This is a genomic window from Catenovulum sp. 2E275, from assembly GCF_025515275.1.
Taxonomy (GTDB): Bacteria; Pseudomonadota; Gammaproteobacteria; order Enterobacterales; family Alteromonadaceae; genus Catenovulum.
The window spans coordinates 1-57,671 of sequence record NZ_JAOPFU010000009.1; the positions used below are offsets into that span (position 1 = coordinate 1).

Below are 57,671 nucleotides of genomic sequence, written 5' to 3' on the forward strand. Positions count from 1 at the left end.
ATAAGAAGTTAGCTAAAGCCTTAAATTTATTGGTTTTTAGTTTAAGTTCTTTTTCTAGTGAGGGATTTTTTCTGAGAACAAGGCGAATTTGCGTATGTAATAGCTGGCTATTACTAGCGAATTCAACCTAGTTATCGGGGAAAATAACCACTAGAAAGTAATTTGTTATCCAGAGTAGAGGTTAATTATATTTGCGCATAGTTTGATAAAACTTATACTCAGCATATAAATAATAATTACCCTTCGCTTTAATTATAAGCTGGACTGTCTGGAGGCATTGAGTGGATTTAGCAACCGTCATCGGGATTCTTGGGGCTACTGCATTTATCATCATGGCGATGGTGTTAGGTGGTGATGTAGGGATGTTTTTTGATGTCCCTTCAGTGCTCATCGTTTTTTGTGGTTCACTTTTTGTTGTATTAGCAAACTTTACGATGGGACAATTTTTTGGCATAGGTAAAGTATTAGCTAAAGCCTTCATGTTTAAAATTGAAAGTCCAGAAGAATTGATTGAAAAATCAGTCGAAATGGCAGACGCTGCGCGTAAAGGTGGATTTTTAGCACTAGAAGAAGCCCAAATTGATAATAAATTTATGCGTAAAGGTGTTGATATGTTAGTCGATGGACATGATGGTGAAGTGGTCAAAGCAACCTTGATGAAAGACATAGAATTAACTACTGAGCGTCATGAAGCGGGTGTTGGTTTGTTAAAATCTCTTGGTGATGTTGCACCAGCGATGGGTATGATAGGGACATTGATCGGTTTGGTTGCTATGTTATCTAATATGGATGATCCTAAAGCGATTGGTCCAGCAATGGCGGTTGCATTATTAACTACCTTATATGGCGCTTTTTTAGCAAATGTCGTAGCTATTCCGTTAGCTAATAAGTTAAATTTAAGAAAAGAAGAAGAAAAACTAAATCAGAGTTTAATTTTAGATGCAATATTAGGTATTCAGGACGGACAAAACCCAAGAGTAATTGAAGGTATTTTGAAAAATTATTTAGCTGAATCTAAACGCTCTGTGGCAGACGAATAGGGGAGTAAATAATGGCAGTTGATTGTCCTCCATGTAAAAAATGTCCACCACCCGGTTTACCTGCATGGATGGGGACATTTGCCGATTTAATGTCACTATTAATGTGCTTTTTTGTGTTGTTATTAGCTTTCTCCGAAATGGATGTGCTTAAATTTAAGCAGATTGCTGGTTCAATGAAATTTGCTTTTGGGGTTCAAAACAAACTCGAAATTAAAGACATTCCGAAAGGGACATCTGTTATTGCGCAAGAATTTAGACCGGGACGACCCGATCCAACCCCAATTGAAACTATTCAGCAACAAACCATAGAAATGACTCAGCCAACACTTGAATTTGAAGCAGGTGATGAAGATTCAGCTGGTGGTCGCCAAAAACAACGCGGCGATCAGCGAGGTGGTTCATCTGCCGATTCAGCTAATTCACAAAGCACCCCGTCTGAATCTAGCTCTTCTGCGGAAGAAATGAGTGAATTGGTTAAAAAAATAGCTCAACAGCTTGAGGAACAAATTGTAGACGGTGCAATTGAACTTGAATCATTAGGTCAGCAAATTATTATCCGTATTCGAGAAAATGGTGCATTTCCATCTGGCTCTGCTTTCTTGCAATCTCAATTTAAACCAATAATTCAACAAGTTGCTCAATTATTAAATGAAGTACCGGGTGAAATAACTGTCTCTGGGCATACAGATAACCAAAATGTGATTTCAGAGCTTTATAGCTCAAACTGGGAGTTATCATCCAAAAGAGCGGTTGCAGTTGCTCATGAAATGCTTAAGGTTCCTGGATTTGACGCACATCGTTTAATTGTGGTTGGTCATGCTGATACTCGGCCACTTGTGCCAAATAATACGCAGGCAAACCGCAGACGAAATCGCAGAGTTGAGATTTCAATTTTGCAGGGCAAAGCCAAAGAGTCTGATCCTATTACAGTTTCGCCTAATACCACTATTACTCAATAGTTCTAACAAGCAGTGATTTAATAGTTTTATCACTGCTTGTCTGTTCAAAAAGTGCATTTCTCTGTTTAAGTTCCTTGGGCTTATTGCTTAAATTCAGTATAATCGCCGACCAATTTTTAGATTGAAAATGTGACCTATCAAAAATGATCAAGTTTATTGTCAAAATGCACCCGGAAATCTCAATTAAAAGCCGTTCGGTGCGGATTCGTTTTACTAAAATTTTAGAAAGCAATATTAAAGTTGTGCTGCGCCGAGTAGATGAAAAAGCTTGGGTGCAAAAACAATGGGATTGTTTGGAAGTTCAAGTAAGCGATCATAAACGAGAGATAGCGATAGAGCGCTTGCAATGTATTCCCGGTGTTGCTTTTTTTACTGAAGTAAAACAAAGTGAATTTGTGGATTTTGACGATACTTGCCAAAAAGTCATCGATTTATATCGCAGTGACGTTGAAGGTAAAACCTTTTGTGTCAGAGTTAAACGCCGTGGTCATCATGACTTTTCATCAAAAGATTTAGAACGCTACGTTGGTGGCTTTTTAAACCAGTCTATTGAAAGTGCCAGCGTAAAATTAACCGCTCCACAAATGACAGTCAGACTCGAAGTCGCAAACGATAAACTCTTTTTAATGGGTGACCGATTTGAAGGCTTAGGTGGTTTTCCAATTGCTACTCAAGATGATGTTTTATCACTGATTTCGGGTGGATATGACTCAGGTGTAGCGAGTTATTTAACCATGCGACGCGGTTATAAAACCCACTTTATCTTTTTCAATTTAGGTGGCTCAGCGCACGAAATTGGGGTTAAACAAGTTTCATATTATTTATGGGAAAAGTACGGCGTTTCACACCGAGTTAAATTTATTTCGGTTGATTTTCAGCCTGTAGTGGCTGAAATTTTGGAAAATATTGACTCAGGTTTAATGGGCGTAGTTTTAAAACGTATGATGATGCGTGCTGCCAGTGCCGTAGCAGGCCGAATGGGGTATAACGCATTAGTGACAGGCGAAGCTTTAGGGCAGGTTTCAAGCCAAACCCTGATTAACTTAGGTTTAATTGATAAAGTAACCGAGCAATTAATTGTCCGTCCGTTAATCACCACAGATAAACAAGAAATTATTGATATTGCCAAACAAATAGGCACTGAAGATTTTGCTAAAACCATGCCTGAATATTGTGGTGTCATTTCTAAAAAGCCGAATATTGCTGCTAAACAAGAAAAGGTAGAAGCAACCGAAGCTAATTTTTATATGCCCTTGATTGAGCAGGTTGTGAATGATGCAACTGTGTATGATATTCGTGATTTGGCTAAACAAGCAGAGCAGGAAGTGACAGAGGTTGCTTCTGTTTCTGAACTGAGTGCTAATCACATTATTATTGATGTTCGCAGCGATGAAGAGGAAGAAAATGAGCCGTTGGAAGTTTCAGGCGCACAAATCATCCATATTCCATTTTTTAAACTGGCAACCAAGTTTGCTGATTTAGCACAAGACAAACATTATCTTTTATATTGTAAAAAAGGAGTAATGAGCCGTTTGCAAGCTTTGTATTTACATGAGCAAGGTTTTAAAAATGTGAGTTTATTTCAGCCGGATTTGGTCAAATAAATTTTGATGATAAGGCAGAGCAATTTTATGCTCTGCCGCTTTTTTAATTAAAAAGCCGTTAATAAAATCGATTTCGGTTTGGCGGTTAAAATAAATATCCCGATTCATTGAAGAATAATTTTCAGCCGTATTTTCAGCAACCGCATAAACCAAATCGCTAATTTGCTGCTCAGTAAAGTTAAACCCCTCAGCCTGACTCACTAAACAAAATTCATCAATTAAATGGCGAATGACACCTTGGTATTCTGCTTTTAATAAAGCACCATTTTTCACTTGGTTTAAAGCGGTTAAAGGATTAATCACCACATTTACCGCCAGCTTTTGCCATAATCTGGATTGAATATTATGATCCCAAAATGCAGGTTTAACGGCGTTTATTAATGGTGCTAACCACTGAGGCATTAGTTTATGATTATCGTCACCGCCAAAATAGGTTTCACCAAGAGCGGTTTGTACTGTCTCAAATGAATTTGTTTGATAAGCGCCAAGAGTGGTACTGGCTAAAATAATATTGGCAGTTGGAATAAGCTGACGGGCAATTTGTGCGGTGCCTAACCCATTGTGTAATAAAATAATATTTACATTTTTTGCCAAATAAGGTTTAAGGTTTTGTAGAGCCGGTTTTACCTGATAAGCCTTTATCGGTAAAATTAAATGCTCAATTTTTTGCTGCTGAGGATGACTTTTTGAGTTAAACACAGGCGCATTAAACTCAATAACCGTTGAGCGATTGCTTATTAAACGGGTATCGAGTTTTACCGGCTGAAACGTTTGTCCAGCGTGACGTAAAATTAGTTGATAATTAAGCTGGTTTTGATTGCAGGCAAAGGCTATTAATGAGCCGATTGCGCCGCAGCCCAAGATCGAAAACATGCTAATTTGGTTTTAGTTAATAATAAATAAAATAATAAAATGCCGGAAGCATCTGCGACTAAATCATAAAAACTGGCTTGGCGGTTAAAAAATGCACCCTGTAAAATTTCAACTAAAGCGCCATAACATAATAAGGCGATAACAATTCGTTTGCTTTGCTTGTTAAAACTAAATTCGGTTAAGCCAGTTAAACCAAAAAAAACAATGCAATGAGCAAACTTATCAAAATGCGGAAACAGGCTACCGCCGTTAGGATCAATCGGTGAAAAAAATAGAAATGTTGCAATTATATAGGCGATGGCGGCTAAGCCTCTATATAACCAAATATTCTGCATAAAATGAGGTTGTTTTGTTTGCATGATTTTAAATATTAATTTTTCAAGCGCTTAAGTATACCGAGTTCTGATACAAGTAAAATCTTAAATTTATTAATATTTGTTGAAATTTTACTCATATCGATTGTTTTTATAAGAATAATCCTGAATATCAGAATAATTAGCTGAACTTTGTTAAAAACTTGTCTAAAATAGCCGCATTAACTGCATGGTTCAATAGGATGAGCAAACCCTCAGAGCCGCTGCAATAGTTTCAAGTAGTTTAGATAAGCTTAAAAGAATAATCTAAACCCACGATTTGGATTAAGAATGATTAAAGATAAACTCAATAATGTGCATGTAAATGCCGAAAAAGTGCTGATTACGCCAGAAAATTTAAAGCAGGTATTACCGGTTTCAGACAAAGCTTTAAGTTTTATTGCCAGCGCACGACAAACTTTGTCGGATATTATTAACCGCAAAGATAAGCGTTTGATTGTGATTAGCGGCCCTTGTTCAATTCATGATGTTGATGCAGCCCTTGAATATGCGCGTCGTTTAAAAGCATTAAGTGCAGAATTAAGCGACTCTTTATACGTTGTCATGCGAGTTTATTTTGAAAAGCCAAGAACAACAGTTGGTTGGAAAGGTTTAATTAATGATCCGAATATCGATGGTACATTTAGCATTGAAGAAGGATTACATAAAGCCAGAAAACTATTAATTGAACTGGCTGAAATGGAAATTCCGATGGCAACAGAAGCACTTGATCCAATTAGCCCTCAATATTTAGCTGAGTTGTTTAGCTGGTCTGCAATTGGTGCGCGCACTACTGAATCGCAAACTCACCGTGAAATGGCCAGTGGTTTATCTATGCCAGTTGGTTTTAAAAACGGTACTGATGGTAGTTTAGATACCGCAATTAATGCATTAAAAGCCGCGGCATCGGGTCATAGTTTTATGGGGATTAACCAACAAGGTCAGGTTGCTGTTATCTCAACTAACGGTAATCCGGATGGTCATGTTATTTTACGTGGTGGTAAAGCGGCTAATTACGATGCAGAAAATGTTGCTTTATGTGAAGAAAAATTACGTAAAGCCGGTTTAAATGATGCACTTATGGTTGATTGTAGCCATGGTAATTCAAATAAAGATTATCGTCGTCAGCCTGTTGTGGCGCGTGATGTGATGCAACAAATTATTGATGGTAACAAGTCAATTATTGGTATTATGCTTGAAAGCCACATTAACGAAGGTAATCAGTCAGCAGAGCAATCTATTTGTGATATGAAATACGGCGTTTCTATTACCGATGCTTGTATTGCATGGGAAACTACTGATGAGCTATTACGCGATATGGCGGCACAATTAGCTACGCCATTAGCAAATCGGGTTTAAACGGTTATGGCTGAAAGTGATTTTAGTGCTGAGTTAAAAGAAGTTCAGGCACAACTTGACGCTTTAACTGCCAGAAAAATAGAGCTAGAAAACGCGTTGAAATCAGCGCGTTTAACCCAGCTTAAACAATCGCAAAATATTCAATCCAAAAAAATCACTATTGTTGGTGGCCGTGGTAAATTAGGCCAACTGTTTGTTCGTATGTTTGCTCAGCTCGGCCATCAGTTGAGTGTGTTAGAGCCAAGCGACTGGCCCAATGCCGAAGCTATTTTGGCCGGACAAGACTTAGTGATTATCTCTGTTCCTATTAATTTAACCTTATCTGTAATTGAGCAGGTCACTCAGTTTATTGAACCTCATACTATTTTGGCCGATTTAACCAGTATTAAACAAAAGCCAGTTGAAAAAATGTTATCTTGTCATACTGGGCCGGTATTAGGTTTACACCCAATGTTTGGGCCGGATGTTGATAATATTCAAGATCAGGTGGTTGCTTATTGTCAGGCCAGAGATATGGCTGAGTGCCAATGGGTTTTAGACAGCCTTGTTTTACTTGAAGCTAAACTGGAAGCGGTTAGCGCTGAATCGCATGATAAAGCAATGTCTTTTATTCAGGTGATGCGTCACTTTTCTACATTTTTATATGGCTTTCACCTTAAACAGGAAAACCCTAAATTATCTGAGTTAATTGCTTTAAGTTCGCCTATTTACCGGCTTGAACTGGCAATGGTTGGGCGCTTATTTGCGCAGGATCCTCAATTATACGCAGATATCATTTATTCAAATCCTGAAAATTTTGACTTATTAAAGCGATTTTCAAAACGCTTGCAGGCCGGAATTGAGTTATTAGAAAAAGGCGATAAGCAATTATTTATTCAGGAATTTGAAGAAGTTCACCATTGGTTTGGTGAATATGCCGATCATTTTTTAGCTGAAAGTAAAAGATTACTTAAAGCCGCACATCTATCGTAACGCTCATTTGTTTGAATTCTAATTTTTTAGAACTGACTTTGTTTAACTCAAAGTCAGTTTAAGGCAAAGTAGAGTTGATTCAAATTAGCTGCAAACGCTTGCCTTTGTTAAACGGCTTCGGCTATGCTTAACCGATAATTATAAGCAGCAAGGACAAGTGTTTGTGAACGACGAATTACGGGTGTTAATTGTTGACGATGATAAAACCAATCGCAGAGTGCTAAAAGAATGTATATCGGGGATGGCGCAGGTTTTATTAGCTAAAAACGGCAGTCAGGCAATTGAAAAAAGCATGGAATTACAGCCGGATTTAATTGTACTAGATGTTGTTATGCCGGATATGGACGGCTTTAGTGTAATTGAAACTTTGCGTAACCGTCGGGCGACTCAGCACATTCCAATTATTTTTATTACCGGCAGTAACTCAGAAGAAATTGAGTTAAAAGGCTTACGGCTCGGCGCTGTGGATGTGATCAGCAAACCGCTGCATCCGGGAGTTGTACAAGCGCGGATTTATACTCAGTTGCAAAATGTCTTTCAGCGTAGATTATTAGATTCGTTAGCCCATATTGATGCGCTCACCACTATTCCTAACCGCCGCCAATTTGATGAAGCATTAGAGCACGAATGGCAAAATAGTTTAGCGCTACAGCAAGTTTTAACTCTGGTTATTTTAGATGTTGATTATTTTAAACGGTATAACGACTGTTATGGACATCAGTCTGGTGATCAGGTGTTAAAAAAAGTTGCGTTAACTCTCAAAGCTTGCCTTAATGACAGACAAAGTTTAGTCGCCAGAATTGGCGGTGAAGAGTTTGCAATGATTCTACCTAATGTTAATTTAGCGCAAGCTCAGTTGTTAGTTGATAAAGCGATTCTGCAAGTTAAACAATTGAATATTCCGCATAACGATTCAAAATGCGAACAAGTCATTACCTTGAGTGCCGGTATTCATTCATTTATCGCTAAACAAATTACCAATACCAAAGCAGCGTTTGAACTGGCTGACAAAGCTTTATTTAAAGCAAAAGCGAATGGGAGAAATCAGTATGCGTTTACTGATAATTCTCAAGCAGAATTAATCAGTTAAAGCGATTAACTTAAACCGAATCATTCTGCTTGGCGATAGCTGGATTTTATTGCAGTAAACTTTGATTAATTGAGTTTAAATCTTCAATTGATAAAGTACCGGCTGCATTTTTCAGGGTTAAAATAGCATTAATATAGCTATATCTGGCACTGGCTAAATTACGTTTAGCATCGTAAACCACTTGGGTACTATTAAGCACATCTACAATTGTTCGTGTACCGACCGAAAAACCAGCTTTGGTTGCTTTTAATGCACTTTCAGCCGATACAACGGCTTGTTGTAACGCATTAATTTGCGCCAGACTGGTATTAACATCATTATACGCACTGCGAACCTGTCTGATAATTTGGCGATGAACCTGATTAAGTTGTTGGCTGGCCACTACATATTGCTGGCGGGCTTGTTTAGTTTGAGCGGTTGTGCTGCCACCAGAATAAATTGGCACATTTAAACTAACTGTCCAAGATAAACCATCATTATTAGTCTGCACTGTTCTAAGCTGGTTTTGATTATCCATTGCCTGTGCTTCTGTGTCGGCCCAAGTATAATTAGCGGATAAATCAGCACTGGGTAAATGACCGGCCTGAGCAATTTCTATATCTTGTTTTGCGGCGGCTACCGCCATTTTTTGTTGCAATAATGCCGGATTAAATTTTTCAGCTAATTCTAACCAGTTAGTCACTTGTTTAGGGGTTAACTGCGGCGGCGAAAACTGCTCGGTATTGAGTCCGTCTAACGATTGATAATACTGACCCGTAATTTCACGTAAGTTTTCTTTGCTCAGTTCAATCGCATTTTGAGCCGCAATTTCTTGAGCAACAACCGAATCGTATTGTGCCTGAGCTTCATGCAAGTTAGTGATTGCTGAAATCCCAACTTCTAATTGATGGCGGGTTTTTTCTAATTCTTGTTTAATTGAGGCTTTTTGCGCTTCAACAAAGCTTAAATTATCCATCGCTTCAAGCACACTAAAATAACCGGCGACTACCCGAGTCATCAAACTAAGTTGAGTTTGCTGCAAGGAAAATTCGCTTTGTTTTATCACTTTTTCAGATTTAGATAAATTAAGCCAATTATCATGTTTATAAATTGATTGCGACAAACTGACTGTCGCAGCCTGACGTGTGGTTGCCTGTAAATCATCATCGGTATAACTTAAACTGCCGTTTACCTGAGGTAAAATACCAGCTCGCGCTAAAGGTTTATTTTGCAAACTGGCCTGATAGCTGGCTTTTGCTTGTAATAAAATCGGATCTTGCTCAAGCGCAGCCTGATAAACAGTCACTAGATCAGTTGCTTTGGCAAACGGCGATAAAATAAAAGGGGACAGTGCTAAGCTTGCTTTAATAATTTGTGTTATTCGGTTTTTGAGCATGCGGAATCCTGCTTATGTCAGAAAAATCAAAGAGTTCAAATCATTTAAGCTAACTCAGAGCAAAATTTGCAAACCGATTAGTCACTTGAACTCGTTTGGGTATCCAGTTAAGTTAGTTTATTATACCCAGACAGAATTAAAAAGCATTGCTTATGGAAGACTTATTGTAATGAAATCAAAAGAAAATTCTCTGCCTTTTCAATTTAATAAAAATGATGTTGAGGTGATTAAAAAACAAAACCTGTTTTCCCGCTTTTTTAATGTATCTTTAGTGACTTTTAAGCATAAGTTATTTGAAGGTGGCTGGTCGGAACCGGTACAAAGAGAAATTTTTGAGCGTGGCGATGCTGTAGTGGTATTACCCTATGATCCGATTCGTGACGAGATAGTTTTAATTGAACAAGTGCGAATAGGGGCAATTTTAAATGCAGCAAACCCGTGGACTTTTGAACTGGTAGGCGGCATGGTTGAACAAGATGAAAGCATAGAATCAGTTGCGATTCGTGAAACGCAAGAAGAAACCGGACTTGAAGCTTCACACTTAATGCCAATGCAAAGTTATTTATCCAGTTGTGGTGGCACCAGTGAACGGATTTTTTTATATGTTGCCAAAGTAAATGCACAAGCAATAAAACCGGTTTGTGGGCTAGACTATGAAAATGAAGACATTAAAGTGCATGCATTTCCCCGAACTCAGGTGATGGCGTGGCTGAATCAGGGGCAAATTGAAAACGCATCAGCTTTAATTGGCTTACATTGGCTGCAAACTAATTTAGAAAAGGTAAAACAAGATTGGCAAATTCAATAACGCTTAGCAGGCACAAAAAATATGTACCGGATTTAGTTGCGCTCAATAGTTTATGTGAGCGTAATTTTATGCTGCTTGAGCGTTTGGTCGATAGCTGGGAAATTGCAGGGCATATTAACCAGTTTGAGACTTCGCCCAGTTTTGTTTTTCAAATTAAAGTATTAGAGCTGAGCCGTTATACCAATTTGTTAGAAATTAGGCAGCTTTCAACCAGCCTGCCGGATTTTTTGCAGCCTAAAGTACAGGTACGGGTGTATCACGATGCGAAAATGGCAGAAGTGATCAAAAGTCAGAATATCAGCCGAATTCAGCCGAGTTATATTTATCCGAATAAACAAATGCATCAGCCAGATGAAAAACATCAGATTAATTTGTTTTTGCACGACTGGTTGGTTTTTTGTAAAGAGCAAGGCATGAGTTTACCCAGTCAGGTTGCGGGCTTAAATTAATGCCGCTACTCAAATTTGCACAAATCACAGATTGCCATATTAAAGCGAATAAAACGGATGAATTTTATGGTTGTTTGCCATATCAAAATTTACGTACTGTATTAGCTGATATTGCCGCTGCTCAAACTGAATATAACGGCATTATCTGGACAGGTGATTTGGTGCAGGATGAAGTTTGGCAAAGTTATCAAAATATTCTGGATGCGATTGGCGAAGTTAACTGGCAGATTCCATTTTATGCCATCTTGGGTAATCACGATAAACCAGCGTTATTTGAGCGGTTTAGGCAAAGCCCGTATTTTTCAGCGCAGCATTTAACGCAGGCCAATTTGCAAAACAGTTTGCAGGCTGAGCCGCCACAAAATAAATCTGTAATAGAGTTTGAACACTGGGCGTTACTGTTATTTAACTCTTATGCTGATGATTTAAATGGTGGAGGCCGGATTAATGAGCAACAGCTTGAACAAGTTTTGTCACAAGTTAACCCGAAAATTACCCATTATTTAGTGGTTTTACACCATCATTTAGTGCCGTTTGCTAGTTTTATTGATAAATATAGTTTGCAACAGTCCGATGCTTTTTTAACTTGGTTTGAGCAAAATGCTAAAGTGAAAGCGGCCATTCATGGTCATGTCCATACCATAGCCAGCGGTACTTTAGCCAACAAAGCTTGGTTTGCCGGACCGGCCAGTTCAGTGCAATTTGGTCATGCTGATAAGTTTGAGATTACAGATACCCGCGCGGCTTATCAGCAAATTTCTTTACTTGAAAACGGGCAAGTCAAAGTATTAGCTAAAACCTTAGTAAGCTCGGCAGAATTTTTGAATGATGAATAGCAATTTATGACAGTCAAACGCAAAATTATTTACCTACATGGATTTTTAAGTTCGCCAAAATCGTTAAAAGCCCAACTTAGTATTGCGTTTTTTAGCCAGCAAAATCCGCAAGTTGAAATTATTGCTCCCCAACTGGCTAATCATCCAGAGTCGGTAGCCGCTCAACTTAGTGAGTTAATTCAAACTCATCAAACTGAATTAGCTGGGTTTATCGGCAGCTCATTGGGTGGTTATTTTGCAACTTATTGTGCGGCTCAAACTGGCTTACCCGCAGTGTTAATTAATCCAGCTATGTATCCTTATTTACTGCTGGCTAATTATTTGGGTGAGCATGTGCATCCGTATACTCAGCAAAAATTTTGGATAACGGATGACTTTAATCAGCAACTTAAAAGCTTTGAAGTTGAAAATGTGACAAATTTAAGTATAAAAGCTTATGTACAAACAGCCGATGAAACATTAGATTATCGCCAGACCTGTGCTAAATTCAGTCCGCAGCAAGTTTGTGTGATTGAAGGCGGCGATCATGCTTTCCAAGGCTATCAGGATTATTTACCCGAGATTGCTGATTTTTTACTAACGAATAAATACAGTATTTCCAATAAAAGATAAGAAGAATTATGTCTGAAAAACAATATAACGCTGGCTCCATTGAAGTATTAAGTGGTTTAGAACCGGTTCGTCGCAGACCCGGCATGTATACAGACACAACCCGTCCGAATCATATTGGTCAGGAAGTTATCGACAACTCGGTTGATGAAGCCATGGCCGGACATGCCAGCCAAATTAAAGTGATTTTACATCCGGATCAATCGCTTGAAGTTTCTGATAACGGCCGCGGGATGCCGGTTGATATTCATCCTGAAGAGGGCATTCCGGGCGTTGAATTAATTTTAACCAAACTGCACGCCGGTGGTAAATTCTCTAATGATAACTATCAATTTTCTGGTGGTTTGCACGGGGTTGGGGTGTCAGTGGTCAATGCGTTATCCAGCCGGGTCGAGGTAACGGTAAAACGCGACGGACAAGTTTATCAAATCGCATTTGAAAACGGCGATAAAGTTTCTGATTTAGAAGTGATTGGTACTTGTGGAAAACGCAATACCGGCACTAATGTCCGGTTTTGGCCAGACGCCAGCTTTTTTGATTCTGCCAAATTTTTAGTTTCTAAACTCATTCATAACCTAAAAGCCAAAGCGGTTTTATGCCCAGGGCTTGAAATTGAATTTACCGATAAAGTTAATGATGAAACCCATAAATGGTGTTATCAGGATGGTTTACGCGATTATTTAACGCACTCAGTTAAAGGGTACGAAACCATGCCTCAAGAGCCATTTATTGGCGAATTTTCTAGTGCCACTGAGGGGGTAGAATGGGCGGTTACTTGGCTGGTTGAAGGTGGAGAAGGCATTTACGAAAGTTATGTTAACTTGATCCCAACGGCACAAGGCGGTACTCATGTTAATGGTTTACGCCAAGGTTTATTGGATGCAACCCGCGAGTTTTGTGAGTTTAGAAATTTAATTCCGCGTGGGGTTAAATTAACGCCGGAAGATATTTGGGATCGATGCAGTTATATTTTATCCACTAAAATGCAAGATCCTCAATTTGCAGGGCAAACTAAAGAACGTTTATCGTCACGTCAGTGCGCTGCTTTTGTTTCTGGCGTTGTGAAAGATGCTTTTAGTTTATGGCTGAATGAACATACTGATATTGCAGAACAATTAGTTGAAGCATTTATTGCCAATGCCCAAAAGCGAATGCGCGCAGCTAAAAAAGTGGTTCGTAAAAAAATTACGACAGGTCCGGCTTTACCGGGTAAATTAACCGATTGCACTTCGCAAGACCCATCACGTTCTGAATTATTTTTAGTCGAAGGTGACTCAGCCGGTGGTTCGGCAAAACAAGCCAGAGACCGAGAGTTTCAGGCGATCATGCCGCTAAGAGGGAAAATTTTAAATACTTGGGAAGTTGAATCCGGCCAAATTTTATCATCGCAGGAAATTCATGATATTTCTGTTGCCATCGGGATGGATCCAGATTCAAGTGATTTATCCGGTTTGCGTTATGGCAAAATTTGTATTTTGGCCGATGCTGACTCTGATGGTTTACATATTGCCACTTTATTATGTGCATTATTTATTAAACACTTTAGCAGTATAGTCGCAGCCGGGCATGTGTTTGTTGCTATGCCGCCACTCTACCGGATTGATGTAGGTAAAGAGGTATTTTATGCGCTGGATGAAGACGAGAAAAAAGGCATTTTAGACCGAATTGAAGCTGAAAAAAAACGCGGCAAAGTTAATGTACAGCGCTTTAAAGGTTTGGGTGAAATGAACCCGCTGCAATTACGCGAAACCACGATGGATCCAAATACTCGCCGTTTAGTCCAGTTAACGATTGATGAAAGTGAAGCAACCATGGAGTTAATGGACATGCTGCTTGCGAAAAAACGCAGCGGAGACCGAAAAATTTGGCTTGAGCAAAAAGGGGATCAAGCTGAGTTGGCATTAGCTAATTTGGAAGAAGAATAACCGTTTTTTATACGGGGTGCTCAGCTTTAAAGCAGGTAATCTCTAAATAACAAGCAATAAAAAAGCCGCTTATTTTTAATTAAATAAGCGGCTTTTGTTTAGTTTAAAGCTTAGTTTTAAAGACTCATTTTTATATTCAGTCTTTATTAACTTATTCGTAAGTACAAAGGTAAGCCGTATCTTGCTCAACTTTAACTTGGAAAGATACATTCGCTTCAACTTCAAAGCTGCTGCCAGAATTGAAAGTTTGCCACTGCGTTTGACCCGGTAATAACACAGTTAATGCACCGCTAACCACTGTCATTACTTCTTTTTTGCTCGTACCAAATTCATAATCACCGGCTGCCATTACACCAACAGTCGCTGGTAATTTTTCGCCTTCAAATGCGATTGATTTTACTTTGCCATCAAAATATTCATTTACGTTAAACATAAGTGTCTCTTCGATTAATAATTAAAAATTTCAGCGCATTTTACGGGGTTGAAAATAAAAATAAACTAAAACTTAGTTTTGGCTCTGTTAAAACAATTCATTGCCGGTTTTTTCACCATTTAAAATCGTTATCACATTATTCAGTGTGGTTTGGGCAATACAGTTTAATGCTTCTTCGGTAAAAAATCCCTGATGTCCGGTAACCAATACATTCGGAAAAGTTAATAAGCGCTGAAAAATGTCATCATCAATAATTTCGGTAGATAAATCTTCAAAAAATAAATTGGCTTCAAGCTCATATACATCCAAACCTAAATAACCTATTTTCTTTTGTTTGAGCGCTTGTAATACATCATCGGTTTTTAACAAACCACCTCGGCTGGTATTGATTAGCATAACATTGGGTTTCATTTTGTCTATGCTGGCGTGATTAATTAAATATTGGGTTTGTGGCATTAATGGACAATGTAAACTGATAATATCGCTTTGGGCGATTAACTGATCCAGCTCAACATAACGCCCGCCGACAGCTTTAATTTGTTCAGATTGATTGGGATCGTAACACAATAGTTTGCAGCCAAATCCAGTTAAAATTTTAGCAACAGCTAGCCCAATTTTACCTGTACCTATTATACCAACCGTTTTGTTATGCAGATTAAAGCCCATTAAACCAACCAGCGAAAAATTATCTTCTTTTACTCTGTTGTACGCTTTATGGAATTTACGGCTTAAAGTGAGCATTAAACCAACCGTATGTTCGGCAACCGCCTCAGGTGAATATTCAGGTACTCGGCAAATTTTAAGTCCAATTTGTTTGGCATATTGCACATCTACATTATTAAAACCAGCGCAGCGTAGGGCAATTAGCTCTGTGCCTCCGGCTTTTAAGATATCGAGCGTTGTTTTATCGGCAATGTCATTTACAAAAATACATACCGCCGAAAACCCTGCTGCCAGTTCAGCCGTTTGTTGATTCAGGCTCACATCAAAATAGGTGATGTCGAGCGGGTAGGCCGTTAAATTTTGAGTGAAAAAAGTTTTGTCGTAACTTTTGCTATTAAAAACGGCTAACTTAATTGGAGACTGAACTGACATAGATAAATTCCTTATTAATTTTACGATTAAAGGTTAATTAATCAGCTTGGCTAAGTCTTGCTCGATACTTTCCGGTTTGTCGGTTGGCGCATATCGTTTTAGCACTTCACCCGTTGGCGATACTAAAAATTTTGTAAAATTCCATTTAATTGCCTGAGTGCCTAAAACACCTTTTTGTTCTGATTTTAAATATTTATAAAGCGGATCTGCATTGTCGCCATTCACTTCAATTTTAGCCATCAGCGGAAAACTAATATTAAACTTTAAATCACAAAAACTTTTAATTTGTGTGTTATCACCCGGTTCTTGTTGACCAAATTGATTACACGGAAAAGCCAGAATTTCTATTTTTTCTTTTAACCTGTCGTACATTGCCTGTAACCCCTGATATTGTGGGGTAAAACCGCATTCGCTGGCCGTATTAACAATGAGTAGCCATTTGCCTTGATAGTCACTTAAATTAACCTGATTACCGGTTGAATCTGTGACACTAAATTGATAAATATCTGACATTTTTATTTCCTTAAGCTTAAACCACATTAAGAATGAAATTTGTTCTATGCTATACGTAGTCAATACCATTTAGATGACATAATCAATTGATAAATTTTGATTTGACTGAATTCAAACAAGTGTTTTAATTTTGTGAATTTCAAGGTATAACTTAGCTATAGACTCAAATAGCTTGAGTATAAAAAAATAAATACCTTTCACTAACTGAGGGAATTTCATGGCTCAATCAACTGCTTGTAAAACTCACGACGGACAGCGAATAGCTGTTGTTACCGGGCTGCGAACGCCATTTGCCAAACAGGCAACTGCTTATCATGGCGTATCTGCGTTAGATTTAGGAAAATTATTGGTTAATGAACTGATGGTCAGACACGATTTTGATCCTAAGTTAATTGAGCAAGTGGTATTTGGACAAGTGATTCAAATGCCGGAAGCGCCTAATATCGCCCGTGAAATTGTGTTAGGAACTGGGATGGATGTGAATACCGATGCTTATTCAGTATCACGCGCCTGTGCGACCAGTTTTCAATCGAGCGTGAGTGTCACAGAGTCAATTTTAAGCGGACAAATTAGTTGTGGATTAGCGGGTGGCGCAGATTCATCTTCGGTATTACCGATTGGGGTTTCTAAAAACTTAGCGCATATTTTGGTTGATTTAAATAAAGCCAAAACCATGAGTGCAAAATTAAGTTTGCTGAAAAAATTAAAAATGACAGATTTAGTGCCGGTTCCACCTGCGGTGGCAGAATATTCTACCGGACTTTCAATGGGGCAAACGGCAGAACAGATGGCTAAAACACACAAAATTAGCCGTCAATCGCAAGATGAACTTGCACATCGCTCCCATACTTTAGCGGCTAAAGCATGGCAAAATGATTGGTTGGCGGATGAAGTGATGACTGCTTATCCAGAGCCTTATAAAACTTATTTAAGACAAGATAATAATATTCGCTTTGATTCAGATTTAGCCTCGTATCAAAAATTAAAACCCGTCTTTGATAAACGCCACGGCAGTGTGACCGCCGCTAATGCAACTCCCTTAACCGACGGTGCAGCCTGCGTATTACTAATGCGCGAAGATCAAGCAAAAGCTTTGGGTTATCAGCCTTTGGGTTATATTCATAGTTACGCATTTAGCGCAATTGATGTTTGGCAGGATATGTTAATGGGGCCATCTTACGCGACGCCTAAATTATTGGATAAAAACGGGATGAAGCTTGCTGACATTGATTTAATTGAAATGCATGAAGCTTTTGCCGCACAAACCTTAGCAAACATCAAAATGTTTAACAGCAAAAAATTTGCTGAAGAAAAATTAAACCGCAGCGAAAAAATTGGTGAAATTGATATGGATAAATTTAATGTAAACGGCGGCTCAATTGCCTATGGGCATCCGTTTGCGGCAACCGGTGCAAGGCTAATCACCCAAACTCTGAATGAGCTTAAACGTCGAGGTGGCGGTTTAGGTTTAACCACAGCTTGTGCAGCAGGTGGTTTAGGGGTTGCCATGTTATTGGAGGCAGAATAATGAATAAATTACAACATTTCACATTATCAATTGAAGCGGATCAAATTGCGGTTGTTCGGTTAAACGTGCCGGATGAAAGTATGAATGTGATTTCACGTCACACCATGAATGAAATTGAAACCTTACTGGATGAAATTGAAAAAAATAATCAGATTAAAGGTGTGGTATTAACCAGCGGCAAACCAGATTCTTTTATTGCTGGCGCTGATATTAATATGATTAATGCCTGTAAAACAAAGGCTGATACTGAAGAGTTAGCAAAAGCCGGTCAGGCGATATTTGCCCGAATTGAAAAATCCAGAATTCCATTTGTAGCCGCCATTCACGGAATTTGTTTAGGTGGTGGTTTAGAATTTTCATTGGCTTGTCATTATCGAATTGCATCGGATGACGAAAAAACTCAACTTGGTTTACCAGAAGTTAAACTGGGTTTATTGCCCGGTAGCGGTGGTACTCAGCGTTTGCCTCGCTTAGTTGGTATTCAGGCTGCACTGGATATTATGTTAACCGGTAAACAGGTACGTGCTAAATCGGCGTTAAAAATGGGATTAATTGATGATTTAGTACCGCACAGCATTTTATTAGATACAGCTAAAACACTGGCAGGTTGTGGCTTACCTAAACGTAAAGAAATTAAACAAGCACTTTGGGCAAAAGCGCTTGAGAAAAACTCATTAGGTCGTGGCGTATTATTTGATCAGGCTCTAAAGCAAGTTGAAAAGAAAACACTTGGCAATTATCCGGCACCCAAACGCATTATTAATGTTGTTAGAGTCGGTATCGAAAACGGTTTAGTGCAGGGCTATCAGGCTGAAGCAAGAGGGTTTGCCGAACTATCTCAAACTCCACAAAGTAAAGCGTTAAGAGAGCTATTTTTAGCGACAACTGGGCATAAAAAAGCGCAAACCGCACGAATTGAAAATGCACTACCAATTAACAATGTGGGTGTATTAGGCGGTGGCTTAATGGGCGGTGGTATTGCGCATGTGAGCGCAACCAAAGCTAATTTACCGGTTAGATTAAAAGATATAAAAGAAGACGGTATTTTACATGCACTGCGCCATAGCCATGAATTATTGGACAAAAAAGTAAAGCGTCGCTTTATCCGGCAATCTCAGGCTCAAAAACAACTGAGCCTAATTACCGGTACTACCGATTTTTCTGGCTTTGCTAACCGGGATTTAGTGGTTGAAGCCGTATTTGAAGATTTAGCTTTAAAGCAGGCAATGGTTAAAGATATAGAGCAAGAATGTAAACCCGAGACCATTTTTGCTTCTAACACATCGTCTTTACCAATTGCAGATATTGCCGCGAATGCTCAGCGCCCTGAAAATGTAATTGGCTTACATTATTTTTCGCCAGTGGAAAAAATGCCTTTGGTTGAGGTGATCCCACATCAAAATACCAGCGAGCAAACGATTGCTAGCGTATTAAGTTTTGCCCGTAAGCAAGGTAAAACACCTATTGTGGTAAAAGACTGTGCTGGTTTTTATGTTAACCGAATTCTGGCAATTTATATTAATGAAGCCGCGCAGCTATTAATGGAAGGCGAACCTATTGATGTAATAGATAAAGCTTTGGTTCAGTTTGGTTTTCCGGTTGGTCCATTAAAGTTATTAGATGAAGTAGGCATTGATGTTGGTACTAAAATTATTCCAATTTTAATCGATGCTTATGGCGATAGATTTAAGCCACCGGCGGGCTTAAATACCATTATTGAAGATGGCCGCAAAGGTAAAAAGAACCGCAAAGGTTTTTACAATTACCAGAAGCAAAATAAATGGATGCAAAAAATTAAACCAGCACCATTGGTTGATGAATCAATTTATGACTTGTTAAATTTAGATGCGGCACAATCATTAAATACAGAGGAAATTGCTCAGCGCTGTGTCGTTCAAATGTTAAACGAAGCTGCGCGTTGTTATGAAGAAGGTGTTATCAGCAACGCTCAAGAAGCAGATATTGGTGCGATTTTTGGCATTGGTTTCCCGCCGTTTTTAGGTGGCCCGTTACGCTATATTGATAATTTTGGCATTATTAAACTGGTTGAATGTTTGCAAAGCTATCAGCTTAGATTTGGCGAACGGTTTGAGCCAGCTAAAATTTTATTGGATTACGAAGTGCAGAATAAAACCTTTTATTCTGAATCATAATTTAAATCTGAGTTAACCCGAAAAAGGCCGGTGGTATAAACTACCGGCCTTTTTGTTGAAAAGCAGTCAGTTAGATTATTCTGTTAAAATAAGCTAGTCTTAAATAAGTTAAAAATAAACTAAAAAATTAATAACCAGAAGTCAGGTTACTTTATTTAGGAGATTTATGTTTACTGCGCTTAAAGTTAGTTTTTACAGTTTAATTGTTATTTTTGCGGTTACTTTTTTAATTGTTTTTATTCAACCTAAACCCATTCAGTTACCGGTTTTACCCAAATTTAGCCAGTTAGAAGCAGGGGATGAACGCAAACAAAGTTTTTTTAATTACATGAGTGAGTTGGTGAATATTGCTAACCAGCAAATTTTAGCCGACAGAGCAAAGTTATTAAGTTATCAACAAAATGCAGAAAAGCTGTGGTGGTGGCAAAAAGATAAAGTGAATACACTGGCTGAACAATATGGTTTGGAAACATTTGATTTAACTAACCAAAGCCAATGGAAAACCTTACTCAGACGAGTTGATATTGTCCCGCCATCGTTAGCTTTAGCACAAGCAGCAAATGAAAGCGCGTGGGGAACCTCAAGATTTGCTCGTAAAGCAAATAATTTTTTTGGCCAGTGGTGTTATGTCAAAGGTTGCGGGTTAGTGCCTAACCGCAGAAACCAAGGGGCTTTTCATGAAGTGGCTAAATTTGAGTCTCCTTTTATTTCGGTAAAAGGATATATGCAAAATATTAATACCCACAGAGCATATAAAACGCTACGAAATATTCGCCAAAAATTGAGAAAAAACCAGCAAAAGGTAACCGGAATCGCATTGGCTGATGGACTGAGCCAATACTCAGAAAAACGCCATGTTTATGTGAGTGAAATTAAACAGATGATCCGTTATAACGATTTGGATAAGTTGGATTAATATCACTCATTTCAAAACGAGCTAACGCTTATTACCTGCATCCGTGCAGGTCGTTTGTTTTGCAGTTTATTTATTTAAACGAATACCGTCTTTTTCAATCGTTAATACGCCGGCTTTATATAAGCCGCCAATGCAACGTTTAAATGCGGCTTTACTCATGCCAAATGTTTGATAAATTAAATCCGGATCGGATTTATCATGCACTGGCGCAAAACCATTATTTTTTTGCAGGTAATTTTCAATAATTTTGGCGTATTTGTCTCGGGTTTCTTGCCCACCTTGCAAAGTTAAATCAATTTTGCCGTCGTCACGCACTTGTTTGATAAAGCCTTTTTTATATTGACCAAAACTTAAACGCTGAAAAACATCGCCTTTATACAAAACGCCCCAGTGTTTATGGTCAATAATCGCTTTAAAGCCCAAATCGGTAGTATTGGCAATAATTAAATCAACCGCTTGTTTTGGTTGATAGTTAGCAGGTGTTTGATCTAAAAATTTATCAATTTTGCTTGATGCGACAACGCGCTGATCCAGTTTGTCCTGATAAATATAAACTAAATGCGAGTCTCCAATTTGCATTGGACGTTTTTGCTCTTTAATGGGGACAAATACGTCTTTATCTAAACCCCAATCTACAAAAGCGCCAAAATCAGTGGTTTCAGTCACGGTTAAATAGGCAAATTGACCTATCTCAGCCTTTGGTTTTTGCATGGTTGCAATTGGTCTGTCTTTTGAATCCAGATACAAAAAAACAGTAATTTTTTCGCCAATCTCAAATGCTTTTTTTGCATGCTTTTTAGGTAATAATATTTCGCCTAAATGAGCTGCATCTAAGTAATAACCAAAATCAACTATTTTAAGTACGGTAAGGGTGCAAGTTTTGCCAAGTGCTATCATGAAATTTGTCTTTGCTGAAAAATGTTCGAATATTATATACCTAAAGTCGCAATAACCCCAGTAGCCTGTGTAGTAGGAAAGTGGTTATTAGGGATGGTGATTAAAGCGCCATTGTTAAACTTAATGTGATAGTCGTATTTTTTAACTCGGCACAAAGACTTGCATCTATAGAGTCTGCAAACATTTTAGCTATGCTTAATCCCAATCCATAATTATGGGATGAGGTTCTTGAGCTATCTTTTTGCCAAAGTGGTTCAAAAAAATATGCTATGTCTGATTGTGTCAGTATATCTTTTACTTCGTTTTCTATTGATATATTAAGTGTAGTAGGGGTTGAAAATATCGTTACTTTAATTTCTGTCTGCGGTTTTTTATGGGCTTGCGCATTTTTTAAAAGGTTTAACAGTATGCTCTCAACGGCAAATAAATTTGAACGAACTGGCGGTATATTATTAGCTATAGTGAGCTGGTAAGTTGTAATCTTTTGAGTATTAATGAGTTTATCAAGTAATTGGTTTATATCAAAAATATCGTCTTTATTTAATTTTCCATCACGATATTTATGGAGCAATAAAACGTGACTCACAATATGTTGCAGGCGCTGGCTAATACTTAATACTTGAGGCGCAAAATCTTCCATTAAGTCATTGTTATCAGGAAACTTAAGTACGACTTCTGTTAAATTTATTAGCTCAGAGATAGGGGTTTTTAGCTCATGCGATATATCTGATGTTAATCTTTTTTCTCGCAAATAAAGCTGGTGGTTTTCATTCATAAAACGATTAAGGCTTTCTACTACTGGCAAAAGTTCTGAGACCGGTTCTTTGAGTTGGAGTTTGGTTTTATTTTTGGCTAGGTTCAACTCACGAATTTGCTCATTCATTTTATGTAATGGCGATAAACCTAAATCGACGGTTTTTCTGACAAAAACTCGAATAAAAATGATTACAGATATAGTTGTAACAACAAATATAATATCGATTAACCAAAGTACAAAATTTAAACCCTCTGCGGCACAGGCATAAGCTATGACTATTTCTTGTGTGGGCTGTTTTGTGGTTTGCAATGAAGATGGGGTAAATTTGTTGTAAATAATCCTGCCCGAGCGACCATCCGGTAAAGTGTTTTCAATAACTTTGGTTTGTGCTAAAGGGAAGTTATCCAGATAAGGCAACGCTTTTTGGGTAAATAAATCCAAACTCGCAGAGCGAGCCAGCACTTTACCGTTTAACCATAATTGATAATATTCTGGCTCAGAATCACCTTCAAATTCAGGTAAAAATCGTGCAGAAAAATTAGCTTCAATTGTACCATTTTGTTCAATAACTAATGTTTTTAACATGCCTAATTTAGCTACCATTGCCTTATTAAATTGTGAGTCTATCCAGCCGTCAACTGCGATATCTGTTGCTAATAAAATTAACAGAACAACCCCTGTGATAGTAACTGATAGAGTGCTAACTAATTTTTTGCGAATTGATTTCATAATTGCTTATTGCTTTTCTACGTAGTAACCAAACCCTCGTTTGGTAATAACGGGTAGTTCTTCGCCTGCTTGCTTTATTTTTCTACGAGCCGATGAAATATGTGCTTCAATTGCGTTTTTAGAAACACTATCGTAATGACCGGTTAAGTAAGTGCTTAACTTTTCAGGTGTTATAACTTGATTCTGGTTGGAAAATAAGCACTCAATGATTTTAAATTCGTTAGGGGTAAGGTCTATATTGAGTTGATTTACTTTGACGGTTTTTAATTGAAGATCAATGGTTAAAAACTGATACCGGATGATGTCTGAATGATTTTTTAAATCACCCCGTCTCATTAAGGATAATAAGCGGGCGTGTAATTCGTCAAATGAGAAGGGTTTACTTAAATAATCATCGGCTCCGGTTAATAAACCTTGCACTCTTTCTTCCGGTTGAGATTTAGCCGATAAAATTAAAACCCGTACATTTTTGTTATCGCGCCTAATCGCTTTCAATAAACTTAACCCATCTAATCCGGGTAGCATAATATCCAAAATTAATAAATCATACTCGCCCATAAGTGCCATACTTAAACCTTGAGAACCATCCCCAGTGCTGTCGACAGTAAAGCCAAGGTTATTAAGTCCAGTTGTTAGGCTGCGCCTTAATGAATGGGAGTCTTCAACTAAAAGTAAATTCATTATTTCGTTTATCCGGGAGTATGTACAAGCTTTTTATTGTAATCAGTGTAACGGGCAAATCAAGGCATCTATAAACAATCAGTTTTTCTTCAGCCAATCTTCAGTTTAGTGGGATAACGTACACCAAATTTCCTAAACTAGTCAGCCTGATTATGAGTTATTTACGATTTTTTAAACCTATTTTTATTTTTTATTTTGTATTGTTATTGCTATTTTCTTTGTGTCGGTTTGGCCTGTTGTTATGGTTAAATCAACGTATACAAGGTGCCGATTTATCGGCGTTAATTAGTGGAGGATTAAGAGTTGACTTGAGCTCATCTGCTTACTTATCTATTCCGATTTTGTTATTAAGCTTTATCTATTTTTACAGCGATATTAAGTTTAAACCTTATATTTGTTATTTGGTTAAGTATTATTCAGTTGTAGTTATTACCTTGGTTATTTTAATTGAGGCTGCAACTCCTGCATTTATTAGTCAGTACGATATTCGGCCAAATCGGTTATTTGTTGAATATCTAATTTATCCCAAAGAAGTATTTTCAATGTTGTTATCAGGGCATTTAGTTAGTTTGATTTCTAGTTTAATGCTTAGTGTTTTTGCTTTTTATATGGCTAAAAAATGGATACCTAAGTTAGCAGAACAACAGTCAACACATAATGCTTTGTTTAGTTTTTTTACTTTAGCAATATTATTTATTTTATGTGTTTTAGCTAGAGGTACAACTGGACCAAGGCCATTAAACCCAGCATTAGTATATTTTAGTGAAGATTCTTTGGTAAATTCGCTAGTGTTGAACTCACCATACAGCGTCGCTTTTGCATTAAAAAGTTTGCGAAATGAAAAAAGCTCTAATCAACTGTATGGCAATATGCCAAGACAAGAAATCATAGATACAGTTCGTAGTAGTAGCTATCGAACCAACTTTTATAACGAGCAGATCCCCACTTTGGCTGAAAATAAGCCCTATCAAACTCAGCAGAAAAAAAACTTGGTGATTATTTTAGAAGAAAGTTTAGGCGCTCGATTTGTGAAAACTTTGGGTGGTTCAGGTATTACTCCTGAACTGGATAAACTTTATCAACAAGGGTGGGGATTTGATAATTTATATGCTACAGGAACTCGTTCTGTTCGAGGGATAGAAGCTGTTGTAACTGGATTTTTGCCATCGCCTTCACGCTCTGTTGTAAAGCTGTCTAAATCACAACGTCATTTTTTTACTTTAGCTGAGTTGTTAGCACAGTCTGGATACCATACTCAGTTTATCTATGGTGGTGAAAGCCACTTTGATAATATGAAAAGTTTTTTTCTGGGGAATGGGTTTAATCAGGTTATTGATTTTGATGATATTAATAAGCCAGAGTTTGTTGCATCTTGGGGGGTGAGTGATGAAGACTTATTTACTCAAGCCGATCAGGAACTCACTAAACTGGCTAATATTCACCAGCCATTTTTTAGTTTGATTTTTACTTCAAGTAATCATGACCCGTTTGAGATCCCACAAGGTAAAGTCGTTTTGGATGATTCATATCAGACGGATAAACCCAAGCGAGATTTAGCCATCAAGTATGCCGATTATGCACTAGGTCAGTTTATTGATAAAGCTAAAAGCAGCGAATACTGGCACAACACTGTGTTTTTAGTGGTGGCAGATCATGATGTTCGTGTATATGGCTCAGAGCCTGTGCCTATTAAGTCGTTTCATATTCCAGCTGTTATTTTAAATACTGATTTTGATAAAACTCGGGATGCCCGTTTGGTAAGCCAGATTGATCTGCCGGTCACTTTGTTATCTTTAATTGGTTTGGAAACAGCGACTCCTATGACCGGGTTTGATTTAACCCAACAATATCCGGTTGAGCGGGCTATGATGCAGTATTACGATAATTTTGCCTATCTTGAAAATAATCAAGCCGTGGTATTAATGCCCGGCGGTAAAACCAGTTTTTGGGATTATGATTTAGCCAGTAAAAAACAAACTCAACTTTTACCGCTAATGAATAACCAACAGCAACAATTGCACCATAAAGCATTAGCGCATGTGCTGTTTAGCTCTTTGGCGTATCAGAATCAGCTATATCGTCTTAACGCAAAATGAGATCAGGTTTCATCATTATGAAGTTAGCCAAATTATTGCCTCCTAAAACTTACTCTGCATTACTGATATTTATATCTATTTATACCAGCCTGATATTTAATAGCTTATTTATTACTAAAGTATTTTACAGCACCACATTAACCAGTGTTCAAAGTATTTTATTTTTAATTTCGGTTCCATTGCTGTTATTTTTGATATGTCTAATTTTATATAGCTGGCTTTCTCTAATTATTTTTGTCAGATTAACGCTGGTTATTTCGGTGCTTATTTCTGCTGTTTTATTGTACGCATCAAATAATTATGGTGTTATTTTTGATAAAAGCATGCTCACAAACATTGTTGAAACTAATACAGGTGAGGCTTTATCTTATCTGAATTTTCATCTTGTTATCTTTGTTTTGTTATTAACAGTGCTCCCACTCAGTTTACTATTTAACTACCAATCAAATGAAAGCCTATTTTGTAAAATTAAATCTTTTATCAAAATTAACTTAATAGCAGGGCTAGGCATTGTATTAATCGCTCTCCCCCTGTATCAAACCTATGCTGCTGTTGGACGTAATAATAAAGAAGTTATTCAATATATTGTTCCATTCTCATTTTATGTAACTGGTTTTAAATATATACGAGATACATATTTTCTACCGCCGCTACCTTTTAAATTATTAGATAAATCTCCGAGGTTAACTAAACACCAAATCCGAACTGTTACTGTTATGGTGGTTGGTGAAACCGCCCGAACTCAAAATTTTTCATTAGGCAATTATGAAAAATCGACCAATCAATACACTCAAGCAGAGCAGGTTAAGTTTTTTACTCAGGTTCAGTCTTGTGGGACAGCTACGGCGATATCGGTGCCATGTATGTTTTCAAGACTGGATAGAAAGGAATACACTAGTCGTTTGGCTGAAAGCCAAGAAAATGTAATAGATATCATTCATCGTGCTGGAACAAAAGTGTTGTGGCTTGACAATAATAGTAGCTGTAAAGGGGTTTGTAAGCGGGTAGATAGTATTAATATTCAGGCTAAAAATACCCCTTTTTGTAAAGGTCACCATTGTTTTGACGAGGCATTATTGGCTCCTTTAAGCCAAGCATTGGATGCAGAAAATCAGTTTAACCAATTTATTATCTTACATTTAATCGGTTCGCATGGTCCAACTTATTATCAAAGGTATCCAAAGCGGTTTAATGTTTTTACCCCTGATTGTGCCAGGAGTGATATTCAAAACTGTAGTCCAACTCAGTTAATTAATACCTATGACAATACGTTGCTTTATACTGATTATGTTTTGGCGCAAATAATAAAATTATTAAAGCAGAATTTGGCAGATCAAGTGAGTTTGTTATATATATCGGATCATGGGGAATCGTTAGGTGAAAACGGCTTATATTTACATGGTTTTCCGTATCAATTAGCACCGCAGGAACAAACCCATATACCTATGTTATATTGGAGCAATCAATTAACAAAGCCAGCTTATACACAATGCCTGAACCATTTTTTAGATCAACCTTTAACCCACGATAATATTTATGACATTTTGTTAGGTTTAACCAATACCCAAAGTAAAACTTATCAAGCTCAGCGTGATATTTTTAATGTTTGTCGGATGATTGAGGAGTCGTAACTGTAAATGAATTTTGATGTAACCAATAAACCTAAAGGATTTAAAAGAATTGTGATGGCGGCAGGTCATTCAATGAGCGCACTAAATTGGTTAGCTAAAAACGAAGCCGCCTTTCGACAAGAGCTCGTTATTTTATTCGTAGCAATTCTACTGTGCATCGGAGTAGATTTTAGTCTTTATCAAAAGTTAATCTTGTTAAGCACTGCTTTATTTTTATTGTTTACTGAAATAGTGAATACGGCTATTGAAGTGATTATTGACCGAGTTAGTTTGGAGCTACATCCGTTATCTAAACTGGCTAAAGATTTAGGTTCAGCCGCCGTTTTAATCGCTTTATGCATTTTAATATTAGGTTGGACTTGCTGCTTTTATCTTCAATTTTTTACCAGCTAAATTGTGTTTTTTAATTTATTATCCAAAGTTGAGGTTATTTAGGTATACAATGTCGTAAATTTTGCAATGTATGTGGTTGAATGAATTTTATTAAGCAGTTACTCATTTTATTATTAAGTGCAGGGGTGATTATTGGGATTGGTGCGGGTGTGTACTGGTTATTTCATGCCGGACAAAGCTATTTAGATGCGAGTTATTCTAATAGCCCATTAACCAGTCCTATTTTATGGCTGGTAATGATTATTGCGGCAATTGTTGCTGTGGTTTCCAGAATATGGCGGCGCTATCAGGAAAAACTGTTTATCAGGCAGTTGAGTCAGCGCAAAGCTAAATCCAGCGCTGATAAACAATCATAAAGTTAAACCTGTTTAAATCGAATTAAATGATAAAGCGGAACAAGGATAAAAACAGCCGCATATAAGGCAAAAATAAACTGCATCCATTGTGGCATACTCAAGCCTAAAAATTGCCAGTCAAGCGTTGCACAGTCACCACGTACTTCAAATAAAGCCGGAAACCAGATATCCGGTGCAAACCAGCTTGGAAAATCCGGCATAAAATCACAACCAGCAAACGGATTTGGATTTGCCTGAATATCCACATGCTCTGCGGCTATTTTATAGCCCCATAACGCAAAAAAGAGTCCGCCAAGGTAACTGACAACTCGGGTATAAAGCTCTTTGGGGAATAACAATGCTGGTAAACAGGCGACAAAAACACCCCATAGCGCAAGTCGCTGGTAAATACATTTTATGCAAGGCTCAAGTCCCATCGCATACTGAAAATATAAAGCGGTAAACTCAAGCGCTAATACTGACAAAGTTAAGATTAGCCAGGCGCTGCGTTTTTGGTTAAATGCTAAAGCCACTCAAATATCCTTCTTAATTTTTTTAGTGATTAATTGATTTTCAGTTAAACAGAAAGTTCAATTTAACAGGCAATAAACGCTTATTTGTTATTGCCTTATTGTTATCATTTGATTTTTTATATCAACTCTTAATGTATTTGCGATTCTATCACGGCAGAAGCTGCGTGGTGTTCAATTAATCCGGTTGAATATAAAAAGTCAGTTAATTGTGGTAAAAACAACCAAGTGAAAATTAATCCAACCGTTGTTAATACCAGAGTGTAGGGCAGCGCCATATAAACCATTCGGCCATAAGATAACCTGACTAAAGGCGCCAAGGTGCTGGTTAACAAAAATAAAAATGCGGCTTGTCCGTTAGGGGTCGCAATACTGGGTAAATTAGTGCCGGTATTTATGGCTATTGCTAATAAATCAAACTGTTCACGGCTAATTTGACCGGTTAGTAGCGCTTCTTTTACTTCGGTAATATAAACCGAACCAACAAAAACATTATCGCTGACCATAGATAACAAGCCGTTTGCTAAATAAAATACCGCTAGTTGTGAGCGACCTTCAAAAGTAAGTACCCATTCGATAACTGGAATAAATAAATGCTGGTCGATAATAACGGCAACAACTGCAAAAAATACGCAAAGCAGGGCGGTAAATGGAAGCGATTCTTGAAACGCTCGGCCAATTTGGTGCTCGTCAGTAACGCCACAAAAACTGGTCGCAAAAATAATAATGCTTAACCCAATTAAGCCAACCGTTGCTAAATGTAAAGCAAGTGCGATAATTAACCAAACCGCAATCAGGGCTTGAATATAGTATTTGGCAACATCCTGTTTGGTTTGTTTGGCATCCATATAATGGTCGTAATCGGTTAGAATTTTTCTAACTTTATCCGGCAGTTTTGCCCCATAACCAAAACTTTTTGTTTTTTCGAGTAAAACGGTTGTGGTTAAACCACAAATTAAAACCGGAATAGTCACCGCAGACATACGGAGAAAAAACTCAATAAAACCCCACTGTGCTTTGGCGGCAATAATCAGATTTTGTGGTTCACCTACCATAGTGGTAACCCCGCCAAGAGCTGTCCCTATGGCAGCATGCATTAATAAATTACGTAAAAAAGCACGAAAGTCTTCCAGTTGTTCTTCAGATAATGGCTCAATTTTAGAGTCTTCGGTGTGATCATGTTCAGCCGAAAAATCTTTACCGGACGCGACTCTGTGATAAATCGAATAAAAACCAACTGCGACACTGATGATCACAGCGATAACGGTTAATGCATCTAAAAATGCGGATAAAACAGCCGCAGCACAAACAAAAGCCAGTGATAAATTTGTTTTTGAGCGTACATGAATCAGCAATTTGGTAAATAAAAACAGCAGCAGGTTTTTCATAAAATAAATACCGGCGACCATAAAAATTAACAGCAGTAGCACTTCAATATTGGATTCTATTTCATGCATAACATGATCTATGCTGGTCATTCCAATGGCGATTGCCTCGATTACTAATAAACCTCCGGGTTGTAGTGGGTAGCATTTTAATGCCATCGCCAGCGTAAAAATAAATTCTGCAACTAGTAACCAACCCGCAAGATAGGGGGAGGTATAAAAAATAATCGGGTTAACAATTAAAAACGTTAAAATAAGTTGTTTGTACCAATTGGGGGAATTACCGAGAAAGTTTTTCAGAAAGGCTTGAGTTAATGTTATTGCCATTTTGAGGTTTCCTGTGTGAGTGTTTATTTTTAGTTTTAGAATTATTTAGTGGTTATCTGTTATCAAGTATCCATTTTTAACTATAGGATTTAGTTATAAAATTCGCTATAGTCACGGAAAAAATTCACGGTTAACATTGAGGACAGTTTTTGTTTTATCCAACCAGTTTATTTATCGCGCAAAGATATAGCCGTGGTCATCAGTCTAATAAATTTGTTTCTTTTATTACGTTTTTTTCTGTCGCGGGCATTAGTTTAGGCGTCATTGCGCTAATTTCTGTGATCTCTGTGATGAATGGGTTTGAAAGTGAGCTTAAAAAACGCATTTTAGGTGTGATCCCACACATGGTTGTGCAGCAGTCTCAAGCTGAAACGCCAAACTTTATCAGCGACTTACAAAATACCCCAAATGTGATTGGGGTAACGCCGTTTGAGCAGCAGGCTGGTTTGGTGCAATCGGCTCAGGATATGCGCGCGATTTATGTTCAGGGCATTGAACCGAGCGAATCAGCTAAATATTCAATTATTGCACATAACATTGTTTATGGTGATTTTTACCAGCTAAAGCCGCGTCAATATCAGGTTGTGATTGCCCAGCAACTAGCTAATCAGTTAGATGTGAGAGTAGGCGATAAAATACGGGTGATGCTGGCTAAAGGCAGCACTTATACGCCAATGGGACGTGTGCCTGTACAACGAAACTTTACCGTCGCCGCTATTTTTAACGCTGGCTCAGACGCTGATGCAAATGTAGTATTAATCCATATTCAGGATTTAAACCGATTATTACGCCAGCCCGTAGAGCAAGTGAGCAGTGTTCGTTTGTATTTAGACGATGCTTTTAATTTAAATTTTGCTAAACAATCTATTTTAGCCAAACATCCCGACTGGCAAATTACTGACTGGCGGCAGACTCAAGGTGAGTTATTTGAAGCGGTTAAAATGGAAAAAAATATGATGTGGTTAATGCTGGCGCTGATTATTGCCGTGGCCACATTTAACATTGTATCGGCATTGGTAATGGTGGTTAATGATAAACGTGTTGAAATTGCATCGCTTAAAACCATCGGCATGACTAACCGCCAACTGGTGATGATTTTTATTTTACAGGGCATGTATAAAGGCTGTGTTGGTGCTGTTATTGGCACGGTAGCTGGTGTGCTGTTAAGTTTTAATTTAAATAATATTTTAGCTGTATTGGGGGTTGGTATTTTTGCTAATCCGGCGTATGCAATGCAAGGCTTACCGATTGATTTACACTGGCATCAGGTTATTTTAATTGCGTTATCCGCTATTTTTATGAGCTTTTTAGCAACCATTTATCCGGCTTACCGAGCTGCCAGCACCAAACCTGCAGAGATTTTAAGATATGAATAAACCTTTATTTGAATGCAAAAATATCACTAAAAAATATCATGACGGCTCTGCTCAAATTAGTGTATTAAATCAACTTAATTTAACTTTATCGGCCGCTGAAAATGTCGCCATTGTGGGCAGTTCCGGCTCAGGTAAAAGTAGTCTTTTACATATTATGGGCACATTAGATGCTCCAACCGAAGGGCAAATTTTATTTAAAGGGCAAGATATTCACCAGTTATCAGAGCGCAAACAGGCTTTGTTTCGTAACCAAAATTTAGGGTTTGTTTATCAGTTTCATCATTTATTAGGTGAATTTAACGCGCTTGAAAATGTAGTGATGCCATTATTAATTGCCAAACAACCATTAAAGCAGGCTGAGCAACAAGCTAAAGCTATGTTAGAGCGGGTCGGGTTATCGCACAGGTTAAAGCATAAACCAAGTGAGCTTTCTGGTGGTGAAAGGCAAAGAGTTGCCATTGCGCGTGCTTTGGTGCATCAACCCGATATTGTTTTGGCCGATGAGCCAACCGGTAATTTGGATGCTGAAAATGCGGCGGCGGTTTTTGATTTAATTTTACAGCTTAAAAATGAGTTATCGACTTGTTTTGTTTTTGTCACTCACGACTTAAATTTAGCCAATAAAATGGATAGACAACTAAAACTTAAACAAGGCCTGTTATTTGAATTAAATGCCGAAGTGGTTGAGCATGATTAATTCTTTAGCTGCAAAAATAGGGATTCGTTACGCCAAAAGTCAGGCACATAACCGATTTATTCGCTTTATTTCAGCGTCATCAACCAGCGGCATTGCGCTTGGTGTATGTGTGTTGATCTGGGTTTTATCGGCTATGAATGGCTTTGAAAATGAGCTTAAAACCCGGCTATTATCGATTGTGCCACATATTGAATTTAGCAGTGTAGAAGCCAGCGGTATTGAAAATTGGCAAAGTGTTGCGGCTGGTATTAAACAGCATCAGCAGGTACTTGGCGTGGCGCCTTTTGTGCGCTTTAGTGGGTTGATTCAGTATAAAGATGAATTAAAACCGGTTGAAATTCGTGGAATTGACTGGCAAGCAGAGCAGGCGGTTGCCGATTTAAAATCTTATATCATGCCTGAGTACATAAATAATTTTAAGCAGCAAGAAGGGGTGATTTTAGGTAAAGATTTAGCCAAATCACTTAAGTTAAGCATAGGTGATTCTGTTCAGGTTTTGGTCCCTCAGGTTGATGAAAATAAAAGATTATTACCGCCTAAATCATTAAGTTTAACATTAATTGGATTGCTTGAATCTGGCGGGCAGCTTGATCATACCATAGGATTTACCCAGCTACCGGTAGCCGCTGCGGCAACCGGCTGGACACGCGGTGTACAAGGGTTAAGAATCAAAATTGATGATGTCTTTAATGCCGGAAAAATAGCGCGTGAAATTGGTTATACCTTGCCGGTTTATGTTTATGTACAAGACTGGACCCGACAGTTTGGGCATGTATATAACGATATTCAACTGGTACGCAGTATTATGTATATTATTTTGGCGCTCGTAATAGCCGTTGCTTGTTTTAATATCGTCTCGACTTTGGTTATGGCGGTCAATGAAAAGCAAAGTGATATTGCGATTTTGCGCACTATGGGCATGAAAAAACAGCATATTGTGCAAAGCTTTATGTTACAAGGCTTATATCATGGTTTACTGGGCACCAGTATTGGGGTTGTTTTAGGGATTTTAGGCGGTTTGTATTTAGGTAAATTTATTGCGCTACTGGAATCGTTATTTGGCTTTCATTTGTTATCTGGTGACATTTATTTTATCGACTTTTTACCAACTAAACTCAATTGGCATGATGTCTGGATAACCGCAAGTGTGGCGATTGTGATGTCATTAATTGCAACTATTTATCCGTCGTTAAAAGCCGCTAAAGTAGACCCTGCAAAAGTTGTCGGAAAAATTTAGCCAACGGCAAAAAATACTAATAAAAACAAACTAAAAACGCCAGCGCATAATTGCGCTGGCGTTTTATTTTATTCTGGTTTGCTGCGGTAAATATCCAACAGCTTATTGGTAAAGTCTTCGGCTTCTAATCCACTTTTATAATCTAAATGATAACTATGGTGAAAACCGAGCGAGAGTTTAACGTAAGGATCGTGAATGCTAATGTTATAACCATCCTGATCACTATCGGCAATTAAGCCATGATAATGCCAGCCATCATCTTTCTTTTCTCCTTTTTCTTGAATAATAGAAAAGACACGATAAATAATTTTACTATCTAAACTGTTTTTCATGCTTCACTCCTTAGCTATATATTGACCTACATAAAAGACATGGGGATGATTAAGCATAAAAAAAGCCCCGATTAAAAATAATAATCAGGGCTTTATTTAAAATGTGAAGCAGGCTTGTTTAGCTAAGCTAAATGTTAGCCTTCAAACATAGCTGAAATTGATTCTTCGTTGCTCACACGGCGAATGGCTTCAGCCAGCATAGAGCTGAGCGTACGCTGTACAACTTTATCCAATTTAGCCATAGCAGGATCAAGTGGAATACTGTCAGTGACAATCAGTTTATCAATTTGTGAATCACGGATGTTTTCAACTGCGTTACCAGAGAAAACTGGGTGAGTTGCATAAGCAAATACCTGACGAGCGCCTTTTTCTTTAAGTGCCGCAGCCGCTTTTGATAAGGTGCCACCTGTATCTATCATATCATCTACAATAATACAGTCACGGCCTTCAACATCACCAATAATATGCATTACCTGAGCAACGTTTGCTCGTGGGCGACGTTTATCGATAATTGCTAAATCGCAATCATCAAACTGTTTAGCAATTGCACGGGCACGAACAACACCACCAATATCTGGAGAAACAATAACCGGGTTTTCAAATTTTTGCTCACGCATGTGGTCAAGTAAAATTGGGCTGCCAAATACGTTATCTACCGGCACATCAAAAAAGCCCTGAATTTGTTCAGCATGCAGGTCAACTGTCATCACACGGTCAACCCCAACATTAGATAAAAAGTCTGCAATCACTTTAGCTGTAATTGGCACACGGGCAGAACGAACACGTCTGTCTTGACGGGCATAACCAAAATAAGGAATTACCGCAGTGATACGGCCAGCAGATGCACGACGCAACGCATCAATCATGACAATTAGTTCCATTAAGTTGTCATTTGTAGGAGCGCAAGTTGACTGAATAATAAAAACGTCGGCACCACGAACGTTTTCGTTAATCTGAACGCTAATCTCACCATCGCTAAAACGGCCAACAACGGCTGAACCTAATTTAGTATAAAGACGGTCTGCGATTCTCTGAGCCAACTCAGGGGTTGCGTTTCCTGTGAAAATTTTCATATCAGGCACGGTAATAAACCTCAGGCAATATCGTTAAATAGTATTTACAAATTAAGCCGGACTTAGCAATAACCGGCTCAAAGGCTAAAATTGTTCAGCTATTAAAGCATGAACAGGTGAAGTATTCAGAGTGCTAACAACATAAGCGTTAATATCATTTGGCGCTAACTTAGCAACTTTTTGCGCTTGCTCTGGCGTATCAAACAAAGCAAAACAAGCCGCACCTGACCCTGTCATTCTCGATGGCGCGTATTCTATCAACCAGTCTAAGGTTTTGGCAACCGCTGCAAAGCGAGCTTTTGCAATAGATTCAAAGTCATTGCCTGTTTTTTCGAAAGAATAGTGTGAAAAATCAATTTTTGCTGTATTTCTGGGTAAATTTTTATCAGCAAATAATTCGGCGGTAGAAACATGGCAGTTTTTAGCTATGGCTAATAATAAGCTTTGCTCTGGAACTGTAGTTGGGTATAAAAATTCGCCAATGCCTTGAGCAAAAGCGGTTGTGCCACGTACAAATACAGGCACATCCGCGCCGAGTTTAACGCCGATTTCAGCTAATTGATCAATTGATAAATTAATTTGCCATAATTTATTTAATATTAATAAAGTGGTTGCGCAGTTAGATGAACCGCCGCCTAAGCCTGCACCGGCCGGAATGCGTTTTTCCACGCGCATTTTTATACCAAAATTTTGTTTGTTATAAGGCATTAAAGCCTGCGCGGCTTTATAAATTAAATTATTTTGTGCACTTATATCTAATAAATCACCATTTAAACTAATATTCGCATCATTGGTTAATTCAAAATGCAGCGTGTCGGCTAAATCAATAAACTGAAATAAAGTTTGTAGTTCGTGGTATCCGTTATCGCGGCGACCGGTAATATGTAAAAACCAATTAATTTTGGCTGGAGATAAACAACTTATTGTTTTCATTGATTAATCTGTTCCCACTGATTGATCTGCAAAATCACAGTTAAATTGTGTGTTTGGCATTTTATTTTTTTGGGTAATTGAATGGGGCCAACTGACTGATAACTTAAATAAGTTAACTGCCACTCTTGGCTTGAGCTGGTTCTAACGATTACTTGTTTTGGTAAACCATCTGGATGATAGCTGGCAACAACGCCTTTATGAATACCTTTAACCCAGTTGGTTAATTGCATTAACGGAATCTGCCAGCCAATTTGCTCTGCAATTAATTGCTCCGGTGCATTCGACTGGTAACTTTTGCCATCGGCCGTTATTTCTATTTGATTTGGCGTACCGGCAATATCCGCAACCTGAATACCTAAGTAAGTGCTTAGCTGAATATCGTAAGCTTGTTGGTCTTGTCGCCAATATAAAGTGGCACTTTTACTGTTAGCTTGGGTTTTAAATGCAATTTTGCCAGAAACCGTAAATTGTTTAATTTGTGACGGATGAGTGAGTTTGTCCAGCTCAATATTAGGTTGTAAGCTGGTACAAGCTTGTAAAAAAATGACCAATATCAATAAAGATATTCGATTGAGGGCGCTAAAAGCTTTCATTCTGCGTGTCCATCTCGTAAAATTACACTCTTTCCAATTTTTCATATTTAGACTAGGTAAGCAAAGAAGTTTCAATGGCATTATTTTCTTTCGGTATTAGCTACAAAACAGCTCCAGTTAGTATACGGGAGAAAGTTTCATTTTCCACAGAACAAGTTGTTGAGTTTGTGATGTCGCTAAAAGAAGCCAATATCGCCGATGAAGCTGTGGTGGTTTCTACCTGTAACCGAACCGAAGTTTACCTGACTAGTGATCAATTTGACAGACAAAGTGCATTAAGCTGGATGTGCGGCTCTCATGGTGTTGACTGTGAAAAACTGAGCGATTGCATGTATTTTCATAGCGATGCAGACAGTATCAGGCATCTAATGCAAGTTGCCTGTGGGTTAGACTCTATGGTTTTGGGTGAACCACAAATTTTAGGCCAGTTAAAACAAGCTTATTCAGTTGCAGACCAACACAGATTTATTGGCGGCCCGTTAGCCAAATTATTTCAGATGACATTCTCAGTAGCTAAAGATGTTAGAACCAATACTGAAATTGGTGAATCTGCGGTGTCGGTTGCTTTTGCAGCTGTCAGCCTAGCCAAACAAATTTTTGCCGATTTAGCTAAAGCTAAAGTATTACTGGTTGGCGCAGGCGAAACCACAGAGTTAGTTGCCCGTCATTTGTATGATAATGGCGCACGCGATTTAACCGTTGCTAACCGCAGCACGCAAAGAGCGGAAAACCTAGCGACTGAGTTTAATGCTAAAGTGGCAACTTTATCGCAAATACCAGATTTATTAGCTCAAGTTGATATTGTCGTCAGCTCAACCGCCAGCACTTTACCTTTAATTGGTAAAGGTATGGTTGAAAACGCAATTAAACAGCGCCGTAATCGTCCTATCTTTATGGTGGATTTAGCTGTGCCCAGAGACATTGAAACTCAGGTTAACGATATAGATAATATCTATTTATATACAGTTGACGATTTGCAGGGTATAGTCCAGCGCAATCAACAAAAGCGTGTGAAAGCAGCAGAAAAAGCACAGGGTATTATCGAAAACGAAGTTGAAAACTATCAGCTTTGGTTAAAATCGCTTGAGTCGGTTGATTACGTAAGAAGTTACCGCGCGCAAGCCGAAAAAATAAAAGACACATTATTACAACGTGCATTGAATCAGTTAGAACAGGGTGCAGAGCCGCAAAAAGTATTAACTGAATTAAGTAATAAGTTAACAAATCAATTGGTTCATACACCAACCGTGGCTTTAAGAGCAGCCGCGAGTTCAGATAATAAATGTAATATCGAATTTTTAGCCGAGCATCTTGGCGTTAATCCAGAGTAAAACAAAATCCATGAAAGAATCTATTATTCACAAGTTAGAACTGCTTGAAGAAAGATACGAAGAAGTTCAGGCCATGTTAGGTGATCCTGATGTTATTACTAATCAGGATAAATTTAGAGCATTATCAAAAGAATATGCTCAATTAGAAGAAGTTGTTAAAGGGTTTCGGGCTTTTAAAGACGCACAGGATAATTTAGCTGCAGCGCAAGAAATGCTTGAAGATGACGACGCTGAAATGCGTGAAATGGCGCAGGAAGAAATTAAAGCAGCTAAAGGTGTATTAGAAGATTTAGAACACGAGTTGCAAATTTTATTACTGCCTAAAGATCCAAATGACGATCGCAACTGCTTTGTTGAAATTAGAGCCGGAGCCGGTGGAGACGAAGCTGGTATATTTGCCGGTGATTTATTCCGTATGTATTCACGTTTTGCTGAGCGTAAACGCTGGAAAATTGAATTAATGAGTGCTAACGAAAGCGAACAGGGTGGTTATAAAGAAGTCATTGCCCGGATTGAAGGCGACGGCGCTTATGGTTTATTAAAATTTGAATCGGGCGGTCATAGGGTTCAGCGTGTACCAGAAACTGAATCGCAAGGGCGAATTCATACTTCGGCCTGTACGGTCGCGGTATTACCGGAAGTCCCAGAAGCTGAAGCGGTGCAAATTAATTCGGCAGATTTACGTATTGATACTTTCCGTGCATCGGGCGCGGGTGGTCAGCACGTTAACCGAACCGATTCTGCGGTACGTATTACCCATATTCCAACCGGTGTTGTGGTGGAATGTCAAGACGAGCGTTCGCAACATAAAAACAAAGCTAAAGCTATGTCGGTATTGGTTGCGCGAATTCAAGCAGCTGAAGACGAAAAACGCCGTGTAGAAGATGAATCAACCCGCCGTAATTTAGTAGGAAGTGGTGATAGATCAGAACGTATCCGCACTTATAACTATCCACAAGGGCGAATTACCGATCATAGAATCAACTTAACCTTATACAAATTAACAGATGTAATTGAAGGCGATTTAAACTCTGTATTAGATCCGCTGGTACAAGAACATCAGGCTGATCAGTTAGCTGCATTATCAGATAACTAATTAAGCTATTGATTTAATGAGTGTTGGTACTTCACTGTTTGATTCACCGCTTAACATTGAGCAAGCTTGGCGCAGTGCCGCCAGCTTGTTAGTTAACTCAGAATCAGCCCGGTTAGATAGCCAGTTATTATTATTACATGCACTTGAAAAAACCGAGCGCAGTTATTTATTAACTTGGCCTGAGCGGGAATTATCTCAAACTCAAATTGACCAATTTTCAGCCCTAATTAAGCAGCGTATTACCGGTGTACCGGTTGCACATTTAATTGGTAACCGAGAATTTTGGGGATTAGCTTTAGCGGTTAATGCTTCAACTTTAATTCCGCGTCCGGATACCGAAGTTATTATTGAAACTGTGTTAGATTTATATCAACACCAGCTTAATGATACGCTAAAAGCGCTCGATTTAGGCACAGGCACAGGCGCAATTGCGTTGGCGCTTAAATCCGAATGTCCAAACTGGCAAATTGATGCAGTGGAATATTCAAAGCAAGCCGCAGAATTAGCCCAGCAGAACTCAACAGCATTAAATTTAGCAATTAATATTTATCAGGGAAGCTGGTTTGAGCCGCTAAATTTAAACCCTCAACAATATCAGTTAATTGTTTCTAATCCGCCTTATATTGAAGAAAATGATCCGCATTTGGCGCAAGGCGATGTGAGATTTGAACCCGAATCCGCATTGGTTGCTGCAAACAATGGCATGGCTGATATTGAACATATTATTGAAACTGCTCAACATTTTTTAGCCGATCAAGCTTGGCTTATTTTGGAGCATGGCTATCAGCAGGCTGGTGCGGTGCAAGCCGTATTTAACCAGTATGCCAGCTATCAATTGGTTCAAACCATTAGTGACTTATCTGGCCAGCCTAGAATAACCCTAGCCCAATTTAAAAAATAACCTCTCTTCTTTACTAATCCGATTGATTTTTTGATTATTTTCTTGTGGGTTTAATATTTCTCATCTAATTTAATAATTAGGAAAAATTCCTAATTATTAGCTGGGACCTGCTGTTATGAACGATGATTTTTTATTTTTTGAAGAAGAGCTAGAAGATACTCCATTAAGTGAAAACCCAAACATTCAGAAATGGAAAATCATTATTGTTGATGATGAAGAAGAAGTACATGCGGTTACTAAATTGGCATTAAGTGACTTCACCTTTCATAATAAAGGATTAGAGTTTATTAGTGCTTATTCAGGAGAAGAAGCTAAACAAACCATTTTAGCTCACCAGGATGCAGCAGTTATCTTACTCGATGTTGTTATGGAAACAGATGATGCAGGACTCAAAGTAGTTGATTTTATTCGTAATCAGGCAAATAACCATTTTGTCAGAGTGATTTTAAGAACCGGTCAACCCGGTCAGGCACCAGAGCGTCAGGTAATTGTTAATTACGATATTAATGACTATAAATCAAAAACTGAGCTAACTGCACAAAAACTTTTTACAGTAGTGATGTCTAGTTTGCGTTCTTATCGCGATATTATGGCACTCGAAAAAAACCGGGCAGGACTTGAAACTATTATCCAAGCATCAGCTAATTTATTTAGTAATCATTCAATGGAAAGTTTTATTCAAGGGCTTTTACGTCAGTTGACTTCTATTATTTCTTGTTCAGATGAAGCTATGTATATTACTTCTTTAGTTGCTGATGATGAAACCGGAGATGGACAGTTAGTGGTGGTTGCTGGGCAAGGAGAGTTTTCAGGTTTAGAAGGTAAACACTTATTTGATGTAATTGCTCAAGAACAGAAACTGGATTTTGATCAGGCGATTGCAAATAAGTCAATTGTATACGGCCATGATTATATTATTGCATATTGTCAAAGCCGCAGTACGCGTGGTGCTTTATTATATATTTCAAATATTGCTGAAGCTTTATCTGAAACAGATAAACATTTAATTGAATTATTTACCCAAAATGTACAAATTGCGTTTGATAATGTGTTACTGACACAGGAAATTGAAGATACTCAAAAAGAAGTCGTTTTCCGGATGAGTGAAGCTGTTGAGTGCCGCTCAAAAGAAACTGGAAACCATGTAAAAAGAGTCGCACAGTATTGTAGAGTTTTGGCTGAAAAGCTTAATTTGCCAAATGCGACTATAGAAGAGTTGGTGTTAGCCTCGCCATTACATGATATTGGTAAAATAGGTATATCAGACAAAATATTACATAAGCCAGGTAAATTAACTGACGAAGAAAGAAATATTATGCAAAAACACGCCGAATTAGGCTATAAAATTTTGCAAAATAGTAATAAAGCAATTATTTCCGCTGGTGCTATTATTTCATTAGACCATCATGAAAAATGGGATGGTACAGGCTATCCTAATAGAAAAAAGGCAGAAGACATTCATTTATATGGACGAATTGTTGCAATAGCAGATGTTTATGATGCCCTTAGAAACGAACGGTGTTATAAAAAAGCTTGGTCAGTCGCAGATACTTTAGAACATATTGAGGAGCAAAGTGGTAAACATTTTGATCCTCAATTAGTAGATATCATGCTTACTCATATTAATGAGTTTGAAAAGATTCTCTTAGAGTTTCCAGACACAGAAGAAGCTCAATTTGGTTAAGGGTACTGTTTCGTTTCAACCTCGGTTTTATATTGGCTGGCTACTTTTAAAATCGTATCGCTGACATGCGCATACTGTTTTGAAAATGGCGGCCAATAATCACCAATGCCTAGCGCATCGTTAATTACTAATACTTGCCCATCAGTTTGCCCGCCAGCGCCAATTCCTATGGTTGGAATGGTTAATGCCTGAGTTAATTTTTCTCCTAATTCAGCCGGAACATGCTCAATTACTATCATACCTGCACCGGCTTGTTGTAATTGAATCGACTCTTGTAAAATTTGCTCAGCTTCGGCTGCATCTTTACCCACTTTTTTAAAGCTGGTTGCTTTTTGTGGGGTTAAACCGGTATGAGCACATACCTCAATGCCAGCCTCGGTAATGGCTTGTACTGCTTGATAATATGGGCCTTCTAACTTTACGCTATCGGCTCCGGCAGTAATAATGCGTTTGGCATTGTCCACTGCATCTTCAACGGTTTCGTAAGACAAATGCGGTAAATCACCAATAATATGTGTATTTGGCGCACCGCGGCGAACCGCTGCAATATGATAAACCATGTGATCCATAGTGACATCACGCGTGCTGGAAAACCCCATTTCAACCATACCAACCGAATCGCCAACTAAAATAATTGGAATTCCGGCTTGCTCAATACTGCGTGCAACCGGGCAATTATAAGCCGTTAACATGCTAATGCGGCTAACGCCTTTTAATTGTTGAAGTTGTTTAAGTGTTTGTCTCATAAAAATTAAACAAATAGCCTAGTGATAACGGCTAAGGATACTCTTTTTAGTTAAAAAATAAAAATTAAATCCTGCAAGCTCAGGTTTAACTTTTTTTATTGATAATTTATTAATCTAAATGGGATGAAATACAAAAACTGACAAAGCGTTCACAGGTTTTAATGATGAAGATGGCAGAGCTAATTTGTTTGGATTAAGTTGAGAGTTCAATTTTAAAAGATTAAGGAAGTGTTATGAAAAAAGTCAGACTGATTGCATTTACCCTAGTATGCGCAACAACCTCAGCATTTTTATCAGCCGAATCTTTGCAGCATACAGAGCAAAAAAAGGAACATCAGCAAAAACTCAATCATGCTCAGCAAGTCCAGCAACAAAATATGGATGAACGCGAAGCTCATATTAGAAAGCAGCAGGAGAAAAAAGAGCAGGCTTATTTAAAGCAAATGGATGAGCAAGAATTAAAAGTTAAGCAGTCGCACCAGCAAAAAATTAATGAAATGCGTCAAAATCAGCAAACCACTCAAAATGAGCGCCAGCAAATGATTGAAGAAAACGAACATGCGGCACAGGCTGAATTACAAAAACGTCAGCAACAGCAATTACAAAAGCGACAAGAACAGGAAGAAAAGCTAGAGCAAAAATTAGATAAAAAGCTGGAAAATGAACAACTCAATTAAATCCACCCATTGGCTAAGTTAATAAAGCTAGCTGAATAAATACAGGGTATATCGCCCTGTTTTAAATTATAAAATAATTGCAAAATATACGGTTATCCTTAATGATAGGCAGCTTCAAAAATACAAGCTAAGGAATAACGTATGAATAATTTTGAACATGGAAAAGATCCATATACAGGTTTATCGGTAAGAGATGATGCCGCCAAAACAAATGCTCTAATTGCTTATGGATTAATGGTTGCGGGTTTATTTACCGGCATATTTTGGTTTATTGGTGCATTTTGGGCGATGGTAAAAAGCAGTGAAGCCAGGGGCACATTATTTGAAGACCACTACACTAATATCTCAAAAATATTTTGGTGGGGATTGTTTTTTACCATCATTGGTTTTATCACTATTTTTATTGTGATTGGTTATTTTATTTTATGTATCGTCTGGATTTGGTCAGTATTTAAAATTGTAAAAGGGTTAGCCAAAATTACCTCTAATAAATCTTATTATCCCTAAATTTCCCCATTAAGCCGTTGAGTTAGGTATAATCTGCGCTAGTTTTAACGGTTTAATTAATGGGTTAATAGGTAAAAAGTGAAACAATTTGATGTCATCATCATAGGTGCAGGCGCAGCCGGTTTAATGTGTGCCGCTACGGCGGGCTATCGCGGTAAGCAGGTAGCTGTGCTAGATATGGGTAAAAAAGCAGGTCGAAAAATATTAATCAGTGGTGGTGGCCGCTGTAACTTCACTAATGAAAATGCCAGTCCGGCTAACTATCTTTGTAAAAATCCACACTTTGTAAAATCCTGTTTAAGCCGTTATACCCAACAAGATTTTATTGAATTGGTTGACCGCCACGGTTTAGATTATCATCACAAAACATTAGGCCAGCTTTTTTGCGATAACAGTGCACAGGATATTGTTGATATTTTATTAACCGAATGCGAGTGGGCTGGCGTCGAGGTTATTCTGCGTAGCGAAGTGATTAACGTGTCTAAAACCGCGGATAATTATTTATTAGAAACCTCAAGCGGTGAATATACTTGCCAATCTTTAGTGGTTGCCAGTGGCGGCTTAACCATGCCAAAACTAGGCGCATCGCCAATTGGTTATAAAATAGCTGAACAATTTGGTTTAACTGTACTACCCACTACAGCTGCACTTGTGCCTTTTACTTTGCACGATCATGACAAAAAAAGGTTTGATGGTTTATCCGGCATCAGCATTGACTGCTTAGTTTCTAGTGAAAATGGTCAGCGTTTTCGTGAGAATATTTTATTCACCCATCGTGGTTTATCCGGCCCGGCTATTTTACAAATATCCTCGTATTGGCAAGCAGGCCAAGCTGTCACCATTAATTTATTACCAGATAATCGTTTAATTGAGTTAATCGAAAACTGGCGTAAAGACAGCCCTAAAAAGTCGCTTAAAAACTGCCTTAATCAAATATTACCCGGCCGTTTTATTGATACCTTAATTGCTGAACAGGCGATTCCAGATAAAGCTGTGAATCAGCTCAGCCATAGTGAAATCAAGCAACTTGATGAATATTTTCATCAATGGACAATTAAACCAAACGGCACAGAAGGCTACAGAACCGCCGAAGTAACATTAGGTGGGGTCGATACCGATGAACTCAGTTCAAAAACTTTTGAAGCCAAAAAGTCTGCGGGTTTATATTTTATTGGTGAAGTAACCGATGTGACCGGCTGGCTAGGCGGCTACAATTTCCAATATGCTTGGAGTAGCGGTGTCGCTTGTGGGCTAGCGGTTTAATGATTTAATGAAAATAAAACGAAGACAATTGAAATTGCATCGAAGACAATTGAAATCACACAGAAGACAATCTCCGAGTAAACCATGTACTAAAAAGGCTTAATTTATTGAAAGTTAAGCCTTAAATATTGTCATCATTTTATTGTTAATGAAAATTAATATATAAAATCTATAGTTATCTGGGCAACAAAGGCAAACCTAGTTCTTTGAGGAAGCTATTGTGCTTATCTAAGGCTTTATTGATATCTTTTTCAATCTCAACTAACTTTTCATGCTCTGCTTGTAAATCCACCTTAGCTTCTGCTTTAGCTGTGCTTACATATCGCGAGATATTCAAGTTGAAATCATTCTTCTCGATCTCTTCCATTGAGACTCGGCGAGAATAGCGTTCTTCTTGCTCTCTAAATCTATAGGTATCGACTATCTTTTGAATATCTTCTGGGCGAAGCTTATTCTGGCGTTTACCCTTTTCGAAGTTCTCTTCATCACTAGCATTGATAAACAAAACATCATTGTACTTCTTGCATTTTTTTAGTACGAGAATACAAACAGGGATACCCGTTGAGAAAAACAGATTAGAAGGTAAACCGATAACAGTATCAATGTGCCCATCTTTTAATAGCTTGCTGCGTATACGTTGTTCCGCCCCACCTCTAAACAAGACACCATGAGGCAAAATAATAGCCATCGTGCCTTCATCACTTAAAAAGTGGAAACCATGCAATAGAAAAGCAAAATCAGCCGCAGATTTAGGGGCTATACCGTGATTTTTGAAACGGAAATCTTCTTTAAACTCAGCTCTGTCAGATTCCCATCGATAACTAAATGGTGGGTTAGCGACTACAGCATCAAACTTAAGCTTTTTAGCTGGGTTCTTTTCATTAAGTAGATCCCAATCATTGAATAACGTATCACCATGAAAAATATCAAATTCAGTATCTTTTACTCCATGAAGCAACATGTTCATACGAGCTAAGTTATAGGTGGTGATATTTTTTTCTTGTCCGTAAATCTTACCGATGCTACCACCAGCAGACGTGATATGTTTACGTACATTCAATAGCAAAGAACCTGAACCACAAGTAAAGTCCAAAACTCGGTTTAAGTTCCTTTTTTTACCCATCTTTGGTTCTTGACTGTCTAATGTGACAATCTCGGAAAGGATAGTTGATATTGGTTGCGGAGTATAAAACTCGCCAGCCTTTTTACCACCATTGGCAGCAAACTCACCAATCAAGTATTCGTAAGCATCCCCTAAAATATCAGTATCAGTAGAGAACTGAGCAATACCTTCAGATACCTTTTGGATAATATTACATAGCTTTGTATTACGATCTGATGGCTTTTTCCCTAACTTTTCTGAATTTAAATTTATCTCGGAGAACAAGCCTTGAAAGCTACTATTAAAGCTTTCATTTTCAATGTATTTGAACCCTTCCTCTAGCGTTTTGAGCAACTCATCATCTTGCACTCTCGCCATTTCAGCGATACTAGACCACAGATGCTCAGGCTTGATAATATAATGCAATTTACGGCGCATTTGTTTTTCGAAAGATGGGACGTCGACAGGGTTATGCTTATACCAAATAGCTAAAGGTGCCGATTTACTATCCTTATCAAGCACTGGATAGTCTCGACCTAACTCTTTCTTAGCTGCGGTTTCAAAGTTATCAGATAAGTAACGTAAAAACAGAAAAGAAAGCATATAGTCACGGAAATCATCAGCATTCATTGCACCACGCAAAGTGTCCGCGATATCCCACAGAGTTTTACCTAATTTATTTAATTGCTCTTGAGTCATCTTAATATATCTCTACTTATTGCTCTGTTACTAGTTGTTGCGTTGGTGTATCAGGGAACAGATCTGGGTTAAAACGATAATTTGTCATAAAATCGCTTAGAATATTTCTGAAATGACCTTTATTTTCTTCTGTCATTTCCATCGGCTCAAATAGAGAGTAATTTCCATGACTTAAAATATTAACCAATCTAGCATGTAATATTCCTTCGGGGTCGTTAGCTTGTTTTTTAATACAAGCAGAAAAATTATTAAACCCATGGAATGTAGCGGTCTTTTCCAATATGCTTCGTAAGATCGTAAAATGATAGGTAAACAAACTTCCAGATTCAGAAGCTTGGTGAAGTTGCTCTAACAATGCTACATGATGGAAAAATGGCGTATCTCTAGTATATTTTAAGGAATATTGTTTATTATCTTTATCGTGTTTTAGAAAGTATGGTTGTAATTTTCCTTTTTCATTCAACTCATTCCACATTACATTAAAAAATAGCGCGTGATGAGATGAGATTACAGTTTTAATGGACCCGTTAGCTGATTTGAGTAATTGAGAAAGATGGTTGGCTACCGATATAGCATTGTGATCATCCAATGAAGAAATAGGATCATCAATATATAAATACTTCACCCAGCTATAAGCTTCTTGCCCATCAATAGCTAATTGCGCTACAGCTAAAAAGAAACACCAAACAAATATATTTTCTTCACCACGAGAAACCTTTATATGTTCTATTGTTTCATGTGAACCGTCTTCTAACTCTATCTCACGATTAAAGTTAACAGTCCAATTGGAGTAATCAATTTGAAAATCAAAATCAGCATAACGTTGTAATAGAGGGCGAATACGATTCTCCATTTCAAGCTCTTGCAAACCATCAAAAAAATGAGAGTCCTGATTAATTTTTAATACTCGTTGTTGATCATTATCTAGATCGTTATCCCAAGAAAACAAATCTTCAGTGAACGCATTAAAATAAAGAGTATCTCTTGTTGTTTCCTCTGTTACTAACTGTGTCGTAACATCATCCGTGCCATTAGCAGGACGCGAAATAACATCTTTACCGAGCTCTTTAAATGCCATAGACAAGCGAGTTTTGCCAGTACCATTGTAAGCAAAGACTAGTATCTGATTTACTGTTTGAGTTCTTTTTCCTCTAGGAACACCATTTTCAAATACATCTCTAAACTTTTCAGACACCTCGCCAAGTTCAGAATAAATTAGCTCGCTCATGCAATATCCCCTTCCATTTCTGGGAATAACTTCTGCATTAAACCTTTTTTATATTTTTTCAATACTTTAATTTTTTTCGATTGAGATTCAATTGTATCATCGAGAGAAGATAAACAATCCGCGATACGATTTTGTTCACCTATATCTAATGGTAACATTACTTTAGATTTACGCAGTTCGTCCATGTTAATTTTACATGGTACAGCATTTAATAAAGACCTTCTTTGCAATTCATTTTGAAAACGTTCTGACTGCATATATGAATGCAAATATTTTGAATTAAATCTTTTGTCATTTTTTATTACAGCTAGAGTTACGTAAATACTGAAGTCGTAATCCCAATCAACTACCTTTGTAAATCCAATCTTACCTATTCTTGTAATTATAATATCATCTAACTCTGGTTTGTTTTTCACTGTTGCTAAACTATGATCATCAATAGAAATAAATTTATTATCTTTATTACTAACTATATTTTCAACACTAAAAAATGGTACACCATCTTCTGTGTATTTCGGAGTTTGATGTGTACCATCAAATATTGAGGAAGTTATGTCCTTTAGTTCTTTCTCTATCCAATAGCCCTCACTTCCACTGATTCTACACTCAGGTACACTATTTCCTTCTACTGGAAATAGTTTTTGAATTAAGCCTTTTTTATGTAATTTTAACGCTTCTAATTTTTGAGTATTTTTAGTAATCAAGTCATCTATCGAAGAAAGACAGTCAGCTACTTTTTGTTGCTCATCAAGATCCTGAGGTATATAGAGTACAAAGTTTGATATATCATCTTTTGTAAATCCTTGAATCGCCATACCTTGATTAAATTTTAAAAATTCAGTGCTTTTACTTTTTAAATAATAAGCTAAAAAGTAAACATCATCTTCACTGGGAGTAAAGTTAGCAAAATCCTGGCTAGTGCATAAGGTTTTAGTTGTGACTGCCAACTTTCCCACACCAACTCTTGAAACTAAAAGTATCGTGTTTTCTGGTACTAGTTTTGTTGCTGATTTAGCTATTGCATCTTCAGTAATAAATCTTGTTACTTTTATTTGATGTATTGAATCATCAGTTATATCTGAGCTTGATACCCATGGTATAAGTCCCGTCCAAAAATCTGGATTAGTCTTACTGGGTGTTCCTCCCCCCAGAAAAGTACCAATTTCTTTTAAGCGTTTTTTTGTCCACGCTTTGTTAAACCCAGAAAACCTCAATTCTGGCACCACCTCAAACTTATTCATAAGCTGCTAACCCCGAAATTTCACGCCCTTGGGCTAGTTTATTTAGATAAGGAACCAAATCTTCCATTAATGCTAACTCTTTCTTAGTACGTTCTTTCCAGCTAAGCTCTAGTGGCTCCAATAGATCTCCCAGTTTCTCACCATCAAAAATCATTCGTCCCATTATGCCATCAACAAATGCCTGCAAGCTCTCTGTTGTTAAGCCGTGCTTCATAGCCATGTTATTGAGTTCATTAGTCGCCTTTTTCATTTTAAATGCCTGATAACCAGCGTGGATTTGTGACACATCTAATGCTTCACCAGAAGGTAAACTATGTATATAAGCAATTAACTCATCCCGCTCAGACATCAAATTCGCTTGCGAGCAAATTAACTCGATAAGTTGCTGACGCGTCATGCTTTGCTTACTTGTTCCCTGAGTAGATTTAGCAATTAATCCCATGATGTAGTCATAATCGATTAGAGCGGATGCAAACAACACAAACTCAAACTCTAATTGCTCGACTTCTTCAGGTAAGTCTCCTGTCCCTTTGTTTGTGTCTAGCTTGCGTTTCAAGTCTTTGGCTGTTTCTAAATACGCACCTTTAAAGCCACGTAAGGTATCAATCGGTAATGTCTCTGCTACCTGAGATTTCTGTTCGTCATCTAGTTCTGTGTACTGTTCTAGTTGGTTTTTAAATTTTTGTACTTCTTTGAAATGATTAATAAAAGAAGCTCTTTGCGCATCACCTTGAAGATTTGTCACTTCTGAAGGCTCACATGCTAAGCCTTGCTTTTGCATGAAAACTTCTAACTTATCAACCGCTTCTTTATATTTTTCAACGACAACAGGCGCAGGATCTACCAACCAAACCTGTTCAGCACCTTCTTCTTTTTTACCAGAGAAAAGTTTAATCGCTTCATTAACTTCTTTTTCTTGACCTCGGAAATCTAAAATATTCCCCCAAGGCTTACTATCATTCAATACACGGTTAGTACGTGAAAATGCTTGTATAAGACCATGGTGTTTTAGGTTCTTATCCACGTATAAAGTGTTCAGGTATTTGGAGTCAAACCCTGTCAATAACATATCAACGACGATCACAATATCGATCTTGTTTTTATGAGGATAATCAGCATTATCGTATTGCTGATCTTTAATCCGCTGCTGAACATCTTGGTAATAGAGGTCAAACTCATTAATAGTATGATTGGTTGAGTATTGATGGTTGTAGCTATTAATAATATCGATTAATGCTTGCTTTTTACGCTCTGGCTCTACTTCGTTATCGGCTTTTTCTTGTGGTAGGTCTTCTTGTAATTGCTGAATATCTTTCACATTTCGAGCGAGTGTATTTAAATCTGAATCTTCTTTATCTTTATCACTAAGCTGCACTGGTGGTGAAAACACACAGGCAATATTTAAAGGAATATAGTCCTCAGATTCGGACGCTTTAAGCTCTTGCTGGCTCTTAAACTCTTCGAAGTATTCAATCGCATGGTTGATAGAAGCTGTTGCTAGAATGGCATTGAATCGGCGCTGATTCGTCACAGCATCATGTTTTTCCAATATCTCTTGAACAACAGCTCGTGGTGGAGGTGTAACTCTTTTCGCCGTTACTTCAGCTTCATCATTACTGACGTCCGCTAATTGTTTGCTTGCAGAATGTTTGCCAAAAAAGTCAATATGGAAGCTTAGAACGTTCTTGTCTTCAATTGCATGAGTAATCGTATAGTGGTGTAGCTCTTGCTCAAAGATACTCTCTGTGGTCTTAAAGGAACCCACATTGCCATCAATTTGAGTATACGCTGAGTTTTTCTCGAATATAGGAGTACCTGTAAAGCCAAATAATTGTGCTTCAGGGAAAAACTCTTTAATCGCTTTATGGTTTTCACCGAACTGAGAGCGGTGACATTCATCAAAGATAAAAACAATACGCTTATCTCGTAATGGCTCTAAACGCTCTTTGAAGGTTTTCTTACCCTCTTTCAGTTTACTTTGGTTGCGCTTACTGTTTTCATCTAACGCTAAGCCGAGTTTCTGGATCGTTGTAACGATAACTTTATCAGAATAGTCTTCTGACAACATACGACGAACTAACGTTTCTGTATTGGTGTTTTCTTCCACACAGCCGTCTTGAAACTTATTAAATTCTTCTCGGGTTTGACGATCCAAGTCTTTTCTGTCTACTACGAACAAGCACTTTTCAATATCAGGATTATCTTTAAGTAACGTTGACGCTTTAAACGACGTTAGGGTTTTACCTGAACCTGTTGTATGCCAAATATAGCCATTTCCTCGCCCTTCATGGATACAGTCAACAATAGCTTCCACCGCATAAATTTGATACGGACGCATAACCAGGAGCTTTTGCTCCGACTGAACCAGTACCATATAACGGCTAATCATTTGACCGAGAGTACACTTCGCTAAAAAGGCATCAGCAAAGTCATGTAAGTGCGAAATTTTACGGTTAGTTTCATTAGCTAGTTGATAAACAGGTAAAAAACGCTCATCAGCATTGAAGCTAAAATGCTCATTACGGTTGTTTGCAAAGTAATAAGTGTGGTGTTCATTGCTAACAATAAACATTTGAATGAAGCACATCAGTGTATTGGTGTAGCCATTGCCAATATCGTTTTTGTAATCAACGATTTGTTCCATAGCCCGACGAGTCACAATGTCGTAAGCCTTCAGCTCAATCTGAACCGTAGGTACACCATTAATCAGTAAAATCACATCGTAACGGTGATTGCTTTCATCCGTGTTCATGCGTAATTGATTAATGACTTCAAACTCATTTTTACACCAGTCTTTAATGTTCACTAAGGTGTAATGCAGCGGTGTGCCATCCTCACGCTGAAAGTAGCCACGTTCACGCAGCGTTTTAGCTGCTTCAAAGACATCAGCCGTAATGATGTCTTGATACAAACGCTCAAATTCATTGTCAGTAAGATTGACGAAGTTTAACGCCTCAAATTTTTCACGAAAGTTCTGCTTCAGGGCTCGTTCTGTTCGAATATCTTTACGGTATGAGTACTTTAAGTCACCCAGCTTATCTATAAGAGCTTGTTCAATTTGTGCTTCTTTCGTTATCATTTTTAGCTACCAAATACTTAAATGAATAAATGCGTTATTACAACGACTTGTCTCTATTGTATTCTACCCTAACCGCAACTATCTATTAATCGAATGGGATGAATATAATCTTTGTACCAGATAAGATCTGGGGAAATTTATTTTTATCAAGTAAAATTGTTGATGGTTTTATTATTCAATTTCCTTTTTACTTATTTGTTATGGCTTTTTGTTCTTCAATCCACTTTTCTAAATCGGTCCGCTTAAAACGCCAACTTCCGCCTACTTTAAAACCAGGAAGTTTGCCTTCACTTGCAAGTCTATAGGTGGTCTTCTCATTCAGCTTTAGGTACAAGGCGACCTCTTGAATGGTCATTATTTCATCATTCATGGGTATTTCTCATGCATTGAATATGACTAGGATATGAGAAAATTACGGAAATTTCCATTGCCATTTTATTAATTACTTAAATATTAAGTCGTTAGCAGTTTTTAATTATTTTTTAGAAAATAACCACTTACAAATTTTGTCATTTTTAAAATGACAAAAAACATACTTGTTTTTGCCATTTATTATATTTTTAATATATTAACTCTTTGATTTTATTTGTAATTTTAATTGACGTTTGCGTTTCTTTGTTTATTCTTTAATCGTAAATATCGATTAGGATGCAAACTGAAATGAGACAAATAAATTACCTTTACGTTGGCTTTATTTATTCCACGAAGATTGTTTAAGAGCTGGAAATAAAGCATGGGCAAGAGGCTTAAAGACGTAACACTAACTAGGCAACGAAATTGGTACGTCGCGCATAGAGAGAGTATCGAGCGCGATGAGCTAATTTATGAACCATTTTGGCGCACAGAGGACATCCCAAGTTTCGGTGTGAAAACCAAAATACCTCACTTTGAAATACCTTATCGTATCGTTCATTTACTTTCACAAAATGAGCTGTGGGCCTATTTAGAATTAATTCGTAACCCGCTTGTTATTGAAGTGTATGAGCAATATGCCTTGCCACTTGAAGAAACCCTAGCATCAGCTGAATTTCTTGGAGTTAAGCATCCTGTATACCCAGGTACAAAAACACCCATAATTCAAACAATTGATTTCATGTGTGATATGTATGATTTAGAGACTGGATCAAGCTATCAAGCCGCATTTCCGGTGAAGCAACCGGAAGACGCAATGCGTTATAGAACAGCTGAAAAGCTTGCTTTACAAGAAGCTTATTGCGTAACAAAGGGCATACATTATGAGCTTCTTTTAAGTGATAAATTACGAACAGTTAAGAGTGTTTCACTTGAGTGCTTGTACCGCCATCGTAAGCTACCTATGCATTATGCAAGGGTTGCGGATCGTTGGTTACCTAATTTCTTTGGGTGCTTATTTGATGACCGACATGCTCGAACTGCTCATTTAATAGATCGAGCTTCAAATGCGACAGGTGTAAAGTACGAAACAGGCGTGACAATCTTCTACAATGCTCTGTGGCACAAAAAAATCGAGATGAATTGGCTTAAGCCACTAAAGCTTGAAATGGCGGCCTCTGATTTAGGGTTGTATCCTAATGTCTGATTTCCCTTCCAAAAAACACTCTGTAATTGAAAAACTGCAATTAAACAAAGTCTTGTCGTTAAGTTTAGAGCTTCAAGAGGCTCAAGAGCCGTATTTCTTAGGAGGCCATGCGTTTAATGAAGATTACCTAGTTGTACTAATTGATGATGAGTCTAACTTTCTTTACGCAATAAACACTGAATCTACACCACGGTTTCCAATCCGCATAGATTACACATTAGCATGTGTAGCCATTGAAAGTGGGGCGATAGAAGTTATTGAGATGGATTGGCCACCTGAAATTTTATTGCCGTTTGATGAATTGACCACGGAGCAGCAGAACAAAGCACAAGAGCGTTTTGATGTTATCCAGCCTTTAATTAAGGACTTAGAGGCAACGCTTAGAAATAGTTACGGAGAAAATGTATTTCAAAAAGTGATTCAACAAAGTGGTAAGTCTAAACAGTATGTATATGACAGTTTCTATGGGTATTTGGTCTATGGGCGCAGAAAAGCAGGGCTAGCGTTTACTATCGGCAAAAACATTTTCCACGAATCAAAAGAGCATCGTGAAGTACATGTGAAATTGGGCAGGCCAAATGAAAATAAAGCGAAAGGGAAAGTGCTAGATGACTATGACCTTAAAGTCTTTCAATTAGGTAAAAGACTTTACCAAAAACGCAATGGCCCTAGTATAAAAGCGACATTTGAGCTTCTCTTATCCAAACATTATTATGAGTCGCGAACTCTGAACAAGCTGCCCCAACGTAAAGATGAAAAGTATAAAGTCACTTTAAAGTCACCTACAGAGCGTCCGACGGTTAATCAGTTTTACTTTTGGTTAATGAAAGAGTGTGGCGGCAATATTCGAGTTCGAGACAAATCTCGGCGAAACCCCATTGAACAAAAGAAAGATTATGCAGGCCGTACCGGAAATGCGTTTGCGGATGTTATTGCCTTCGGACAATGCTTTGAGTTGGATGAAACGCCCTTCGAAGAAGAACTGGTATCTATTTTCGATTTAAGCCGCAGTACGAAAATTGGTAAAGCAACTCTTTATTTTATTATTGATAGACTTAGTAAATATATTACTGGTTTTTTTATTACGACAGAAAAGCCCTCATATAAAACGGTTCGTCAGGCCTTATTTAATGCTGGGCGTGATAAACGTAAGTTCCTAGAGGAGCTTGGGTTTTCACCAGATGAATTTGCTTGGGATTTTAACTACATACCCCTTACTTTGTTTGTAGATAATGCTGAGTTTAAAAACAAAATCTCAGAAGGTGCGGTATTCGATTTACAAACACAAATTAAATTTGCTCGAAAAGGAAAAGGCGACGACAAACCCAATGTAGAGCAAATGTTTGATGTATTTAGAAAGTTCTTTGAAGGGATTAGTAAAGGCTTTCAATCAAAATCACTAACTGACATTTATAACCAACTCGCACGTAAACACGCATCATTGACAGTCGCTGAGCTGAATATAATCACTATGGTGTATGTGAACTATCACAATAATTACCGCTTTATAAAAGAGTTCAATTTTGATCGCTCATTACTTCAAGATGAAGTACCACCTATACCGGCCAAATTAGCTGAGTGGAGCTTGAGATATCGGCCTGGGTATACTTTTCATTATCCTGATGAAGAGCTTTACATGAAGTTGCTTTCTAAAGGTGAAGTGTCTGTTCATCAAAAAGGTATTTATTTCAAGAAAATAGGGCTTTGGTATAACTGTGAATGGATTTTAAAAGAGGGATATCAAGAAAAGGGAGTGAATCGTAACAGAGTTGTTCCAATGATATGTCGATACAACGAAAACTTTGTTGATTTGATTTTTATCCAAACTGATGCGGGTTTGAAAGTTGCAACACTAGATACGCGTTCAGCTGCATTTTATGGATTATCTCATCATGAAGCTTTGATTCTGAAAGATAAAATGAACCGCAGTGAAGCTGAATTTTCTGAGGAAGAGCTTATGTATCGCTTAGGTTTCAGAGATTTTCTTAAAGATATGCTTATAAAAGCCAATAAAGAAAAACAATCTAGCTCTGTCCCTGTCCTGTCTGAAATTAAAAAGAATGCTCAATTAGAAACATACATAAATCGTTTTGCTGACATAAATCATATGTTGCAAGCCTACAAAAATGAAATGGAATCGGACTCTTTTTTTGATGAAAGTGACGAAATTGATAGTAATCACCTAAGTCATCGTCAATTTGACTTTGATGAGAGTGACGAGCCTGCATCTGGGCGCAGTGCATTTGATAATGATGAGGATTAATTATGAGTAACAAGAAGCGGTTACCTGTTCGTGTAGCCAAAGCTCGTTATAGAGAGCCAACTAATCCAGCTTATGCAGGGAACCCTCTAATTTTAGCATTGCCCCCTTGTGTAGAGCCTATTCGTATGAAAAAGCTTTTAACAGTAACTGTGCCGTCGTTTGAATTTGAAGATCTTAGTTTATCTGAACGAGAAGGAAGGATTAAAGAACTCAGAAATTTAAGGATCATGAGCACGCAATATTTAGACTTTTATCAAAGTGTTTATAACTTAATCGAGTCGGGCTACGTACAAAGAAATCCCTTAAAGGTAGATGTAATTGCTTGGAGCTATGATATTGCAGATCCCTCTGTTTCTCTAGATGAATTAGAGCAACCCAGTTTAATTAATGGACTTAAAGAGACTACATCCGGTGCGATGTTTTTAACAGGGTTTAGTGGAAATGGTAAGTCTACTATCAGTGAGCATATTTTGTTTAACCTAATGCCTCAGGTTCTTGAGCATAATTATGAAAACTTTAACGAACTTCAAATTGTTTACTTGAAAGTCGATTTTCCACATGATGCGAAACGCCCTGAGTTGATTTATCGAATTGCAGAGGAGCTTGATTGGGTATTGTCAAAAACCAGCTATGGTGATCCGCTTTACAGAAAAACAATGTTAAATAACAAAGGTGAATATAAAGCGATCAATAGAATGTTAGAGCTCTTAATGACTCAATTAAATCGCCACCACGTAGGCCTATTAGTTGTTGATGAATTTCAAACCTTACTTATTAGCTCACTGCGATATCGCCAAGAAGTCATTCAAATGTTTGACGATATTTCTAATAGCCTGTACACACCACTTTTAAAAATAGGCACACCCGATGCTCTAGGGCTATTTGAGAAAAACTCCCGGCATAAACGCCGCCAAGGAGAAGTCTTTGAATTAAAGCCATTCACTGATGAACATACACGGGAGCGTATTTTAAAAGCGCTATATGAATTTCAACCGCTCAGAAAGATAATTCAAAGAACCAAAGAAATAGATGAATTGCTGTTTAATTTGTCTGGCGGTGTACCAGATTATTTGATTGGTTTGTGGCAAGCGGTTCTAGTAGAAGCGATACGTTCAGGTAAAGAGCGTATCTCTAAGCAACTCATAATGCAGGTCTTTCGTAAACGTTATCCACTTTTACGATATGCGATTCAATGCATCAATACGGGTAAGAAAGGTCCCTTTGCTGATTTAATCACTGTTCAGCAGTACTTTGATAATGAGCGGGTGGATTCGGCACTTAAATATTTACATCAATCTGTCCAAAAAATGGATGTGACAGGAAAGGCAGCTGAAGATATTGAAAAAGATATTCTTGATAGCCTGGAAGGTATGGTCTTAAAACCTGCTCAATATAAAAAGCTGG

At 37.8% G+C, this 57,671-nt stretch carries 52 protein-coding genes (1 of these 52 running past the window's edge); 31 read left to right on the forward strand and 21 right to left on the reverse strand.

Annotated features, from left to right (window positions below; all coding sequences use genetic code 11):
* Nucleotides 1-281: 281 nt before the first annotated feature.
* The 3 genes from pomA to thiI all read left to right on the forward strand — a co-directional run bounded on the left by pomA (nt 282) and on the right by thiI (nt 3,603).
* Nucleotides 282-1,040 carry a flagellar motor protein PomA gene (gene pomA / locus N7931_RS06680; protein WP_262792844.1) on the forward strand — a complete coding sequence of 253 codons (759 nt, stop codon included), beginning with the start codon at nt 282-284 and terminating at the stop codon, nt 1,038-1,040.
* Nucleotides 1,041-1,051: 11 nt separating this feature from the next.
* Nucleotides 1,052-1,999: a flagellar motor protein MotB gene (locus tag N7931_RS06685; protein WP_262792846.1), complete on the forward strand. Its 948-nt coding sequence runs from the start codon at nt 1,052-1,054 to the stop codon at nt 1,997-1,999.
* 146 nt (nt 2,000-2,145) lie between these two features.
* Complete coding sequence (thiI, locus tag N7931_RS06690) at nt 2,146-3,603, forward strand: tRNA uracil 4-sulfurtransferase ThiI (protein ID WP_262792981.1); 1,458 nt, start codon at nt 2,146-2,148, stop codon at nt 3,601-3,603.
* Here thiI and N7931_RS06695 read toward each other — a convergent pair.
* Nucleotides 3,577-4,476: a ketopantoate reductase family protein gene (locus N7931_RS06695; protein WP_262792847.1), complete on the reverse strand. Its 900-nt coding sequence runs from the start codon at nt 4,474-4,476 to the stop codon at nt 3,577-3,579. The genes thiI and N7931_RS06695 overlap by 27 nt on opposite strands.
* Complete coding sequence (locus N7931_RS06700) at nt 4,437-4,835, reverse strand: VanZ family protein (protein ID WP_262792849.1); 399 nt, start codon at nt 4,833-4,835, stop codon at nt 4,437-4,439. Before N7931_RS06700 ends, N7931_RS06695 begins: the two co-directional genes overlap by 40 nt.
* Nucleotides 4,836-5,120: 285 nt before the next feature.
* On the opposite strand from N7931_RS06700, the gene N7931_RS06705 reads away from it, so the two are divergent.
* From N7931_RS06705 to N7931_RS06715, 3 genes are all read left to right on the forward strand, one after another.
* On the forward strand, nt 5,121-6,188 hold the full coding sequence (locus N7931_RS06705) for a 3-deoxy-7-phosphoheptulonate synthase (protein WP_262792851.1): 1,068 nt from the start codon (nt 5,121-5,123) through the stop codon (nt 6,186-6,188).
* 6 nt (nt 6,189-6,194) lie between these two features.
* Complete coding sequence (gene tyrA, locus N7931_RS06710) at nt 6,195-7,160, forward strand: bifunctional chorismate mutase/prephenate dehydrogenase (protein WP_262792852.1); 966 nt, start codon at nt 6,195-6,197, stop codon at nt 7,158-7,160.
* A 163-nt stretch (nt 7,161-7,323) separates the two neighbouring features.
* Nucleotides 7,324-8,250 (forward strand): diguanylate cyclase domain-containing protein, encoded by a 927-nt coding sequence (locus N7931_RS06715; protein WP_262792853.1) that lies wholly within the window; start codon nt 7,324-7,326, stop codon nt 8,248-8,250.
* Between the two features lie 46 nt (nt 8,251-8,296).
* Here the strand turns inward: N7931_RS06715 and N7931_RS06720 are convergent, their stop codons facing one another.
* A complete protein-coding gene (locus N7931_RS06720) occupies nt 8,297-9,625 on the reverse strand; it encodes a TolC family outer membrane protein (protein ID WP_262792854.1) in 1,329 nt (442 codons plus the stop codon).
* Nucleotides 9,626-9,794: 169 nt separating this feature from the next.
* On the opposite strand from N7931_RS06720, the gene nudF reads away from it, so the two are divergent.
* From nudF to parE, 5 genes are read left to right on the forward strand one after another with little or no spacing between them, the layout of a single operon-like run.
* On the forward strand, nt 9,795-10,433 hold the full coding sequence (gene nudF / locus N7931_RS06725; RefSeq protein WP_262792855.1) for an ADP-ribose diphosphatase: 639 nt from the start codon (nt 9,795-9,797) through the stop codon (nt 10,431-10,433).
* Nucleotides 10,418-10,882 (forward strand): DUF1249 domain-containing protein, encoded by a 465-nt coding sequence (locus N7931_RS06730; protein ID WP_262792857.1) that lies wholly within the window; start codon nt 10,418-10,420, stop codon nt 10,880-10,882. The genes nudF and N7931_RS06730 overlap by 16 nt, the downstream gene beginning before the upstream one ends.
* Nucleotides 10,882-11,718, forward strand: coding sequence for a metallophosphoesterase family protein (locus N7931_RS06735; protein ID WP_262792859.1), 837 nt, complete (start codon nt 10,882-10,884; stop codon nt 11,716-11,718). Before N7931_RS06730 ends, N7931_RS06735 begins: the two co-directional genes overlap by 1 nt.
* 6 nt (nt 11,719-11,724) lie before the next feature.
* Entirely contained in the window at nt 11,725-12,330 is a 606-nt protein-coding gene (locus N7931_RS06740) for a YqiA/YcfP family alpha/beta fold hydrolase (RefSeq protein ID WP_262792861.1), read from the forward strand.
* 8 nt (nt 12,331-12,338) lie between these two features.
* Entirely contained in the window at nt 12,339-14,252 is a 1,914-nt protein-coding gene (gene parE / locus N7931_RS06745; RefSeq protein ID WP_262792863.1) for a DNA topoisomerase IV subunit B, read from the forward strand.
* A gap of 151 nt (nt 14,253-14,403) precedes the next feature.
* Here parE and N7931_RS06750 read toward each other — a convergent pair whose 3' ends face one another.
* The 3 genes from N7931_RS06750 to N7931_RS06760 form a co-directional block, all read right to left on the reverse strand.
* Nucleotides 14,404-14,685 carry a pyrimidine/purine nucleoside phosphorylase gene (locus N7931_RS06750; protein ID WP_262792865.1) on the reverse strand — a complete coding sequence of 94 codons (282 nt, stop codon included), beginning with the start codon at nt 14,683-14,685 and terminating at the stop codon, nt 14,404-14,406.
* A gap of 87 nt (nt 14,686-14,772) precedes the next feature.
* Nucleotides 14,773-15,762, reverse strand: coding sequence for a 2-hydroxyacid dehydrogenase (locus tag N7931_RS06755; protein ID WP_262792982.1), 990 nt, complete (start codon nt 15,760-15,762; stop codon nt 14,773-14,775).
* 51 nt (nt 15,763-15,813) lie between these two features.
* Nucleotides 15,814-16,293: a glutathione peroxidase gene (locus N7931_RS06760; RefSeq protein ID WP_262792867.1), complete on the reverse strand. Its 480-nt coding sequence runs from the start codon at nt 16,291-16,293 to the stop codon at nt 15,814-15,816.
* Nucleotides 16,294-16,510: 217 nt separating this feature from the next.
* Between N7931_RS06760 and fadI the strand changes: the two genes are divergently transcribed.
* From fadI to N7931_RS06775, 3 genes are all read left to right on the forward strand, one after another.
* The gene (fadI, locus tag N7931_RS06765; RefSeq protein WP_262792868.1) at nt 16,511-17,821 is read left to right on the forward strand and encodes an acetyl-CoA C-acyltransferase FadI; all 1,311 of its coding nucleotides are present in this window, start codon (nt 16,511-16,513) and stop codon (nt 17,819-17,821) included.
* Nucleotides 17,821-19,974, forward strand: coding sequence for a fatty acid oxidation complex subunit alpha FadJ (fadJ, locus tag N7931_RS06770; protein WP_262792869.1), 2,154 nt, complete (start codon nt 17,821-17,823; stop codon nt 19,972-19,974). Before fadI ends, fadJ begins: the two co-directional genes overlap by 1 nt.
* Before the next feature lie 166 nt (nt 19,975-20,140).
* A complete protein-coding gene (locus N7931_RS06775; RefSeq protein ID WP_262792870.1) occupies nt 20,141-20,890 on the forward strand; it encodes a glucosaminidase domain-containing protein in 750 nt (249 codons plus the stop codon).
* A 66-nt stretch (nt 20,891-20,956) separates the two neighbouring features.
* Here the strand turns inward: N7931_RS06775 and N7931_RS06780 are convergent, their stop codons facing one another.
* The 3 genes from N7931_RS06780 to N7931_RS06790 all read right to left on the reverse strand — a co-directional run bounded on the left by N7931_RS06780 (nt 20,957) and on the right by N7931_RS06790 (nt 23,954).
* The gene (locus N7931_RS06780) at nt 20,957-21,787 is read right to left on the reverse strand and encodes a S1 RNA-binding domain-containing protein (RefSeq protein ID WP_262792872.1); all 831 of its coding nucleotides are present in this window, start codon (nt 21,785-21,787) and stop codon (nt 20,957-20,959) included.
* 100 nt (nt 21,788-21,887) lie between these two features.
* Nucleotides 21,888-23,273, reverse strand: a complete 1,386-nt coding sequence (locus N7931_RS06785; protein ID WP_262792873.1) for a sensor histidine kinase — start codon at nt 23,271-23,273, stop codon at nt 21,888-21,890.
* A 6-nt stretch (nt 23,274-23,279) separates the two neighbouring features.
* Nucleotides 23,280-23,954, reverse strand: a complete 675-nt coding sequence (locus N7931_RS06790) for a response regulator transcription factor (protein ID WP_262792875.1) — start codon at nt 23,952-23,954, stop codon at nt 23,280-23,282.
* Nucleotides 23,955-24,106: 152 nt separating this feature from the next.
* On the opposite strand from N7931_RS06790, the gene N7931_RS06795 reads away from it, so the two are divergent.
* The 4 genes from N7931_RS06795 (at nt 24,107) to N7931_RS06810 (ending at nt 28,430) form a co-directional block, all read left to right on the forward strand.
* On the forward strand, nt 24,107-26,050 hold the full coding sequence (locus N7931_RS06795; RefSeq protein WP_262792876.1) for an LTA synthase family protein: 1,944 nt from the start codon (nt 24,107-24,109) through the stop codon (nt 26,048-26,050).
* Nucleotides 26,051-26,067: 17 nt separating this feature from the next.
* A complete protein-coding gene (locus N7931_RS06800; RefSeq protein ID WP_262792878.1) occupies nt 26,068-27,681 on the forward strand; it encodes a phosphoethanolamine transferase in 1,614 nt (537 codons plus the stop codon).
* A gap of 6 nt (nt 27,682-27,687) precedes the next feature.
* Complete coding sequence (locus tag N7931_RS06805; RefSeq protein ID WP_262792879.1) at nt 27,688-28,074, forward strand: diacylglycerol kinase; 387 nt, start codon at nt 27,688-27,690, stop codon at nt 28,072-28,074.
* Between the two features lie 80 nt (nt 28,075-28,154).
* Nucleotides 28,155-28,430, forward strand: a complete 276-nt coding sequence (locus N7931_RS06810) for a hypothetical protein (protein ID WP_262792881.1) — start codon at nt 28,155-28,157, stop codon at nt 28,428-28,430.
* Nucleotides 28,431-28,432: 2 nt separating this feature from the next.
* Here the strand turns inward: N7931_RS06810 and dsbB are convergent, their stop codons facing one another.
* Together dsbB and nhaB are read right to left on the reverse strand one after the other, a co-directional pair.
* Complete coding sequence (gene dsbB, locus N7931_RS06815; RefSeq protein WP_262792883.1) at nt 28,433-28,942, reverse strand: disulfide bond formation protein DsbB; 510 nt, start codon at nt 28,940-28,942, stop codon at nt 28,433-28,435.
* 128 nt (nt 28,943-29,070) lie between these two features.
* On the reverse strand, nt 29,071-30,651 hold the full coding sequence (gene nhaB / locus N7931_RS06820; RefSeq protein ID WP_262792885.1) for a sodium/proton antiporter NhaB: 1,581 nt from the start codon (nt 30,649-30,651) through the stop codon (nt 29,071-29,073).
* Between the two features lie 149 nt (nt 30,652-30,800).
* Between nhaB and N7931_RS06825 the strand changes: the two genes are divergently transcribed.
* The 3 genes from N7931_RS06825 to lolE are packed head-to-tail and all read left to right on the forward strand — an operon-like array spanning nt 30,801 to nt 33,961.
* Complete coding sequence (locus tag N7931_RS06825) at nt 30,801-32,027, forward strand: lipoprotein-releasing ABC transporter permease subunit (protein WP_262792887.1); 1,227 nt, start codon at nt 30,801-30,803, stop codon at nt 32,025-32,027.
* Nucleotides 32,020-32,724: a lipoprotein-releasing ABC transporter ATP-binding protein LolD gene (lolD, locus tag N7931_RS06830; protein WP_262792889.1), complete on the forward strand. Its 705-nt coding sequence runs from the start codon at nt 32,020-32,022 to the stop codon at nt 32,722-32,724. The genes N7931_RS06825 and lolD overlap by 8 nt, the downstream gene beginning before the upstream one ends.
* Complete coding sequence (gene lolE / locus N7931_RS06835) at nt 32,717-33,961, forward strand: lipoprotein-releasing ABC transporter permease subunit LolE (RefSeq protein ID WP_262792891.1); 1,245 nt, start codon at nt 32,717-32,719, stop codon at nt 33,959-33,961. The genes lolD and lolE overlap by 8 nt, the downstream gene beginning before the upstream one ends.
* Nucleotides 33,962-34,029: 68 nt before the next feature.
* Here the strand turns inward: lolE and N7931_RS06840 are convergent, their stop codons facing one another.
* The 4 genes from N7931_RS06840 to lolB form a co-directional block, all read right to left on the reverse strand.
* On the reverse strand, nt 34,030-34,293 hold the full coding sequence (locus N7931_RS06840; protein ID WP_262792893.1) for a DUF3081 domain-containing protein: 264 nt from the start codon (nt 34,291-34,293) through the stop codon (nt 34,030-34,032).
* Between the two features lie 134 nt (nt 34,294-34,427).
* Nucleotides 34,428-35,375, reverse strand: a complete 948-nt coding sequence (locus N7931_RS06845; RefSeq protein WP_262792894.1) for a ribose-phosphate pyrophosphokinase — start codon at nt 35,373-35,375, stop codon at nt 34,428-34,430.
* A gap of 75 nt (nt 35,376-35,450) precedes the next feature.
* Nucleotides 35,451-36,299 carry a 4-(cytidine 5'-diphospho)-2-C-methyl-D-erythritol kinase gene (gene ispE / locus N7931_RS06850; RefSeq protein ID WP_262792895.1) on the reverse strand — a complete coding sequence of 283 codons (849 nt, stop codon included), beginning with the start codon at nt 36,297-36,299 and terminating at the stop codon, nt 35,451-35,453.
* The gene (lolB, locus tag N7931_RS06855) at nt 36,296-36,892 is read right to left on the reverse strand and encodes a lipoprotein insertase outer membrane protein LolB (protein WP_262792896.1); all 597 of its coding nucleotides are present in this window, start codon (nt 36,890-36,892) and stop codon (nt 36,296-36,298) included. Before lolB ends, ispE begins: the two co-directional genes overlap by 4 nt.
* 74 nt (nt 36,893-36,966) lie before the next feature.
* On the opposite strand from lolB, the gene hemA reads away from it, so the two are divergent.
* From hemA to N7931_RS06875, 4 genes are all read left to right on the forward strand, one after another.
* Complete coding sequence (gene hemA, locus N7931_RS06860) at nt 36,967-38,223, forward strand: glutamyl-tRNA reductase (RefSeq protein WP_262792897.1); 1,257 nt, start codon at nt 36,967-36,969, stop codon at nt 38,221-38,223.
* A gap of 10 nt (nt 38,224-38,233) precedes the next feature.
* A complete protein-coding gene (gene prfA, locus N7931_RS06865) occupies nt 38,234-39,319 on the forward strand; it encodes a peptide chain release factor 1 (protein WP_262792899.1) in 1,086 nt (361 codons plus the stop codon).
* A gap of 16 nt (nt 39,320-39,335) precedes the next feature.
* On the forward strand, nt 39,336-40,220 hold the full coding sequence (prmC, locus tag N7931_RS06870) for a peptide chain release factor N(5)-glutamine methyltransferase (RefSeq protein ID WP_262792900.1): 885 nt from the start codon (nt 39,336-39,338) through the stop codon (nt 40,218-40,220).
* A 115-nt stretch (nt 40,221-40,335) separates the two neighbouring features.
* On the forward strand, nt 40,336-41,904 hold the full coding sequence (locus N7931_RS06875; RefSeq protein ID WP_262792901.1) for a DUF3369 domain-containing protein: 1,569 nt from the start codon (nt 40,336-40,338) through the stop codon (nt 41,902-41,904).
* Here N7931_RS06875 and panB read toward each other — a convergent pair.
* Nucleotides 41,901-42,650 (reverse strand): 3-methyl-2-oxobutanoate hydroxymethyltransferase, encoded by a 750-nt coding sequence (gene panB, locus N7931_RS06880; protein WP_262792902.1) that lies wholly within the window; start codon nt 42,648-42,650, stop codon nt 41,901-41,903. The two genes, N7931_RS06875 and panB, sit on opposite strands and share 4 nt — an antisense overlap.
* A gap of 233 nt (nt 42,651-42,883) precedes the next feature.
* Between panB and N7931_RS06885 the strand changes: the two genes are divergently transcribed.
* From N7931_RS06885 to N7931_RS06895, 3 genes are all read left to right on the forward strand, one after another.
* A complete protein-coding gene (locus N7931_RS06885; protein WP_262792904.1) occupies nt 42,884-43,327 on the forward strand; it encodes a hypothetical protein in 444 nt (147 codons plus the stop codon).
* Nucleotides 43,328-43,468: 141 nt separating this feature from the next.
* The gene (locus N7931_RS06890) at nt 43,469-43,834 is read left to right on the forward strand and encodes a DUF4870 family protein (RefSeq protein WP_262792906.1); all 366 of its coding nucleotides are present in this window, start codon (nt 43,469-43,471) and stop codon (nt 43,832-43,834) included.
* A gap of 78 nt (nt 43,835-43,912) precedes the next feature.
* Nucleotides 43,913-45,097: an NAD(P)/FAD-dependent oxidoreductase gene (locus N7931_RS06895; protein ID WP_262792908.1), complete on the forward strand. Its 1,185-nt coding sequence runs from the start codon at nt 43,913-43,915 to the stop codon at nt 45,095-45,097.
* 175 nt (nt 45,098-45,272) lie between these two features.
* On the opposite strand, the gene N7931_RS06900 is transcribed toward N7931_RS06895, so the two are convergent.
* From N7931_RS06900 to mads1, 5 genes are all read right to left on the reverse strand, one after another.
* Nucleotides 45,273-46,898: a type I restriction-modification system subunit M gene (locus N7931_RS06900; RefSeq protein WP_262792909.1), complete on the reverse strand. Its 1,626-nt coding sequence runs from the start codon at nt 46,896-46,898 to the stop codon at nt 45,273-45,275.
* Nucleotides 46,899-46,914: 16 nt separating this feature from the next.
* Entirely contained in the window at nt 46,915-48,126 is a 1,212-nt protein-coding gene (locus tag N7931_RS06905; protein ID WP_262792911.1) for an AAA family ATPase, read from the reverse strand.
* Nucleotides 48,123-49,367 carry a restriction endonuclease subunit S gene (locus N7931_RS06910; RefSeq protein ID WP_262792912.1) on the reverse strand — a complete coding sequence of 415 codons (1,245 nt, stop codon included), beginning with the start codon at nt 49,365-49,367 and terminating at the stop codon, nt 48,123-48,125. Before N7931_RS06910 ends, N7931_RS06905 begins: the two co-directional genes overlap by 4 nt.
* The gene (locus N7931_RS06915) at nt 49,360-52,443 is read right to left on the reverse strand and encodes a type I restriction endonuclease subunit R (RefSeq protein ID WP_410369339.1); all 3,084 of its coding nucleotides are present in this window, start codon (nt 52,441-52,443) and stop codon (nt 49,360-49,362) included. The genes N7931_RS06910 and N7931_RS06915 overlap by 8 nt, the downstream gene beginning before the upstream one ends.
* Nucleotides 52,444-52,633: 190 nt before the next feature.
* Complete coding sequence (gene mads1 / locus N7931_RS06920; protein WP_262792915.1) at nt 52,634-52,816, reverse strand: methylation-associated defense system helix-turn-helix domain-containing protein MAD1; 183 nt, start codon at nt 52,814-52,816, stop codon at nt 52,634-52,636.
* Nucleotides 52,817-53,311: 495 nt separating this feature from the next.
* Here mads1 and N7931_RS06925 point away from each other — a divergent pair, with 495 nt between their 5' ends.
* The 3 genes in view from N7931_RS06925 to N7931_RS06935 are tightly spaced (at most 2 nt apart) and all read left to right on the forward strand, a layout consistent with a single transcriptional unit that may run on beyond the window.
* The gene (locus N7931_RS06925; RefSeq protein ID WP_262792916.1) at nt 53,312-54,004 is read left to right on the forward strand and encodes a TnsA endonuclease N-terminal domain-containing protein; all 693 of its coding nucleotides are present in this window, start codon (nt 53,312-53,314) and stop codon (nt 54,002-54,004) included.
* Nucleotides 53,997-56,267, forward strand: a complete 2,271-nt coding sequence (locus tag N7931_RS06930) for a transposase family protein (RefSeq protein ID WP_262792917.1) — start codon at nt 53,997-53,999, stop codon at nt 56,265-56,267. Before N7931_RS06925 ends, N7931_RS06930 begins: the two co-directional genes overlap by 8 nt.
* A gap of 2 nt (nt 56,268-56,269) precedes the next feature.
* A protein-coding gene (locus N7931_RS06935; protein ID WP_262792919.1) for an ATP-binding protein crosses the window boundary here: on the forward strand, nt 56,270-57,671 show its 5' portion. The gene runs 71 nt beyond the window's last position; 1,402 of the gene's 1,473 nt are visible here — the first part of the coding sequence; it begins with the start codon at nt 56,270-56,272; its stop codon lies off the right edge, out of view.

Excerpts from the sequence above, each read along its gene's own strand:
- nhaB (WP_262792885.1), bottom strand. The coding sequence starts at position 30,651 with ATGGCAATAACATTAACTCAAGCCTTTCTGAAAAACTTTCTCGGTAAT.
- N7931_RS06705 (WP_262792851.1), top strand. The coding sequence starts at position 5,121 with ATGATTAAAGATAAACTCAATAATGTGCATGTAAATGCCGAAAAAGTG.
- prmC (WP_262792900.1), top strand. The coding sequence starts at position 39,336 with ATGAGTGTTGGTACTTCACTGTTTGATTCACCGCTTAACATTGAGCAA.
- N7931_RS06780 (WP_262792872.1), bottom strand. The coding sequence starts at position 21,787 with ATGATAGCACTTGGCAAAACTTGCACCCTTACCGTACTTAAAATAGTT.
- lolD (WP_262792889.1), top strand. The coding sequence starts at position 32,020 with ATGAATAAACCTTTATTTGAATGCAAAAATATCACTAAAAAATATCAT.
- N7931_RS06875 (WP_262792901.1), top strand. The coding sequence starts at position 40,336 with ATGAACGATGATTTTTTATTTTTTGAAGAAGAGCTAGAAGATACTCCA.
- N7931_RS06775 (WP_262792870.1), top strand. The coding sequence starts at position 20,141 with ATGTTTACTGCGCTTAAAGTTAGTTTTTACAGTTTAATTGTTATTTTT.
- N7931_RS06700 (WP_262792849.1), bottom strand. The coding sequence starts at position 4,835 with ATGCAAACAAAACAACCTCATTTTATGCAGAATATTTGGTTATATAGA.
- N7931_RS06890 (WP_262792906.1), top strand. The coding sequence starts at position 43,469 with ATGAATAATTTTGAACATGGAAAAGATCCATATACAGGTTTATCGGTA.
- prfA (WP_262792899.1), top strand. The coding sequence starts at position 38,234 with ATGAAAGAATCTATTATTCACAAGTTAGAACTGCTTGAAGAAAGATAC.
- N7931_RS06790 (WP_262792875.1), bottom strand. The coding sequence starts at position 23,954 with ATGAATTTACTTTTAGTTGAAGACTCCCATTCATTAAGGCGCAGCCTA.
- N7931_RS06720 (WP_262792854.1), bottom strand. The coding sequence starts at position 9,625 with ATGCTCAAAAACCGAATAACACAAATTATTAAAGCAAGCTTAGCACTG.
- N7931_RS06930 (WP_262792917.1), top strand. The coding sequence starts at position 53,997 with ATGTCTGATTTCCCTTCCAAAAAACACTCTGTAATTGAAAAACTGCAA.
- N7931_RS06840 (WP_262792893.1), bottom strand. The coding sequence starts at position 34,293 with ATGAAAAACAGTTTAGATAGTAAAATTATTTATCGTGTCTTTTCTATT.
- nudF (WP_262792855.1), top strand. The coding sequence starts at position 9,795 with ATGAAATCAAAAGAAAATTCTCTGCCTTTTCAATTTAATAAAAATGAT.
- panB (WP_262792902.1), bottom strand. The coding sequence starts at position 42,650 with ATGAGACAAACACTTAAACAACTTCAACAATTAAAAGGCGTTAGCCGC.
- N7931_RS06885 (WP_262792904.1), top strand. The coding sequence starts at position 42,884 with ATGAAAAAAGTCAGACTGATTGCATTTACCCTAGTATGCGCAACAACC.
- N7931_RS06900 (WP_262792909.1), bottom strand. The coding sequence starts at position 46,898 with ATGACTCAAGAGCAATTAAATAAATTAGGTAAAACTCTGTGGGATATC.
- N7931_RS06805 (WP_262792879.1), top strand. The coding sequence starts at position 27,688 with ATGAATTTTGATGTAACCAATAAACCTAAAGGATTTAAAAGAATTGTG.
- ispE (WP_262792895.1), bottom strand. The coding sequence starts at position 36,299 with ATGAAAACAATAAGTTGTTTATCTCCAGCCAAAATTAATTGGTTTTTA.
- mads1 (WP_262792915.1), bottom strand. The coding sequence starts at position 52,816 with ATGAATGATGAAATAATGACCATTCAAGAGGTCGCCTTGTACCTAAAG.
- lolE (WP_262792891.1), top strand. The coding sequence starts at position 32,717 with ATGATTAATTCTTTAGCTGCAAAAATAGGGATTCGTTACGCCAAAAGT.
- N7931_RS06800 (WP_262792878.1), top strand. The coding sequence starts at position 26,068 with ATGAAGTTAGCCAAATTATTGCCTCCTAAAACTTACTCTGCATTACTG.
- fadJ (WP_262792869.1), top strand. The coding sequence starts at position 17,821 with ATGAATAAATTACAACATTTCACATTATCAATTGAAGCGGATCAAATT.
- tyrA (WP_262792852.1), top strand. The coding sequence starts at position 6,195 with ATGGCTGAAAGTGATTTTAGTGCTGAGTTAAAAGAAGTTCAGGCACAA.
- N7931_RS06695 (WP_262792847.1), bottom strand. The coding sequence starts at position 4,476 with ATGTTTTCGATCTTGGGCTGCGGCGCAATCGGCTCATTAATAGCCTTT.
- hemA (WP_262792897.1), top strand. The coding sequence starts at position 36,967 with ATGGCATTATTTTCTTTCGGTATTAGCTACAAAACAGCTCCAGTTAGT.
- lolB (WP_262792896.1), bottom strand. The coding sequence starts at position 36,892 with ATGAAAGCTTTTAGCGCCCTCAATCGAATATCTTTATTGATATTGGTC.
- N7931_RS06785 (WP_262792873.1), bottom strand. The coding sequence starts at position 23,273 with ATGAAATCAATTCGCAAAAAATTAGTTAGCACTCTATCAGTTACTATC.
- fadI (WP_262792868.1), top strand. The coding sequence starts at position 16,511 with ATGGCTCAATCAACTGCTTGTAAAACTCACGACGGACAGCGAATAGCT.
- N7931_RS06740 (WP_262792861.1), top strand. The coding sequence starts at position 11,725 with ATGACAGTCAAACGCAAAATTATTTACCTACATGGATTTTTAAGTTCG.
- N7931_RS06910 (WP_262792912.1), bottom strand. The coding sequence starts at position 49,367 with ATGAATAAGTTTGAGGTGGTGCCAGAATTGAGGTTTTCTGGGTTTAAC.
- N7931_RS06795 (WP_262792876.1), top strand. The coding sequence starts at position 24,107 with ATGAGTTATTTACGATTTTTTAAACCTATTTTTATTTTTTATTTTGTA.
- N7931_RS06685 (WP_262792846.1), top strand. The coding sequence starts at position 1,052 with ATGGCAGTTGATTGTCCTCCATGTAAAAAATGTCCACCACCCGGTTTA.
- N7931_RS06905 (WP_262792911.1), bottom strand. The coding sequence starts at position 48,126 with ATGAGCGAGCTAATTTATTCTGAACTTGGCGAGGTGTCTGAAAAGTTT.
- N7931_RS06735 (WP_262792859.1), top strand. The coding sequence starts at position 10,882 with ATGCCGCTACTCAAATTTGCACAAATCACAGATTGCCATATTAAAGCG.
- N7931_RS06810 (WP_262792881.1), top strand. The coding sequence starts at position 28,155 with ATGAATTTTATTAAGCAGTTACTCATTTTATTATTAAGTGCAGGGGTG.
- N7931_RS06750 (WP_262792865.1), bottom strand. The coding sequence starts at position 14,685 with ATGTTTAACGTAAATGAATATTTTGATGGCAAAGTAAAATCAATCGCA.
- N7931_RS06760 (WP_262792867.1), bottom strand. The coding sequence starts at position 16,293 with ATGTCAGATATTTATCAATTTAGTGTCACAGATTCAACCGGTAATCAG.
- parE (WP_262792863.1), top strand. The coding sequence starts at position 12,339 with ATGTCTGAAAAACAATATAACGCTGGCTCCATTGAAGTATTAAGTGGT.